This is a genomic window from Desulfatibacillum alkenivorans DSM 16219, assembly GCF_900142135.1.
Classification (GTDB): Bacteria; Desulfobacterota; Desulfobacteria; order Desulfobacterales; family Desulfatibacillaceae; genus Desulfatibacillum; species Desulfatibacillum alkenivorans.
The window spans coordinates 1-57,671 of sequence record NZ_FQZU01000031.1 but is presented as its reverse complement, the minus strand read 5'-3'; the positions used below and the strand labels follow the sequence as shown (position 1 = coordinate 57,671).

Below are 57,671 nucleotides of genomic sequence, written 5' to 3'. Positions count from 1 at the left end.
TGAAGGGCATGGAATCCATTTTCTCTTTTCGGGCCAGCTTTTTGTCAAAGCCCCGGTTAAAATTGGAAAAATCCTCGTATCCCTTTTCCCGGTTCAACCAGGTTTTGGCCGCCACCTTGCCGGAAAGCAAGGCGCCCACCACCCCGTAAGCCCAGAACGGCTCGATCATGCCGGAAAGGGTTCCGGCCAGGATTTTGTCTTTCCAGAAAAGGCGGAGCTCCCGGGGAAAATGCCCGTTATCGGCGGTCACCCATTTTTCGGATTCAAAGCCTTCCACGTCGCGAATCACCTTCTTGAATTTGGAAAGGTCCTTTTCGTTCAAAGGCTTGCGGGAAAAAAGCAGCACGTACATGATGCCGTTTATCCAGGCGGAGTAGCCGTAATCCACGCTGAAATTGCCCATGTAGATGGCCCCGCCGGTCTTGCCCTTCTCCCAATTGGACAAGGCCATATATCCGTAAGTGAGGGAGTTTTTAACCCCCACCAGGTCATAGACTTCTTTGTACAAGCCTGTTGCGATAATGCTTCCCGGAGGCGCCTGGGCCAATTCGTCCGGAGTCAAGGCCCTGCCGAACTCAAAGTTCACCCCTTCGTCCTGGGCGATCTCAAACAAACGCACGTCGACCGAAGAAGGCCGCGCGCCGCGTTCCACGTTGTACACGGACATATTGTGCACGTAGGGAGGCAAGGTCAGGCGCTTGCGGTTGTACCACATGTTGGGATAGGCGTCGGTTTTCACAAAATGGCTGGATAGGTCGATGCCTATGTAGTCCCAGGTTTCTTTTGGCTGCATGGGTGTGGAATGAACGGAGGGATGCAGGTCCTTGGAGCCTCCGATCTCGTCTTCACGCTCGTAGATCGTCACGTTCAGGCCCTCCCGCGCCAGGTTGACGGCTGCAACCAAGCCGGCCAGCCCGGCCCCGTAAATGGAAACATCCTTCATGGCGTTCTCCTTTTAACGAGGTTAGCGGACTCCAAAATCCACGCCCAGCATTTCGGACGCGCAAATCATACCCGAGGTGCAGGCGCAGTCCATGGCCACGCCGTAGCCCTTGGCCGTGTCTCCGGCAAAGTACAAGCCTTCCACGTGGGGAGACTTGACCGGAACTTTTTGGGTGCCTGCCTGGGACACGCTTTTGGCCACGCCTTCCAGCTTCCAGCACATGAGGTCCAGTTTCCAGTCGATGGTTTTTTTGAAGCCGGGATAAATTTCTTCCATAAAATCCGGCAGGCGTTTGACGATTTTATCCACCAGCACCTTATTCCTGGCTTCGGACTCGGTGAGGGGCAGATAGGCCGTGTAAAGATACTTGCCGTCCGGCGCCACGGAGGGATCCAAGGCCGATTGGATGCTCCAGCAAATATATACGTCGTAATCAAAGCCTTCGTCCTTGGGCAGGACGCAGCTGTTTTTGTAATTGCGTACGGCGTGCTCTTCGGGCATGGCCAGGGAGTTGAGGCCCCAGTACGGGACGTAGCTGCCGTAGCCGTACATGGTTTCGGTCTTTTGAGCCCAGTCTCCGGGAAATTGGGATTTGTCCATGAACTTGAAGGAATCCTGGGCCGGAACGTTGCTCACTACGGCTTCTGATTGATAAACCTTCTTTTCTCCGCTGCCGTTTTCCGCAATCACGCCGGTCGCCCTGCCGTTCTCCATAACCACTTCCCGAACCCTGGTTTCCAGAGCCAGTTCGCCGCCCAATTCCTGATACTTGCGGGCCACGGCTTTGCTCCATTCCATAACGCCGCCGGAGACGAATCCGCCCACGTATTCGCACAGCCCTTTTTCCAGCTTGGGGCTGACCGCGTGCTTGAAGAAACGGAAGATGTCGCCGATGGAAATGTCGTCAGGATTGTTGATGGTGGAAAACAAGGTGCTGACCGAGCAGAGATTGTTCCAAAGGATGTCGTTTTTGGTCAGGCCCATTTCCTCTCCCCATTGCTGGAGGGAGACCCTTTCCAACTCGTCGATTTGTTCATCATTAAGTTTGTACGGCGTGGTGTAATATTTGAAAAAGGGAATTTTCTCCCTTTCCGCGATTTCCAGGTATCTGGGGTCTATGGGCTGGGACCCGATCAGGTCCATGTAAAACTCGCCCTTGTAATAGGTGCCGTAATGGCTGCCGTTCATTTTCACGCCGTCTATGCCGCCGATCTGTTGCACAAAGTCATACAGGTAGGCGTTGCCGTTCATGCTGAGGGCGTGGTATCCCACATCCAGAACGTATCCGTTCAGCATGCCGCTTTTCACAAGCTCCTCCAACTGAGGTTCGGCGTTGGCCACATAGGTGTATTGGGTTTCCAGGAGGTCCTTGTACCATTGGGCGCCGCGTTGGGTGATTTCATCGCCGGCTACGGACAAGGCCCTGCCCCCTACCCGGTCGTTTTGTTCAAGAATCAGCACCTTTTTGCCGTGCTTTGCCAAAAGCGATCCCACAGTGAGGCCGCCCACTCCGGCCCCTATGATTATGGCGTCATATTTATTTTGGTCGGTCATGGTTGTCTCCTCTGATTAATCATTGAAAATGGCCGTATCCATGTCCACGGTGAGGCCGTCCGTATTAAGCAGCCGTATGCTAAGGCCGGTGATTTTGGGAAGCTCGTACGCGTAAAAGTATTTCAGGGTAAGAATCTTGCCGTTGTAAAAGTTCACATCCTTTTTATTGGCGCCTTCGCTCAAAGCCTTGCTTGCCGCAAGCCCCTGGACCAGCCATTGCCAGGCGATGGTGACGATGCCGAACAACTCCAGATACAGGGTGGCGTCAGCCAGGTAGTATTCCGGGCCCTTTTTGGCGGCCAGATTGAGCAGGTGCTTGGTGGCGTCGTCCAAGACTTCCAGGGCGGCTTTCAGCTTTCCGCCGAATCCCTTCAGCTCGCTGTCGGACTCTGCGCTTTGAACGGTCTGCAAGACCTCTTGCTTGAATATGGCGAAGGCCTTGCCTTCTTTCATAACCACCTTGCGGCCCAGGATGTCCAGGCCGTGGATGGCGGTGGTTCCTTCATGAATGGGATGAATGCGCATGTCGCGATAGTACTGCTCCAGGGGATAGTCGTCGCAGTAGCCGGATCCGCCGAAGCATTGCAGCCCCTGGCTGACGGCCTGGATGCCCATTTCGGAGGGATAGGTCTTGGCCACGGGAGTCAAGAGATCCAAAAGCAGGGAGTAGCGTTCCTTTTCCTCGCCGGTGGTCACGCGCATCATGTCCGCGTATCTGCAGCCTTGCAGCAGCAGGGCGTGCGAGCCCTCGATAATGGCCTTTTGAAAGAGCAAGGCCCGGCGGATGTCCGCATGCTCGATGATGGGAACCTGGGGTTGGGTGGGGTCTTTTTGGCCAATTTTCCGACCTTGCCGCCTTTCCCTGCAATATTCCAAGGCTGCATAATATGCAGCCGACGCGATGGCCGTAGCCCCCAACCCAACCCCAAGACGTGCTTCATTCATCATCTGGAACATGTAGAAGAGCCCTTTGTGGGGCTCCCCGACCAGCCATCCGCGGCAATTGTCGCCGTCCCCCATACTTAGCTGGGCAATGGGAGCCCCACGGTAGCCCATTTTGTGGTACACCCCCGAAGCAACCACATCATTGGGCTCCAGCCCGCCCCCCAGAGCGGGCCTAAACTTGGGAACCACGAATAACGAAATGCCCTTGACTCCGGGAGGGCCTCCCTTGATTTTCGCGAGCATGAGATGGACAACGTTGTCCACGCAATTGTGGTCCCCTGCTGAAATGAATATCTTTTGACCGCGGATCAGGTAATATCCCTCATCCGTGGGTTCCGCCGAAGTTTCCAGGTCGGAAAGAGAGCTTCCGGCCCCGGGCTCGGTCAGAGCCATGGTGCCCTGCCATTTGCCGTTATGCAAATTGGGGAGATAGGTTTTGTTTAACTCTTCCGAACCGAAGGCCTCTATCAGATGGGACGCTCCCGTGTTCAATCCGGGATACACGGCCGCCGAGTAGTTGGCCGCGCAGAATATGTACTGGCAGCTGTCCGTAATCATCAAAGGAAGCTGATCGCCGCCGTGCTCAATCGGCTTGGAAGCGGTGATCCAACCGCCCTTGCCGCACTCGTCCAAAATCTTCCTGACGTCGGAATGCACCCTGATGGACCCGTCTTCCAGTTCCGGAGGGTTGCGGTCCATTTCCTCAAGGATGGGGCGCATCATTTTTTTGGCCAGCTTGTCCGCCTCCGCCAGGACCATGTCGAACATCTTTTTATTGTGCTCGCTGTAATAATCGTATTTGGTCAGGGACGCTGCATCAAAAACCTCGTAAAGCAGGAATTTAAGATTCCGTTCGCTGTAAAATTTATCCGCCACCGTATTTCCTCCTTGATTATTATTTCCGTGAGATAGCCGTTCTCTCCGGAAGATGAAAAATCCCAATCGCTTGTGTTCGCACTCTTTTTGTTGGGTTTCGCGAGCTCACCCCAACCTGCGCCGCGTCAAGCGGAATTGCAGGTGGGTTAAGAAATCCCTCGTTGATCGGACCAGCGCCGTAAAAGCCAGTGGACTTCGAACCCAACAATTGGGCCGTTATTCCGATTCCATGGCGCCTTATGCGCTGAGCGCTTTGGCCGCCGCTTGGCTGTGCAACTCCTCCCGGGCGCTTTCAATCCATCGCCCGGCGGATTTACGTAAAAACAAAACCGCCGCCGCTTTATGGGGTTCGATTACCAGTTCGATAAATCCGGGCGGAAAGGAAGATCCCAGATAATGGTCTCCCGGATTGCAGATAAGAACCCCCTCCTGATTCTTCAAAACCGGTTTATGCGTGTGGCCGAAAAGAAAAATATCGGCGCTGTTTCGTGCGGACCTTTGGGCCATTTCCCTATAATGCCGTTCCCAGGTTTCAGCATCCTGGTAAGGATTGATTTCCATCTGATGCCCATGCATCATGAAAATCTTGAACCCATGAAAGGATATGTCGTCGTCCATGGGGGCCAGGGCGCCGTAATCCTCATTGCCGCGCACGCCCATGAAAGGCAGGCCCCACTGATCGGCCAAGCCCCGGCCTTCCCGGACCCCGTCCCCAAGATGGATGATCATGTTAAACGGCCCGAGATTCCGCAGCGCCTCCTGCATGTACCGCGCATTGCCGTGGGTGTCTGAAAACACGCCGAGGCGCACGGCCGGGCTATCTCCTCTATCCATTGCCATTTGCAATTGCCGCCCAGGACCTCCCCTCCCGGATCTCCCTGCAGAGATCTTCCAGGCTTTGAATATTTCGCTCAAACACGGTGCGGACCATCCCGATCTGCTCGGGCGCGTGAGCGTCGCTGCCCCCTATGGACGCCAGCCCGGCGGATTGGCAAAGAACCCGGGCTTTTTCCAAGCCATCTTCGTCATAGGAAGGATGCAGGGTTTCCATGCCGTCCAGGTTGTATTTTCCTGCGTTGTCGCCGCAGCCGTAATAGGCGTCTCCACGCCGGGCCCGTTTGAACGGATGGGCGGCGACTACCACGCCGCCGGAGTCATGAACGCGCTCCACCAGGGCTTCCACGCTCAATGCCGAGCCAAGGCTTTTTGGATGCCCGAACACCAGGAACTCGCCCTGGAACTCCCCCCGGGAGGAGTAGCAGGCGGCTTCTTCCCCCGGCAGGACAATGAGCTTTTTCTCTCCGCATTGATCCAGCAATTTTTCGATCTCTCCGTCCGGCCATCGAATTCCGTGCTCAGTCAGGGCGATGCCGTCAAGGCCTGCGGTCAGCGCCCTTGCAATGACCTCTCCGGGGTCAATGTTGCTGCATCCGGAAAACCGGTTGGTGTGTATGTGAAGATCGAATTCCATGCTCACGCTTACGTCCGGCTAAGGCCTGCGCCCCACCAGGGCTCGGGTGGTGTAAATCACCACGGCTTCGTCCCGTTGATTGGATATGGTGTTCTCGCAAACCATGATCCCGCGTTTGTCGTCCTTGTTCTCCAAGGCCAGGATTTTCATGGTCGTCTTGATGGTGTCATGAATCTTCACCGGCCCCACAAACCGCACCTTGTCCATGCCGTAAAATGCAATAAAGGATTTCGGCAGGGCCACGTATTGCCCCAGCCGGAATATGAGCGCGCTGCCCAGGCACAAAGTCAGCATGCCGTGGGCGATCCGCTCCTTAAACGGCGTTTGGGAAGCAAATTCCACATTTGTGTGGATAGGATGCCAGTCGCCCGTCAAGCCTGCAAAATTGACGATGTCGGCTTCGGTCATGGTCCTGGCCGGGGAGGTGAATTCCTCCCCCACTTCGTAATCTTCCAAATAGGTTTTTTCCATGTCCTTCTCCAGTCCGTAGACAAAGCATTTGTTGGGTTTGGCAAACTCTACCCAACCTGCGCCGCGTCAACGGGTTTCTCAGGTTGGGTTAAGAAGTCCGGCTTCCAGGCATCACGAAACCTATGCTGTTTTTGGACTTCGAACCCAATAAAAACACGCCTGATTGGATTCTTTCAAACCCGCTTTCCAAAGGCTCAAACGTCAAACGTAGATTTGACCCCATGCTTTAGGCCTCTTGCAGCAGCATGGTTTCGTGCAGGAACTCGCCTTCCAGCAGATCCTTTTTGCCGTCCACTTCCAGGTCCAGCTTATAATGGGCCAGGCACCGGTTGTAATACTGGGGCCAGTCCGTGCTGGGCGGAAGCTGCATGGCTTCGATAAGCCTGTGGGCGGTAATGCCCAGGTTCATCTTCACGCCCTGTGCGTCTGTAGTCAGGGTCAGATGAGTCGGATACTCCCGCTGAAACTTCTCGTCCTTGCCTATTTCAAGGCACTTGCCTTCCATGGTGTTGGTGGAGAGAAGCAGCTCGCCGTCCCGGGCGATGAGCAAGGGCGTTACGATGGGGCCTGTCTTGTCTTTGGGAATGACCCATCCGTAGACGATGGTGTATTTGGGGTTTTGAATGCGGCCCCAGTACCAGCCCCAAAAGATTTCATGAAAACGGCAGTTGCCCCAATTGTGGTCATGATAGCCGCTTCCCTGAACCGGGATGACTTCGTCCTTGATGATGAGGTCGCCTTCCACCCTGGCGCAGGGCTGGGGAACCACCCAGCCTGAAATCTTGCCCGTGTCTTCGTTTTTATAGTTAAAGCCCCGGCCCGGCTTCCACGAAGGAACCGTGTTGGTAAAGCGCAACTTGGCGCCGACGCCGCGCACCATGATGGAAAGCTCATAATGGTCTCCCATGTCCCGGACCCAGCTATCCCCCATTTTGACGTTGCAGTAATCCGGGTGGGCGCTGATGCTTTCCATGGGGCTGAGGTCGTATTTTTCGATTTTTTGGCCGTCGGGCTTGTAGATGAAAATCTGGATGGACGGCGCCATGGGTTTAAGAAAGACGTTGTGGTAATGAAAGGTGATGACCACGTGATAGCCGTTGTCAAAGGCCGCGTCAAAGTACCACCATTCATAATAATCATTTTCATTATGAAAAATGTGCGACCCATCGTCCTGACGCTGGTAGTTGGTCGGATTTCTTTCGGCGGATAACTCGCCGTCCCACATGGCCAGATAATTTTTTTGCTCTTGAACATCCATGAGTCGCCCCCTCACTGTCGTCTTTCGCCGCCGCATTTTGCGGGGCGATAATTAAGGTCATTAACCCTCGTCCATCAATCACTATCGGGCGGGAGGAACGGGGAGTCGCACTAAAATAGCCTCCCCGTTCCTCCGCCCTTCCCCAAAACCAATCAATGAACTTCTATCGTCCGTCTATGGGCCCCGCTATCTTGCCGCCTAATCTTATTTATTCCGGCTTGAAATACACGATATCCAAAATATTGCCGTTTCTGTTTTCTATGAAGACCGGGGTCACGCGCATGCCGATTTCGATCTGCTCAGGATCCACGCCGCCGATCAAATGGGTCATGCCGGAGTCGGCCCCGTCCAGTTGAATCACGGCGTAAACCAGGGGGGCGTCCACGTCGGGATGGATGGGCTCGCTGTAATGCACGCGGGTGAACGAAACCACGCTCCCGCCCGGGCCGATTTTCACCAAATCGTCTTCCGTAAGCAGAGAAAAGCAGCGGCCGCAGGTTTCCCGGGGCGGCCAAAGCACCTTGGAGCAGGTCTTGCACCGGACGCCCAGGATTTCCTTGGAGTCTCTCAGGGCGACGTAAAATTTGCTGCCCATTTTTCCGGCGAAGTAATTGCTGTGAGCTGTAATATGCTGATCCACCTCAAATGGAGCCTGGACGAATTTATTTTCCATAATCTCATTCCCCCCAAAATATATTACTGGGGCCTTTTCTGGCCCGGAAGAGGTTCAAAATGTATGATGTCGCTCAAATCCCCAATGCGCTCTTCCCTGTCCCGCAAAACCACTTTCATCCGCATGCCCACCCAGATCTTGTCCAGGTCCGGCTCTACGTTGACCATGTGCTCCACGGTGGAGTCCGAGCCGTCCAGCCTGACCGACCCATACACAAAGGGCGGCTCGTGGGGCTTCCCCGTGGTGGGATCCGTCAGGGGCAGGTACATGATGGTGAATCCGACCATCGTGCCTTCGGAGGACAGCTCCACCCACTCGTCGTTCTTCACATGACAGGCGGCGCACACCACGCGGGGAGGCATCTGAACCCGGTTGCAAGACGGGCACTTGACGCCCACAAAGCGGCCGTTATCCCTCAACTCCGTCAAAAACCTGGCCATGTATTTGCCCGCCGCAAACCGGTACGGGACGTCCACGGTCATGGGGACGCATATTTGTTCGGTAACGGTATTTTTCTGATTCATGCCAACATCCTTTCCCAAGGGCGCATTAGGTTTAATCCTCGGTGGAGCTCGACAAAGCGGTCATGACGGTCCAGTTGGTTCCGCCGTACGCCGTGGCCAAAGCCCGATTGACCTCTTTGGGAACCTGATGGCCTCCGGCGTCGCCCCGAATTTGCAGAGCCGCCTCCCAGACGCGCAGCATGGCGGAAGCGCCGATGCAGTTTGTGGACAAAACCCCGCCCGAAGGATTCACGGGAATGGGGCCGTCGATTGCCGTGGCGCCTTCCTCCATGAGTTTGAAGCCCTCGCCCCGGCTGCACAGGCCCAGGTCTTCGTACCAGACCATTTCCGCCCAGGTGGCCGGCTCGTAGATTTCGAACACGTCAAAGTATTTTTTGGGATCGTCCACGCCCAGCCTTTTGTACATCCTGGCCGCGCAAGCCGTGGAGAAGATAGGCTTGGTCAGGGTGACGTTCCGCCAGTCGATTTCAAATTGCTCGTTATGGGCGGTGTCCATGGCCCGAATCCAGACCGGCTTTTTGCAACGGTCCCTGGCGGTTTTTTCGTCTCCCAGAATAACGACGCAGGCGCCGTTGGAGGCCGGGCACATATCCAGCATCCGGACCGGATAGGCCAGCATGCGGGAGTTCAAGGCGTCTTCTATGGTGATGTCCAGCTTCAGATGGGCGTATTGGTTCTTGCGGGCGTTCTGCCGGGCCTTGACCGCAACCATGGCGGCGTGCTCTTCCTTGGCGCCCCAGGCGGCCATGTAGGAGGTTCCCATCATGGCGAAATATCCCACGGCCGCGCCGGCCATGGATCTTCCGTATAATGGATGGGCCACGCCGCTCAGGATGGCGCCCGTGTCCCCTTCCTCCTGCTTTTCAAAGCCGATGCACAAAACCTTGTCAAAAAGGCCGGCCGCAACATGATGCATGCCCGCGCCTATGATGGTGGCGCCCACGGTGCCGCCGGTGGTGATCTTCATGCCGGGCTTGCCGTAAGCCCCTGCAGAGCCCGCCAGCCAGCAGTCGGTCAGATGGGTTCCCTCGAAAAATTCCATGTTGCCCAAAAACACCGCGTCGATGTCGTCCATGGTCATCCGGGCGTCTTTAAGGGCGGCCCGTACGGCTTCGTTGACCATCTCGCCCTGGTCCACGTCGTGCCTGCGGGCGGCATGATAAGTTTGGCCGCCGCCGATTATGGCCACATTGCGTTTCATATCATCCCTCCCTTATTGGTTTCCCAGCACGATGACGCATTGGTGTTGTCCGCAAAATCCTGTATGCCCCTGGGCGACCGCGCGTTTGGCGTCTTTCACCTGGCGCTCGCCCGCCTTGCCCATCAACTGGAGCGCCGCTTCGGCGACCCGGTTAAGACCCATGACATTGGCGGGAACCCCGGAAAGCACGCCGCCGGAAGGATTTACGGGAAGCTCTCCCTCCCTGGAGGTAAAGCCGGATTCAGTCAGCCTGGCGCCTTCCCCGGGCTTGCACACTCCCAGGCCTTCCAGCCACAAAAGCTCCTGGTAGGAAAATTCGTCGGAGAGTTCGATCAAGTCCAGGTCTTTGACGGGGTTGCTTATTCCGGCCATTTTGTACGCCTGGGCCGCGGCTTTTTCCAAAGCCATGCACTCGGCCAGATCCCGATCGCCCAAAAAATAGTCGTCGTAGCAGGAGCCAAGACCCTGAATCCAAACCGGCGTGTCCGTAATCTTTTTCGCTTTGCTTTCCGACGCGACAATCATAGCCACGGCGCCGTCCACGTCAGGCGCCGCGTCCATGGCGGTCAGGGGATCGGCTTCCATGGGAGCGGACAACACGTCGTCCAGGCCGTAATAGCCGAACCGGCAGGCCAACGGGTTGGCCATGGCGTTTCCCAGATTTTTCATGACCACCCGGGCGAAGTCTTCCCTGGAAAGGCCGTGGGCGTGCATGAACCGTCTGGCCTGCAAGGCGCCTGCGGAGGTGAAGTCCAGGCCGAGCTGACGGCTGTATATGGGCTCAAAGGCGTCGTTATTGACGATGTGCCGGTTAGTCTGGGACATTTTGGTGTGGGCCAGCAGCAAGGTGCACTCGTATTCGCCCGACAGAATTCCCACGGCCCCGTAATAGGCGGCCGTGCTGCCGTCCATGGCCATTTTTTCTTCCGTACGAAGATGGCCGCCGGCCACGTCGGTAATGCCGATGTTGGAAATTGTCTGGCCGTCCCAAATATCGTGGGAGCAACTGATGGTGTTGTCGATGTCCTTTTCAATGGAAAGGCCCGTGTCGTTCAGAACCTTCTCGATGACCTCATAGGCCAGTTCAGCCACATTGGCGTCGGCCCTTTTGGGGCTGAACCGGGTTTGGGCGACTCCGACTATTGCAACTCTGTCAGACATGATTCCCCCTATATTCTTTCAAAGATGGCGGCGATTCCCTGGCCTCCGCCGATGCACAGCGCGGCCATGCCGTAACGGCCCTGGATGCGCTTCAACTGATGCACTACGGCCAGAGCCAGCCTGCCGCCGGACATGCCGTTGGGATGGCCGAAGGCGATGGCGCCGCCGTTGGGATTCCATTTTTCCTCGTCAAACTCATGGCCGTTTTTCTTGAGGCTTTTCATGACGGCCAGGGTCTGGGAGGCGAAGGCCTCGTTGCACTCCACCACGTCCATGTCGGCCATGGTGAGTCCTGCGTTAACCAGGGCTTTTTCCATGGCGATGACGGGCGCCACGCCCATGTACTTGGGCTCCCGGGCGCCCAGAGCGCAGGAGACGAAGCGGGCCAGGGGCTTCAGGCCCAGTTCCTCGCATTTTTCCCGGGACATGATCAGGTTGGCCACGGCGCCGTCGTTCAGGCCCGAAGAGGTTCCGGCGGTGACGGTTCCGTCCTTTTTAAAGGCGGGACGCAGCTTGGCCAGCTTCTCGGGATTGGTCTCCCTGGGATGCTCGTCCTGATCGAAAATGATGGGGTCGCCTTTCCTCTGGGGGATTTCCACGGGAACGATTTCCTCCTTGAAATATCCCTCCTTGATGGCCTGGATAGCCCGGGTCTGGCTGCGAAGGCCGAAAGCGTCCTGCTCTTCGCGGGAAACGCCGAACTCGTCGGCCAGGATTTCCGCCACAATGCCCATGGGCGCGTCGGTTTCCTCGGTGGGTCCGACCTGCCGGGTGATGTATTTGGGCGGAACCAGGGAGAAAGGCTGCTTTTGGCGTTCCATGAGATAAGGCTGGTTGCTCCAGGATTCGCAGCCTCCGGCGATGTACACCTCGCCGAAACCCGCCTTGATGTTTGCGGCCGCGGAATTGATGGTCTGGAGCGCGGACCCGCATTGCCTTTCCACGGTCTGGGCGGGCACGGAAAAGGGGAATCCCGCCTTCAAGGCCGCCCACCTGGCGATGTTCACCGCCGCGTTATTGGTGCAGGCATGGCCTATGAGCACGTCGTCCACAATGGACGGGTCGATGCCTGTTTTTTCAATGAGCCCCTTCAGGGCGAATGCGGCCAGTTCCTCCGGCCTGAACATGGACAAGGAGCCGCCCATCCTGCCGATGGCCGTTCTGACTCCGTCCACCAAGTAAACTTCTTTCATTGCTTCCACCTTTTATCCCAAAAAATTAGGTAAATACCCCCGGCAAACGAGAATTTCTGCGGCAAGGCTCCACACCTTGCCGCGGAAACGCATATCTAGCGGCCCGTGAACTTGGGCTTGCGCTTTTCCATGAATGCGTTGGTGCCCTCCACCCTGTCCTCCGAGCCGAAGCACAAGGAAAAACAGCGGGCTTCGTAGTCCAGCCCGGTCCTGAGATCGGCCTGCACGCCGTTGTTGATGGAGGCCTTGGCCATATGCAGGGCGATGGGGCTCTTGCTGGCGATTTTACCGGCCATTTTGGAAACCAGAACGTCCAGTTCGTCCTTGGGGACCACGTGGTTCACCAGCCCAATGTTCAGGGCTTCCATGGCCGAAATGTGATCGCCGGTCATGATCAGCTCCTTGGCCTTGCCCATGCCCACCAAACGCGGCAGACGCTGGGTTCCGCCGTAGCCGGGGATAATGCCCAGCTTGATTTCCGGCAGGCCCAAAATGGCGTGCTCCGCAGCGATGCGGATGTCGCAGGAAAGGGCCACTTCCGTGCCTCCGCCCAGGGCGAATCCGTTGATCCGGGCGATGACCGGCTTGGGAAAATGTTCGATTCGCGTGCACACAGCCTGGCCCTTGGGCGTTTCGGTCAGGGTTTCCACGTATCCCTGGCCCCGGGCCATGATGGAAATGTCGCCGCCGGAGATAAAGGCTTTGTCTCCGGCGCCGGTGATCACCAGCACCCGGATGCTTTCGTCTTCCTCGATGTCGTCCAGAGCCTTGTCGATCTCCAGCATGGTCACGTAGCGAATGGCGTTGAGAACCTTGGGCCGGTCTATGGTGATGACGGCGATTCCGTCCGCTTTTTCCACTCTGATGTCTTCAAATGCCATGGGAATTCCTCGCGTCGCTTCTTAAAAAAGTTTGAAAGGCTTTTTGGTTCCGTCGGCTTCGTAATCGTAGAAGCCCTTGCCGTTCTTCCGGCCCAGCCTGCCCGCCTCCAGCATCTTGCGATACAGGATGTTCAGGCGGTCGCTTTCGCGATGGGTGTATTCATAAATGCTGTCCTGAGCCATCTGGATGACGTCGAAGCCGCCGAAGTCGGCCAGCTCGCAGGGGCCCATGGGATGTCCGGCGCCCAGCTTCATGGCGGTGTCCACTTCCTCGGCCGTGGCCGTGCCTTCCAGAACGATCTGGGCGGCTTCCATATACAAGGGGCACAACAGGCGGTTGACGATGAATCCAGGCACGTCCTTGACCCTGACCGGAACCTTGCCCAACTGCTTGCAGAAGTTCATGACCGTTTCCACGGTTTCTTCGGCCACGCCCACGGGCAGGACCACTTCCACCAGCTTCATGACCGCAGCGGGATTGAAAAAGTGGGCGCCGATGCATTTTTCCGGGCGTTTGGTGGCGCCGGCGATGGCGGTGACGGACAGCACGGAGGTGTTGCTGGCCAAGACGGCGTGGGCCGGGCAGATTTCATCCAGCTTGGAAAACAGGCTTTTTTTCAGCTCCAGGTTTTCCGGCACGGCTTCAATGACCATGTCCGCCTCTTTGGCCGCGGCGACCAGGTCCGTGGACATGCTGAGACGGCCCAGGATTTCCTCGCCCTCTTCCGCCGTGATTTTTCCCTTGCCCACAAAGTGCTTTTCGATGTTTTTCGAGATAATGCCCTGGGCCTTGTCCAGCATGGTCTGGTCAATGTCGAACAAGGTGGTTTTGATGCCCGACATGGCTGCCTTTTGCGCGATGCCATGCCCCATGGTGCCTGCGCCTAATACCGTGAGTCTTAAAATATCCATGCCCGAAAACCTCCGTTTTGATGGTTGGGTTGATTTATTTTCCTTAGGATGGGGTCAAATCTACGTTTGACGTTTGACCGCGTTTTTTACTTCTCAAACGTCAAACGTAGATTTGACCCCATGTCTTTATTTCCTTTTTCCCAGGACTGCGTCCCCGATTTTCATGCGGCTGATTTCCGTGGATGTTCCGGCGATCTGGCCATATTTGGAGCTTCGAAAGCCTGATTCGGCGGGGTTGGGCGTGGAAAAGCCCTTGGCGCCCAGAATTTTCAGGGCGTCGCTGGAAACCTTTTCGGAGGCTTCGGTGGCGAACACCTTGGCGCACAGGGTCAGGGCCTGCGCCTCCTTGTCCTTTGCGTCGGCCATCCACCCGGCCCGGTATGCCAGCAACTGGGCGGTCTGATGCAGGGTGAGCATGTCGGACAGCCGGAATCCCACTTCCTGATAGGCGATGATGGGGCGGCCGCCGGTCTTGTGGGATTTTGCGTAAACGCGGGCCTCTTCAAAGGAGGCTTTCATAAGCCCCAGGCTGGCGCCGATGAGCACCTGGTTTTCCCAAAACCGGAGCATGTCCAGCATATCGTCCATTTTCAGGCCGGAGATGACCTGAGCCTCGGAAACGGCGCAGTCTTTCAGCTCCAGGCTGCAAATGCCGGCGCTTTCATACCCGAGGGCGGAGATGGGGGGCCCCATTTCCATGCCTTTTGCGCCTTTGGGGATGAGAAACAGGGCGCCCTGCCCGTCCAGGGTTCCGGCGACTGCAATGCAGTCGGCGCCCGCGCCGTTCACCACAAACTGTTTCCGGCCGTTTACGACGACCGCGTCGCCGTTTTTCTCGCCCATGGTCTGCAGGGGATCGTTTTCCACGTTCAGGGCTTTCTCGGACAAGGCCAGGGTTCCCAGCAACTCGCCGAAAAGGAGAGGCGACAGGATTTTTTCCTTTTGCCAGTCGCTTCCCCATTGAGCCACGGCCCGTCCGAAAACCCGGGCGCTGACTTCCAGCTTCAGGTACAGGGAGGGCGATGCGGCGGCCGCGGCTTCCATGGCCCTGAACATGGCGGGCGATTCTCCGGCCTCGCTCAGGCCCAGGTTCAGGTAGCCGGTGGACGCCAGGGAGGCGGCGGCGCTTCTCAACAGGGCGTCGTCCGCTTGTCCGTCCTTGATATCCAGGTTGGAAATGGCGGACTCCAGAGCTTCAAACAGCTCGTTGCTTTGTTGTGAAAACTCGTATTGCATTGCAGCTCCTCGCCGATAAGGCATTTACACGCAGACCGCAGAGGGCGATCAGATCATGCGGCTGATAATCATCCTTTGGATGTCCGAGGTTCCCCCGCCGATGGCGGCCAGACGGCCGTCCCGGAAGACCCGTTCCACATCGTATTCCTGGCAATAGCCGTATCCGCCGTGAAGGGTGACCGCGTCGTTCATGGGCGCCATGTTCCAGTCGCCGATGTAGAGCTTGGCCACGGAGGCGTAAAGGTGGTTCAGGGGCTGGCCCTGATCCTTGGCCCAGGCGATGCGGTACACCAGGGAGCGGGCGGCTTCCTCGAATATTTTCAGCTCGGCCAGCTTGCGCTTGATTGCCTGGTATTCGGCGATGGGGCGGTCGAACTGGATGCGATCCTTGGCGTAGCGGGAGCACTTGTTAATAAGGTAGGCCACGGACCCGACGGTGGGCGCCAGAAGCACGCTTCTGTCCCATTCCACGGTCTGGGAGGCCATTTTAAAGCCGTCCCCTTCCTTGCCCAGGAGGTTTTCCGCGGGAATTTCGCAATTGGCGAAGATCAGCTCTGAGGTCAAAGAGGTGCGCACGCCCATTTTTTTCAAAGGCGGCCCGGCGGAGAAGCCCGGGGTTCCCTTTTCCACGATAAAGGCCGACACCCCGGCGTGCCTGGCCGTAGGGTCGGTCTTGGCGTAGACCACGGCCACGTCGGCAATGGGGCCGTTTGTGATGAACATCTTGCTGCCGTTCAATATGTATTTGCCGCCGGCCTTTTCGGCGGTGGTCTTCATGGAAGCCATGTCCGAGCCTGCATCGGGCTCGGTCACGCCCATGCAGCCGATCATTTCGCCGGAGCAGATTTTGGGAATGTATTTTTTCCGCTGCTCCTCCGTGGCGTTTCTGAAAATGGTGTCGCCGCATAAAAAGGTATGGGCGCCGTAGGCCAGCAAAAAGCCTGAGTCCGCCCCGCCTTCGGCCAGGGCTTCCCCGGCCAGGGCCGTGGTGATGACGCCGGCGCCGCTTCCGCCGTATTCTTCGGGAAAGTGCAGCCCCAGAATTCCGAAATCCGCCATTTTTTTGAAGGATTCCAGGTCGAACTCTCCTTTGAGGTCGTGCTCCTGGGCCCTGGGGGCGATTTCCTTTTTGGCGAAATTGAGCACTTCTTTTTTAAACATGAGTTGTTCACGGGAAAACGCGAATTCCATAACGCCTCTGACTGGGTGAGAAGGGCCTTTTTGGGGCCGTTTTTCGGGGATTGGGGGCTCCAACTGACTTTTGCCTTAGACCGCCCCCCAAATGAATTATATTCAGCGTCCTCGCCCTGTCTTTAGCCCTTACCCCCCGGGATTGTCAAGAGTATTTTTTGACCAAAAACGGGAACAAGAAAGGAATTATAATTTTATATATTTGGTTTTATTCACTATAATTAAATTTGAATATTTTAACTCAATATTCTTTTTTGACGCAAAGCGTTATGAATAAAGCTCAATAAAGACCGGCTAAATACCCGTAAATGCAGCAAGATCTCTCAAGAACTACGCCCGGATCCTCGAAGTAATTTTATATAAAAACAAGGCTTTATTTTTAAAAACACGGAGAGTTTTGGCAAATTTATATTGACAGATGACCCTGATTTTGATTCGATAGGCTGCGTTTTCGATATGTATTCAAATGGGCGGAAGGCCGGTCCGGCAGACCGCACAGACCGCCGGTTCCAGGAACCAACCCCCCGGGCCTTTCCTGAATCAAAGACCACGGGCCAGCCCCATGGAAGCTAAAAACCATAATAAGGCGCCAGACGCCTCCCACTCTCCCGGCGCCCCGGCCGGACAATGAATCCGGGGCGGAAAAGGATCGAACCATGAAGAGAAAAATCATCATCACGGCCGCCTTGTCCGGCGCCACCACCCGCAAAGAGCACAACCCGGCGGTGCCTTACACGCCCCGGGAGTTCGCCGAAGAGGCCGCCAAGGCGTATAAGGCCGGCGCCGCCATGGTCCACGTCCATTCCCGGCTGGACGACGGCATGGCCACCCACGAGGTGGAGCGGATCCGGGAGACGTACGACGCCATCAAAGACAAAACCCCCGAACTGATCGTCAACCTGAGCTCCGCCGTGGGCCCGAACAAGACGCCCGAACAGCGCATCGAGCAAATCGTGAAGATCAAGCCGGAAATGGCGTCCCTGAACACCAACACCATGAACTTCGCCACTATTGACCGCAAGACCGGCGAAGTGTTAGTGGATTACATCTTTGACAACACCTTCACCATGCTGCAGGATTTCGGCCGGGCCATGGAGGAGAACGGGGTGCGGCCTGAAATCGAAGTCTACGACATGGGCGGGCTGGATAACGTCAAACTCATCATGAAGCAGGGATTTTTCAAAGATCCCATGAATTTCAATTTCGTGTTCGGCGTGGCCGGCGGACAGGCTTTCCGGGCCGACGCCTTTGCAGCCCTGGTGCACGCCTTGCCTCCCAACGCCAATTTCACGTCCTGCGGCGTGGCCTGGGACGAGTTTCCGGCCATCTTGCAATCCGGCATCATGGGCGGGCATATGCGCGTAGGCCTGGAGGATAACGTGCGGATTCCCAACGGGGAGCTGGCCAAAGGCAGCTATGAGCTGGTGGAATGGGCGGTCAAGGCTGCGTCCATCCTGGGCAAGGAGCCCGCAACGCCGGACGAGGCGAGAAAAATCATGGGCCTGAGGGGCGCTTCCTGATCGCTTAGGGAGGCGGAGGGCCCGCTAAGGAGGGGGTAATGAAAAGGCTTGCAGCAGTCCTGGGGGACCAGGGTAGGAAGCATTGGCAGGCGCGAACGGCCTACAGGAGGCTTGCCAAACATTTGAACGCCATGCCGGTGGGCTTCCCCCGGTCTGTCAGCGGGGTGGAAAAAAGGATTTTGCGGTCCATCTTCACCCCGGGGGAGGCGGAAGCCGCCCTGCACCTGAGCTACAAGCCGGAGCCCAAGGACGCAATCCTGGCCCGGGCCTCCAAACACGGCATCCCTTCCGCGGAAATGGAGCGGCGCCTGGCCAGCATGGAAAAAAACGGCGCCCTTCTGATAAAGAACCCGGACGGCGAACCCCGCATCTGCCTGCTTCCCTTTGTGGTCGGGTTTTTCGAAACCCAGATCGCCTCCATGAACGCGGGCCTGTACCTGGACACCACCCAGTACATGGCCGAGGCCATGGGCTTTGAGTATTTGTCCACGGTTCCCCAGCAGATGCGCATCGTTCCCGTGGAAAAAAGCATCACGCCCCAGCACAGGATCTCCACCCACGACGAAATCCGCCGCATCATCGCAGACGCCGGGGACAGCATCGCCCTGACCACATGCATCTGCCGCAAGGGACGGGATATGCTGGGCGCGCCCTGCAAGAGGACGGACCGGCGGGAGACCTGCATGGCCTTTCATGACTTCGGGGAAATGTACATCAAGAACGGCTGGGCCCGGAGGATCGGCGTGGAGGAGGCCATGGAGGTGATCGCCCTGTCCGAAAAGGACGGCCTGGTGATCGAGGTCTCCAACGAAAAAAATCCCTCCTTCGCCTGCATGTGCTGCCCCTGCTGCTGCGGGGTCTTCAACATGCTGGCGGCCGCGCCCCGGCCGGCGGACTTTGTGCAGTCCAATTTCAGGGCCGCCCTGGATTCGGATAAATGCGTCCTGTGCGGCAAATGCGAAAAGCGCTGCCCCACCCAGGCCATAAAAATAAAAAAAGACGCCGTCAAAATCGACTTGGGCAAATGCATTGGCTGCGGCCTATGCGCCGCAGCTTGCAAGCCCGGGGCCTTGACCATGGCGCCCAAGACAAAGCAACGAACTCCCCCCGAGGATTACAGCGCGCTCATGGACGCCATTCTGGCCAACAAAAAAGGGCTTGTGGGCAAGGCGGCCAGCACGATCAGGGGGGCGCTCGGGATTAAACGCTAAAAAACGGCGACGGAAAGTAAAACAATCTAATATGACGACAACCAAAGACAGAATCTTACTGGCCGCGGAGGAACTCATCACGGCCAACGGCATCGCTGAAACCACCATCGCCAAAATCGCCCAAAAGGCCGAAGTCGCCGACTCTTTGGTTTATCAGTATTTCAAAAACAAGCAGGATCTGTTGTTTTCCGTGGCCTCCATCAAGCTGGAGGAGGCCCTGGACCTTTTGGCGGAGCAACTGGAAGGAATTAAGGATCCGGAGTCGCGCCTCCGCAAGCTCATCTGGTACGGCCTCAAATACAACGATCTCAACCCCGGATACGCCCGCATCCTCCTTTTCGAATGCCGCTCCAACGCGGATTTCTACAAGACCGAAGCCTACCGGAAAATCCGCAGGCACGCCGGAATCATGACCGACATACTGGCCCAGGGCGTGAAAGAGGGCCAGTTTCGCAAGGATGTCAACATGGGGATTATCCGGGACGCGGTGTACGGCGCCATGGACTTTGAAGCGGTCAGCTGCATCGCCTCGGGGGAAATCGAAAAAAGCCGCACCGACCTGGAGCACCTCATGAACCTGATCCTTCCCATGATCAAGGTCCGGCCCGATCCTCCGGAAAGGGACAAACGCACCCGGATTCTGCTTGCCGCGGAAAAGGTCTTTGCGGCCAAGGGCTATAACAAGGCCAAGATGATCGACATCGCGGAAGAGGCCGCCGTCTCGGAAAGCGCCATCTACGACTATTTTAAAAACAAGGACGATCTGCTCCTGGCCGTCCCGGAAACCAGGCTTAAGGAGCACCTGGAGTCCATCATGGATTCCTTTGACGTAAAGAGCCCCTTCGCCAAGCTAAGGCGCCTGATCCGCTACCATTTCGCCCTGTATATGATCAACCGGGATTTCCTGAAGGTGTTTCTGCTCCACAATCAACTGAACATCCAGTTTTACTCGTCGCCCGCCTACAAAAGCTACCAGAAATATCTGAATATCCTCGACAAGGTGGTCGAGGAGGGCCAGAACCGGGGCGACTTCCGCCAGGACGTGAGCCTGCGGGTTTTCCGCAACGTGTTCATCGGCGCCTTCAGCCACATGGCTCTCAGATGGATGATTGTGGAGGAGGGAAAAAACAACGACAAAATGAAGGAAATCGATGACTTGATCGACCTGCTTTTGGACGCCGTGTCCGCGCCGAAAAGCGAGGAGGAGGAAGGTTAGCGGCGCAAAAATTCCCAGCCAGACGCCCCGTCGGCAGCCTTTTTTCTTCAGTCCTGACTTGGGATGTATGCCGCTCGGATTTATGAAAAATGACGCTGGGACCCCGCTTGCGGACGATCCCGAAAAGACGGATCGTCCTTGCGGGGATGACGGGCTGCCGGCGTAAGTGTTAAAATAAGGGGCGCTTGAGATTTCGAGGGGACACGATACTGATTTCGCAGTCATCCCCGCCAGGTATTCTCAGTCTAACAGAAATCAGTTCATGTCCCCGAAATCTTAGGGCGCCTCCACTCTCCGTCATCCCCGTGGAGCCATGGAGGCATGATGATTGCGGGTAGTTTTGCAACCATCATGATGCAATGGCGGAAACGGGGACCCAGTGTCATTTCGAAATTTCGCCGAGGTTGCCGAATAAAGCCTACGAAATCAACGCCCATATTTATTTCCCCTTAAAAACAGGCGCGCGCCGTTCAAAAAAGGCGGTGACGCCTTCCTTGGCGTCCTCGCTGGAAAGGAGCTTCATTTGCACGTCCGCGGTCTCCTCCAGATCAGCCCAGGTGTTCAATAAATATTTGCCTGCGGCCACAGCCATAGGCGCCCGCCGGATCAACCGGCTGCACCATTCCTCCACGGCCGGCTCCAATTCATCCAAGGGAACCGCTGCGTTGACCAGCCCGAAATCCAGGGCTTTTTTTGCATCTATATTGGTCCCCATGAGCAAAAGCTCCTTGGCTCGCGCCAAGCCGATGAGGCGGGGCAGCCGGGTGGTTGCGCCGATGCCCGGGATGAAGCCGTTTTTCACGTCCGGCAGGCCGAGCATGGCGTCCTCTGCGGCGATTCGGAAATCGCAGGCCAGGGCCAGTTGCAGCCCGGCGCCCAGGGCGTAGCCATGGATGGCCGCAATCGTGGGGACCGGCATGCCTTCCACCTGATCCAGAATGCGCTGCAAACCCCGAAACTCATTTCTCACAGCGGAAATGTCGCCGCCGTAGCCGCCGCCCATGAGGGTTTTCAAGTCCCCGCCCGAGCAGAACACGTCTCCGGCCCCGCTGAACACCACAACCCGGCACAGGTTCGGGTCAGATGTTATCTCCTCCGCAAGCCGCTTTAAGGCCGCGAACATTTCGTCATTGATGGCGTTTTTCTTTTCCGGCCGATTCAAGATCACCCGCCAAACCGGACCGTCCTTCTTGATGATCAGCTCTTGAGAATTATTCTGGCCGCCCATTTTCACCTGCTTTAATATCCGTCCCGTAAAAATCCTTTAGATACCCTAAAAAGCGCCGCTCACATTCAGCTTACACGCTTGTAAAACAAGCTAAAATATCAACAGGGAGGATGCAAGCAAAAAGGCCGGACAGCATTTTTTTTCGGCTGACCGGCCTTAAAATTTTTGGGATAAAGGTTTTTGCGCGATGTCCCAAAATGCGCGGGCAGACGCCTAAACCGGGATGCGCACGGCCGCTTGCCCCACCCCGACCTTGACGCCCGCCTGGTTTTCGCACCAAAGCTCCAGGACCACAAAGGACTCGTCGCCGGGGCGGGGGTGCTTTTCCGTCACCTTGCCTCTGGCCGTGATGTCGTCCCCCGGACGCACGGGATGCACAAATTTCACGTCCAGCATTTGCAGGAATGCGCCCCGGGGATACGCCCAGTCCGTGACGATCTTTCCCATGAAGGCCCCGGTCATGATGCCGTGAGCGATGGTGGTTCCCTTGCCCAGAAGATTCACCTTTTTGGCCCAGGCCGGGTCGATGTGGATGGGATTGAAGTCGAGAGAGCCCTCCGCGTTCTTGTTGATCTTTTCCTGGGTGATATGCCTGCTTTGCTCGGGGATCTCGTAACCCAGGTCAACTTTTCCAAACTCCAATATTTCGGACATGTTCAAACCTCCTTATCCGGACCGTAATGCAAACAGCCTTTCAGGCCCTCTATTTGAGGGCGGGAATTGTCTTGGCCTAGCGGTTCTTCATTTCCTCGTTGCCCTGGAACTGCAGCACCAGCCCGCCGGTCCATCGGCACACAAACTCGTCGTTCTGGTTGGTGATGTGCATTTCGGACATGGCGTATTTTTTCCCTCGTTTGATATACTTGTCCCGGAGCTTGATATGGCAATAGATGGTATCTCCGGGGCGCACGGGAACACCGAACTCCCACCGCTGCCCGGGATTGATGGCGCCCGGCATTTTCACCCAGCTATCCGGGGGAACCGCCGCAAAGACAATGGGCGTTAAAATGGTAGGCGGGGCGATCAAACCGCCGAACTGGGAGTTCTTGGCCGCCTCCTCGTCCGTGAAAAACGGGTTGTAATCCTCCGTTCCTTCCACATACAGCTGAATCCGTTCGGGTGTGACCTCAAAGGGCTCGGTGTCGTAGACCTCGCCCACGACCAGGTCGTCCCAGCTGCGCTGTTGCGATTCGTGCTTGAAGAAGTCCTTTTCAAAGCGATCCGGCAGTTTTTCCGCGGTCATGGTTTAACCCTCCTTTTGCTTTGTGCGTTGGTTTTATCAACCGGCCAGCCGGTCGAAAATATCGCCGAATAATGCGTTCGCCTGCAGCCCTCCTACTCTCCGGCCTTTGCCGGAATAGTGCTATTCTTTCAAAATGCCTTTTAAAATAATGCGGATGTTCTGGTCGATGATCTCGTCCATGCCCAGGGGCAGGCCTTCCTTGAACCAGTAGCCCAGCCAGTGGCTCATGGAGATAAACAGAAAAATGATGGCGTTCAAATCCAGGTCCTCTTCCACGTCCGGAACCTTTTTCAGTTCTTCCCGCAGCGTGCGAAAAAGCTCCTGCTCCTTGGCGAACAGCTCGTCCTTGTATTGCCCGGAAAGCTGATGCCTTTCCCGCAGGACGATCAGGCGCAAGTCCTGATCCTGATTGAGATGGCGGGCGTAGGTTTGCATGAGGCTTTTGAAGGAGTCCTTGGGCGCCATGCCGTTTTGCACGTTCTCCGCAATGCAAGCCCGCAATGCGTGCAAGAAGGAGTCCGTGTTCTTCAAGAGGATGAAGGCCAGCAGCTCTTCCTTGGATTTGAAGTAATGATACAGGCCGGCTTTGCTCATGCCGGCCGCCAGGGCCACGTCCTGGAGCGAGGAGCTTAAATAGCCCTTATTGCTGAACACCTTGGCCGCAACTTCGGCGATGAAATTTTTTTTGTCTTCCTGGCTTTGCTTGGGCAAGGGCGCTGCTCCTTCATATGGCATTTTTGAGGCCTTGATTCCTTTTCGACCGTCCGGCCGGTAGATAGCATGTTTTGCGACGGCCTGTCAACCCGGGCTTGGAACGCACTACCGGAGCGCGGCTTTCGCCCATTACGAAATGTCCACCACCGACCTGGAATCCAGCCTGGAGCTGGCCGCCCTGGCCGTCCCCCATCCCGTCTCTTCCACGGTCAAGCCGGGCAGGCGCTTCATTTAAAAGGCGGGCGATAGAAAACCCCATGATTCCGGTGCGGGGTTCGCGTTCCCGCCTCCTTTCAAAAATTTTGCTCCGTGCGGGCGATGATGGAGTCCTGGAGCCCTTTGGACAAATCCACGAAATAAGCGCTGTATCCGGCCACCCGCACCAGGAGGTCCGGGTGCTCTTCCGGGTTTTCCTGGGCGTCCAGAAGGGTTTGGGGGTCCACCACGTTGAACTGGATCTGGCTGACGCCCAGGTCGCCCCAGGAGCGGATGTAATCGATGAAGACCTCCTTCATGTCCCCGGACAAGGCCTGGGGGAGGAATTTCTGGTTAAGAAGGTGGTTGAAAGTCTCTCTTGTGCTGATTTTTGAGGCGGACTTCAAAACGGCGGTGGGGCCTTTTTTGTCCATGCCGAAGACCGGAGACAGGGTGGCGTCGGACAAGGGCTCCCCGGCCATTCTGCCGTCGGGTGTGGCGGGCAGAAAGGCCCCCGCCGCGTAGGTGGCGGAAATCCCGCTTCCGTCGCCCCGGCAGGAGACGCCGAAGCGGTTTTTGGCTTTTTCCATGGCCGCTGCGCTCCGGTGTTGAACCTCCACGGCCAGCCGGTCGGCATAGTCGTCGTCATTGCCGAATTTTGGGGCGTTGATCATGAGCCGCCGCACGTGTTCGTAGCCCTCCCAATTGGAGGCCAGGGCGGCCAGAAGGTCCTCCATGGAGACGGTCTTTTCCTCGAAGACGTTTTTTTGGATGGCGGCCATGGCGTCGGAGACGTTCACCGGCCCCAGGACGATGCATATGTTCGCCACGGGCGAGGGATAGCCCCATTTTTTGGTTTCCATGCCTTTTTCAATGCACCCTTCCAGGAGGGCGGAGTAGAATGGCCGGGGCAGATGCCGTTCGTATAGGGTCTGGCAGGTGTTTTCGATGGTGCATAAGCGCTGGAACATGTACCGCACCTGCTCCTCGTAGGCGTCCATGAGGTCTTCGATGCCGGAGAACCCCATGGGGTCGGGAGTGGGCGCGCCCACCAGGTTTCCGGCGGCGTCCCTCCCCTGGGACAATGCGCACAAAAGGGCCGCCGGCAGAATGAATCCTCCATAGGCCCGGTGGGAAATATTCTTCCCCGGCAGTTCCAGGTAAACGCAGCCGGAAATGGAGTAATCCCGGGCGTCATGCAGGGGAACCTCCCAGCGGTCCAGGAGGGGGAGGATGGCCTTGTCGTTGAAAAAGGCGGGGTAGCCGACTCCCGTACGAATCACGTCCACGGCCCGCGATATCAGTTCCCGGGGCGTCCCGTCATGATACCGCAAGGCGATGGTGGGCTCCGGCGAGCGCATTTTTTCGGCGCAATCCAGGACCAGATAGGTCATTTCATTGGTGACGTCCTTTCCCGTCTCGTCCACGCCTCCGATGCAAATGGCCTGGAGTGCGGCCACGCCCCCGTAAATGGCGGACAGGGTGGGGGAGTATATCAGGCCCAGTTCGTGAAACTTGAGCCATAAAAGCTGCAAAAGCTCCAGGGCCTCCTCGCGGGTGATGCGTCCGGCTTCCAGATCCTTTTGATAATAAGGGCCGAACACCTTGTCGAAACGCACCCCGATGCCCAGGGTGGAAAACTCGATATAGCGCACCACATGGATGAAGAAAAAAGATTGCAAGGCCTCGTGGAGGGTCTCGGGCGGATGCTCCGGCGCCCTGTCGCACACCTTGGCGACGGCCTCCAGACGCGCTCGATCAGCCGGATCATGGGTCTGGAAGGCTTTTTCCCGGGCCAGGGCCGCAAATCGGCGGGCGAATTTTATCACGGCTTCCAGGGAGATGATCACGGCCTGGAGAAATTCCTTCTGATCCACGTAGTCAAAGGGCACGGTTTGATCGATTTCGTCCAGCCGGGCCCGGCATTGCTTGATGAGCCCGGAAAACCCCAGTGTAAAGGCTTTTTCGTAATCCGGCACGCCAAGCTCGGACCAGTGGGACCAGGTTCCGGCGCCGCCCTTGGGAATTTGCCAGCATTCCAGGACCGGGCCTGTGAACATTTTCTGCTGGATGTCGCTCATGGATTTTCCTTTCCAGTATTCGATGAGCTCGTCCAGTTTTTTGCGGCCTTCGTCGTCCAGCAGGGTTTTGGCCTCATCCTGGTCCACGATCCTGCGCACGCTCCGCCAGTTCATGTCGATGCCGAAGAAAAGGCCCTGGGGCGTGGCCACGTTGTTGCCCACGATCTTTTCCCAATCCTGGATATAAAGGGTCATGTTGGAAAGGATGTGGTCCAGGGCTTTGGCCCGCCGCAGCACCATGGGCTCCCCTTCCGTGGCCTTGTAGGATTCGGTAAGGAGAATGGAGCGCTCCAGGTCCAGGCGGATATCGGGGCGGTACATGCCCTTGTCCGCGTCCTCTTCCCTACCCCCGTGCTTGCGGATGTTGCGCACGGTTTTGACGACCAAATGGTCCCGGACATTTTTTTCCTGGGGAGAATGCGTTGCCATGGATTGACTCCTTTTGTCTTGAATATTCCGAAAAAAACCTAATGCCCCACCGTAACCTCTATACCCAAATCCGAAGCGATGCGCGTCAGGCGCTTTATGTGATTGTCCGGCGGTTTGCAGGCGCCGGGGATGGGGTATTCCAGGCCGATCTGATCCGCCTTGGACGCCCCGCCCTCGTGGTAGGGCAAAAGGGAGATTTTTTGAACGCCCAGTCTGATCGCCAGGTTGGCCAGGGCATCCATGTGGTCTTCCGAATCGTTGACTTCCGCCACCAGGGGGATCCTGAGCCAGGTTTCGGTGTTTTGGGAAAAGAACTCCAGGTTTCTTAATATCCGGTTATTGTCCATGCCCGTGTATTTCCGGTGTTTAAGCGGATTCAATTGCTTGACGTCAAAAAGGACCAGGTCCAGGCTCCGGGCCAGTTGGACGGCGGCTTCCCTGGGCGCGTGGCCGCAGGTTTCCAGCGCCGTGTGCAGGCTTTCCTCCTTGCACCGGGCCAGAAGCTCCGCGGCGAATTGGGGCTGAAGAAGAGGCTCCCCGCCCGATAGGGTGACCCCTCCCCCCGAGTTTTCGTAAAAAACCCGGTCCGCCAGGATTTCCTCCATTAACTCGTCCACGCTCGCCTCGCGGCCGGCTGCCTCCCGGGCGCCGTAGAGACAGGCGTCCACGCAGGAAAAGCAGTGGGTGCAATCTTCCCACCGGGTTTGGGCGGGCCGGTTCGGAAGCAGGACGACAGCCCCTTCCGGACAGGCGGCCGCGCAGGCCCCGCATCCTGTGCATTTGGAGGGCCGCACCATGAGTTGGGGCGCCATTTTCTGGGATTCCGGGTTGGAGCACCATTTGCACCGCAAGGGGCAGCCCTTGAAAAAGACCGTGGTGCGGATGCCCGGGCCGTCATGGGTGCAGAAACGCTGTACATTGAAAATCGTCCCTGTCCGTCTCATTGGAAACTCTGCTCGGTGCGGGCGATGATGGTGTCCTGCAGCCCCCTGGAAAGGTCGGCGAAATAGGCGCTGTATCCGGCCACCCGCACGATGAGGTCCGGGTATTGGGCCGGGTTTTCCTGGGCTTTTATTAAGGTGTCACGATCCACAATGTTAAACTGGATGTGGCTGATTCCCAGCTCCCCCCAGGCCCGGATATAGTTCATGAACACCTCTTTCATGTCTCCGGAAAGCATGTCCGGGGAGAACTTCTGGTTCAAAAGGTGGTTGTATGTCTTTAGCGTATCGATTTTGGACGCGGATTTCAAAACCGCCGTGGGGCCTTTTTGATCCGCTCCGAACACCGGGCTCAGGGTGGCGTCGGCAAAGGCCTCCCCGTCCCTCCTGCCTTCAGGCGTGGCCGGACACATCAAGGCCGCCCCGTAGGTGCCGGAGACCGCGCTTCCGTCCCCCCGGCAGGCGTAGCCGAAGCGGTTTTTAAACCGGGCCATGACCTCCGCCGTCCCATGATGGACCCGCTGGGCCCAGGCGTCGGCTTGGGGGTGGTCGTTGCCGTATTTGGGGGCGTTAAGCATGAGGCGCCGCACGTGTTCGCAGCCCTCCCAATTGGAAGCCAAGGCGTCCAGAAGCTCCTGCATGGAGATTTTCCCGTCCTTGAACACGACCTGGTCCACAGCGGTTAAGGCGTCGGCCACGTTGGAGGCGCCCGCCACAATGCAGATGTCGTGGACAATGGAGGGATACTGCCATTTGCGGCAGTCCTGGCCCCGCTCGATGCAGCCCTGGGTGATGGCCGACAAATAGGGCCTTGGAAGATACCGTTCGTACAAAGCCCGGCAGGTGTTTTCGATTTTGACGAACCGCTCCATGAAAAAGGCCAGTTGCTCCAGGTAGGCGTCCATCAGGTCTTCCGCGGAAGTAAAGGCCAGGGGATCCCTGGTCCTGGCGCCGTACTGCTCGCCGTTTACAGGATTCACCCCCTGGTGCAGGCCCCACCAAAGCACCTTGGGCAGATGGATGCCTCCATAGGCCCGGCGGACAATGTTCTTTCCCGGAAGCTCCATATACACGCAGCCGCTGACGCCGTAGTCCCGGGCGTCTTTTTCCGGCACATCCCAGCCTTTGAGCATGGGAAGGATGGCTTTGTCGTTAAAAAGCGACGGGTAGCCCACGCCCGTGCGGATCACGTCCACCGCCCTGGACAAAAGGGCGTCCGGCGTTCTGTCGTGATACCGCAGGCAGATGCTGGGCTCCAGCGATTGCATGAACTCCGCGGTTTCAAGGACCAGATGGGTCATTTCATTGGTCACGTCCAGGCCGTATTCATCCACGCCGCCCAGGGTGATGGCCTGGACCGTGGCCGCGCCCCCGTAAACGGCGGAAAGAAGGGGCGAGTATATCATCCCCAGTTCATTGAACTTGACCCACAGGAGCTTGAGCAATTCCAGGGCCTCCTGGCGGGCGATCGCTCCGCTGGCCAGGTCCTTTTCCAGAAAGGGGCCGAACACCTTGTCGAAACGCACGCCGATGCCCACGCTGGAGTATTCGATATAACGGATGATGTGGGCGAAGAAAAAGGACTGGAGGGCCTCCTCCAGAGTCCTGGCCGGTTGCGCCGGAACCCTGTCGCAGATTTCCGCAATTTTCAGCAATCGTTTTTCGTCTTCCGGCGCCCGGGCATCTTTTGCCTGCTCCCGGGCCAAAGCCGCATAGCGGCCGGCGAAGGTAACGCCCGCCTCCAGGGCGATGATCACGGCTTCCAGAAATTCCTTCTGGTCCACATAGTCCGGGGGCACGGTGCGGTCGATCTCCTCCAACCGGGCTTTGGCCTCCTGGATGATGCCTTGAAATCCCACGGCCAGGACCTTTTCATGATCCGGGATGCCCAACTCGGACCAATGGGTCCAGATAAAGGTCCCCTCGTATTTCCAGTATTTCAAAATGTCCCCGGAAAAGGCGTTCTTTTGAATGTCTGAAAGGGATTTCCCCTCCCAGTAGGCGACCAATTGGGCGAGTTCGGCCCGGCCCGCGTCGTCCAAAAGGCTTTGCCCCTCCTCGCCGGAGACCACCCTTTTTACGCTGCGCCAGTTCATGTCGATGCCGAAATAGATGCCGTTGGGCGTGGACACGTTGTTGCCCACAATCCGCTCCCAGTCCTGGATGTAAATGGGCATGCGGGAGAGGATGCTTCGGATGGCCTTGGCGCGCCGGAGCACCATGGGTTCGCCTTCGGTCTGCTTGTACGATTCGGTCAAAAGGCGGCTCCTGGCAAGGTCCAGCTTGACTTCGGGCCGGTACATGCCCCGGGACGCCTCGTCCTTTTCATATCCCCGGCGCACATTCCGCACCGCCTTTACCGTGAGTTTTTCCTTGAGCTGTCTGGCGTCGGTCTGCATGATCCCTCCTTTGGCGGAAGCGTGTTCCGTCCCCGTTAAACGCCGCCATCCCCGTTCAGGCCCGGCATGGAGCGAATAATCCCGATGGTGGAGCGGGCCAGGGCGCTGATGACGTCCTCCATGTCCACGGAGGGGTCCGTAAAATAAACCCTGACCAGATGGAGCACCATGCCCACAATGGCCTCCGAGGCCATGCGCGCGTCCATGGGCTTCAACAGGCCGGCTTCCACGCCGGCCGTAAGGCCTTGCTCCAGCTCCCTGCGGTGCCGGGCGATTTCGTCTTCCATCATTGTCTTGATGTTTTCTGGCAGGGTTTCCTTTTCCGAAATCAGCAAAAGCACCATGGAGTCGTTTTTGGCCGCCGCCTGCATGTAAGCCCGGAAAAAACTCCAGGCCCGGTCCTCCAGGGAGTCTCCGGTCTCAAAGTCCCCCACGCTCCGCATGAAGCGCCGGACAGCCAGGCTGCCCTCATCGGCTATGGAGATGTAGAGATCGGCCTTGTCTTTGAAGTGATGGTAAAACGACCCCATGGAAACCCCGGCCTTTTTCAGGATGGCCCTGATCGGGGCGCCTTTGTAGCCGGACTGGGCGAACAATTCGGTGGCGGCCCGCATGATGGCGGCCCGTGTGGAATTTCCCCTTGCCTGATTTTTTTGAGCGCGTGCGAGCAAAGCAACCTCCTAGAGCATTTGCTCTAATTCATAAGGCGCCAGACCCTCCTGTGTCAAGAAATATATTTAATCGTCTGTACAATTTTTTTTATAACTTTGAAATTACTATATATATTTAGATCCAAATAAGAAAATGCTTTAAGTCCCTATAAATCAAATGCTCTATTATTATAAAAGGGGCCCCCGAAAAAATAAAACCCGCGCCCCCGCAAACTCCCACGCCTCCCAAGGACCTAAAATCTTGATAGGACGCCTTCTTATGGCTATAATGCATGACGCATCCAATCACACGTCAACCACTCAACGGGGAAAATATCATGAAGCACATCGCCAATGCCGAAGAGGCCGTCAACAACGCAACCATCCCGAAGGGGAGCAGAATTTACTGCGCAGGAAACGCATCCACGCCCCAGGTTCTGTTGAAGCGCCTGGCTTCCGACGCGTCCATTCAGGACGTCGAGTTGCTTGGCGTGCTTCTTTTGGGGGACATTGAAGCCTTGTTTTCCCCGGAAACATGCGCCCGAATCACCCACCGGGTCATCTTTAACAGCGCTTATTCCAGGCCGGCCGTGAACAACGATACGGCCATGTACCAGCTTATGCATCTGTCGGATATCCCGCGCCAAATCAGGTCCCACCTTCAGCCCGACGTCGCTCTTATTTCCGTAAGCGGGCCGGACAACGGGGGCAACTACAGCCTGGGAAGCGGGGTGGAAGCCGTGCCCGCAGCCATCGAAACGGTCAAGGCCCGGGGCGGGGTTATTATTGCGGAAAGAAACGCCCGCATGCCTTTTATCCTGGGAGCCACCATCCGGGAGGAGAGCATCGACTATCTGCTGGACACGGACTATGAGCTTCCCGTCAACCCCTCCCATCAGCCGGACGACCGCGCGAAAAAAATCGCCCGCTTGATAGCCCAGCTATATATCCATGACGGATGCACGCTTCAGTACGGAATCGGCGAGGTTCCAGAAGCCGTCACCGACGCTGTGATCGAAAAAGGGGTTAAGGATCTTGGCATTCATACGGAGTTGTTTGCTACGGCCATGAGGAAGCTGGTGGATGCAGGCATCGCCACCAACAAATACACCCAGCGGGATTTCTGCATCTCCACCCTTTTCCTGGCGGACGATCATGACGGATACCAGTGGCTCCATTACAACAGCTCGGTGCAAAGCCGCCCCTGCGACGTCACCAACAGCGTCATCAACATAGCCGCCGAACCTAATATGGTCGCCGTCAACAGCGCCATCGGGGTGGACCTCCATGGCAACATCTGGGCCGACTCCCTAAGCGCTAACAAGATATACAGCGGCATAGGCGGGCAGGCCGATTTTCTCAGGGGCGCCTATATGTCCCATGGAGGAACGCCCATCATCGCCATCAAGTCCACCACGGGCAAGGGAGCATCCAAGGTGCTTGAAAAATGCCCGGAAGGCGTTTCCTCCACCGCTATTGCCGCCGACCCCGTGGTCATTGTTTCCGAATACGGGGCTTTCGACCCGCGCGGGTTGAGCATTGGAGAGCACGCCGTGGGGATAGCTTATCTTGCCGAGCCCGCGGAAAGGGAGCGATTGCTCCAGCATATTTACGACCACGAAGGCTTTCACAAACCCCGCCAGGCCCTGAAAGAAAAAAGCCCCAAAGGCTTCACCGCCTATGAGGAGCTATAAAGCGGAAGGACGAACTGCTGAACTGCCGCCTCCGGCGGGCGCCTTTTGAAGTGATGACGGGCAGGCGAAAGAAGTAACGCCGCCTTTAAACTTATCAGCCTCCATAAACAAAGGAGGCGCCTGCGGAATTATCCCCACAGACGCCCCCTATTTTTTATGCTCGCCGTTCCGGCGGAAAACTAAGCGGATTTGCCCTGGACCAACAAGCCGCCGTCCAAGGGAATGATCACGCCGGTTACATAGGCGCCGGCCCTGGAGGACAGGAAAATGGACAAGCCGGCCGCGTCTTCCGGCGTGCCGATCCGGCCCAGGGGAACTCCCGCTTCCACCATTTTGCGCGTTTCTTCATTGTCGGTCAAAAAGGCCATCATCTTGCTCGGGAACGGGCCGGGCGCAATGGCGTTGACCGTTATGTGGTCCTTGGCGAACTGAAAGGCCCAGTTTTTGGTCATCTGGTGGACGGCGGCCTTGCTGGGGCCGTAGGAGAACGCCACGCCGCCGGTGTCGAATCCGGCCACGGAGCCGATGTTGATGATCCGGGACGGATCTTCGGGAGTGGCGGCCTTTTTCAAAAGCGGCATCAATTCCCGGGTCATGAAAAACGGCCCTTTGACATTGATGCCCAAAATCTTGTCCCAGCCGGCGTTGGGGAATTCCTCGAAGGGCGCTCCCCAGGTGGCTCCGGCGTTGTTCACCAGGATATCCAGTTTGTCTTCGCGCTCTTTGATGGCGCCGCAAAGCATTTTCACGCCTTCCTCGGAAGACAGGTCGGCGGGAATGGAAATGCACTCGCCTTTTTGGGACAATTCTTCGGCGGCGGCGTTGCACGCGTCCGCTTTTCGCGCCGAAATGTACACCTTGACCCCGGCTTCCACAAACCCGGTGGCGATCATATAGCCAATGCCGCGGGAGCCGCCGGTAACCACCGCCGTTTTTCCTTCCAACTTGAATAAATCTTGCATAACTCTCCCCTTTACTTTGTCTTGAGGCGCCGCATTTTATGCGCGTTACATTTAGGCGTGTAGGGACGGTTTTTTCCGCAATGATGCGGCCCACATAAAAACACTTCCCAAACCAACCCGTGATAATTCTATTTCTCCATAATATGAACGAACGCTCGATCGAAATATTACCACAACCGCACGGGGGCGGCAAGCGCCGCTTAAACACAAAAGTGCGGCCGGGAAAGTTTGTAGAGTTCAGGCGAGGGTGGCGGGAGGAAGGAGATTTTTGAAACCCCGCCCTTCCCTGCACCATTGGTTCAAGAAAATGATTGGTTTCCCTTGGCGCTTCCTCAGGCCTTCCGTGCTGCGCACTCAGGCAGTAAACTGCACTGCCTGAGCCACCCGAAACTTTTCTGGCCCCAAGCCCTCTTTTGGCGGGCAACCATGCTCCTTGGATGAAAAAGCAAGAATTGCAGCATAGCCGTAATCATTCCCTGACAACTTGCGCCCACACAAAAAAAATTACAGCGCTTGGGAATGATGGATAGAAAACCCCTTGATTTTGCGCGAAGCGCTATTGAAAGGTTTTTGATTAAACTTTTTTCAAAAAGTTTACCGCCGGAGGCAGGCAGTTACACTTTTAAGTTTTTGCCGTTTTTTTGCTGTTCGCCGTTGGTTTTTCATTTTTCGATAAAAAAGCGGATCAGCGCGCCCGGCTGATCCGCTGCAAAAGCAAAAATTGAACCTTAGAACCTGTCCGTAAATTTGGGGTCCCGTTTTTCGAACTCCGCCATGACCGCTTCGATCTGGTTGGGCGTGGCGATGATCTCCCGCTGCAGGCTCTCCTCAATCAGCATGCCCTTAGCGGCTCCGGCCCGCCATGCCGATTCCAGCAATTGTTTGTCCCGGGAAATGGCGTCCGGATTTTTGGAGGCTATCAGTTTGGCCATCGCGGTCGCTTCGGACAAGGGATCTTCCGCCACCCGGGTTATCAGGCCCAGCTCCGCCGCTTCCTTGGCCTCGACGATGCGGCCGGTGAAGGTCAGTTCCTTGGCCACATCCAGGCGAACCAGGTCGCACAGGGTCTGGGTGATGGACATATCCGGAATCAGGCCCCATTTGATTTCCATGACCGAAAAACGCGTGCCCGGAGCGGCCAGCCGGATGTCAGCCCCCAGGGCTATTTGCAGGCCCCCGCCAAAGGCCACGCCGTGCAGCGCCGCTATGACCGGGACCGGGACCTGCTTCCAGACCCACCCCACCTGCTGGGCTTTATTGGCCGGGGTGTTGTAGGCTCGGGCGAACAGCTCGAGCTTGTCGTCGCCGTCGGCCATTTTTTGAAAATTCTCCATATCCAGCCCGGCGCAAAAGCCTTTTCCGTTGCCCGACAAAACCACCACCCGAATGGACTTGTCTTCCATCACCTTTTCGCCGGTTTCAATAATCTTCCCGATCATCTCGTGGCTGAGAGCATTGTATTTTTCCGGCCGGTTAAACGTGACAAAACCGATGTGGTCTTTGACTTCCAGAGTAACGATATCCGCCATAGCTTCCCCTTCCCTGATAGTATTTTGTCAGAACCATGATTTTCCGGCCGCGCACCCGTCTGCCTGGACTTGTCGTTTCAAGCCCTTCTTCTCCGCGTCCCGTGTTTTTTAGGATGTTCGTCAAAAAAATGATAATTGCCTGTTTAGGCCTGCATGATGCTTTTAAAGGGTCTATCACACTTGTGAGAATGCAGCAAGAAAAGGCGCGGCAAGCGGCGCCCTGCGTAAATATGGCGGAGGGAAGATCGGTGGATGTTTGAAGGAAAACTTTTTAAAGCACGGAAAGCATGGATGTCACAAAAGTTTTATATTTCGTGAGTTCGGTGTCTTCCGTGTTAAAAATCAAGTCGCCCATACTGGCCCTGATGCAATCAAGCCGCGGCCGTAAACTTAAACTGCAGCAGTTCCCCCAGGCCGGCCTTTTCCCAGGACCGGGTGGTGAGAGTCAGCTCGTCCGCGCTTTTACGAGGAGGCGTGCATAAAGGCCCCAGGGAGTCGAAAAAGGCCTCCGGGTCTAAACAGCCTTCAGGGGCGAATACGCCTTTGGCCTCCACCTTGCCTTGCGCCAGCAGACAGGCGCCTACGGCCAGGGGCGCTCCCGTGGCCCCGGCCATTCCCCCGCTGGGCGCGCTGGTGATCATGCAGGCGGCCGAGGCCGGCCTGCCGTTTTTCTCCCCCTGAGCCAGGGCGAATAGCGGCGGCAGGGCCAGACTTTTCCTGCCGGCCATGGCGGAAAGCCGGGCTTCGGGGGATTTGCTCTCGCCCTTGGCAAGCTCCGCGCGCTCCGCCAGCCAGGCCGCCCGCTCCGGGGAAATCACCCCCGCATCCACCAGGGCCGCTATGGCTTTGATAAGAAAAATGCTGAGCCTGCCGGAAACCATCACGTTCCGGCTCAGCTCCAAAGCCGAAAAATACCGAGGCAGGGTGACGGCTTCGGGATGTCCCATGGTCCAGGCGTTGCGGACTCCCACCCCCGGATAATTCAGGGACAGGCGCTCGATGGGCTTCTTGTCCAGGTAGCGGCCTTTCTCAAAAGCGCGAATCTTGCCCGTCAACTGATGGATGCCGTGGACCGTGGCCGCGGAGGGATTTTTCCCGACATTTTCCGGCCTGGCGCTGTCCAGGGCCCACCCCGTATAAGCCTTGACCGCCCTATCCAATTCCTTGACCGCCTTCACAGCCAGCATGTTGGAGATCCCCGGGCTGGCCCCCATGCCGACGATGGCCGTTATTCCCGCCCTGGCCGCCTCCTTATTAAGGTCCAGCATATCCAGGGTGGGCTCCCAGTCGTCGCAGATGTCCACATAATCCCTGCCGCACCGGATGCAGGCCTTCAACACCAGAACGCCGAACCTAAAATACGGCCCCACCGTGTTCATGACCACGTCCGCCTCTTTGACCGCCGCTTCCAGGGAGGCCTGGTCCGAGATATCCAACTGCCTCCAGGACGCCCTGTCCGGCAGCGTTTCGACAAAAGATTCGGCCGCATCCCCGTTCCGATCGGCCACGACGATTTCCAGAGATTTATCCATATCCAGCAAAGCGCGAACGGCGTAGGCGCCCATTTCCCCGCATCCTCCCAGAGCCAGAATTTTCATGGTTGATCCCCCTGTTTTTGTTGACCTGCTAAAAGTTCTATTTTATGCTGCCTAAAAGGGGAATGTTACTCCCTTTTTTAGTCCAGGCTAAACCCTTGAATTTGAGCTGTCAAGAAAAAAAGGAGCATTACTCCCTTTTTAGGAAAAATTATGAAATCCAATAAAAACAATCAGCTTTCGCTTGCAGAACGGGTCAGGCCCACCCAGGCTCGGGCTGTGGAAACCCGGGAAAAAATTCTGGCGGCGGCGGCCCAATTGCTGGAGGAGTCGGGCGTGGACGGGCTGACCACCAAGAAGGTCGCGGAGCTTGCCGGGGTTCGCATCCGGAGCGTGTACCGCTACTTTTCCAACAAGCTGGCCATCGTGCTGGCTCTGGCCAAGCAAACGACCCTGACCGAGGAGGCCCTGTTTGACGTGTACAAGGACCTGGAAAATCCGGACAAGAATTGGAAGCCGGCCTTGCACGAATTAATCGACGCCATATACCTGATAGGGAATGAAATCCCTGGATTGAAGGCCATCCGGGCGGCCATGCAGGCCAGCCCGGAGTTACGGGCGGTGGACGCGGCCATGAACGAACGCCATGCCGAGGCTTTGTGCCAGGCCCTGCTGAAGCGAAAAGCGAATATTTCTTCCCAAAAGGCGATGGCGGCCGCCAGGACGGTCATCGAGACCTCCACCTGCATGCTGGATTTGGCTTGGTTTGAAAGTCAGAGGCCGGAGGGGGCCGAAAACGCCGCTTTATTGCTGGAAGAGCTTAAAACCATGGCCTCTGCGTATCTGGCCGTATACCTTCCCTCCTGAGGGGCGAATTTCCCTCCCTTATCTTTCGACAAACGCCTTTTGCGTGGTAAACTGTTTTTCAAGCCTATCTTTTCCTTGATTAAGTAGGGTGAAAGGGCTTAAAAAATAGCGACATGTACAGCAAATAAACCTTTAATGTCTCCAACACCGAGGAATCTTGAAGAACCAAAGTTATTCAGACTGGGCGGAGCAGGTGAAGGCCGTGGAACTGCCGGCCGCGCTAATGGGCAGGATGGAAGAGCGCGTGGACGCGTTTGCAGAGGCGTTGGAAGCCAAGGGGCTGGAGCCCCCCGCCAACGAACAGGTGCAATCCGCGCTGCCTCTTGTTTTTACATGCAGCGATTTTGTTTACCAATACGCGCAAAGATTCACGGCGGAATTTTGCGATCTGGCAAGATCGGACCTGCGCTCCGTAAGCGCCGAGGCCCAAATGCGCAGCGCTTTGGATCAGTTTTGCCAGGGCGTGGAGGACAAGGACGGGCTCATCGCCGCGCTCCGGCGCTTCCGCAACCGGGAGATGGTGCGCATCGCATGGCGGGATCTGGCCGGTTGGGACGATCTTTTCCAGACTTTGCAGAGCTTGAGCGCCTTGGCCAGGGTGTGCATTGACAAGGCCCAGGCCGTGCTTTCGGACTGGATGACTCCCAAGTGGGGCGTTCCCACGGGGCCTGACGGAAAAATAGTCGGCCTGGTAGTCATGGGCATGGGCAAGCTGGGCGCCCAGGAGCTGAATTTTTCGTCGGACATTGACCTGATTTTTTCCTACAAGCATACCGGAACCACCCAGGGCGGCGAGAAAAGCGTCACCAACCTGGAATATTTCACCAAACTCTGCAAGGACCTTATCAAGGTCCTCGGTGCCAAGACGGACCTTGGCCAGGTGTTTCGCGTGGACATGCGGCTGCGTCCCGACGGCGCCAACGGCCCCATGGTCATGCCTTTCAGCGCCATGGAGCAGTATTACGAGTTCCAGGGCCGGGAGTGGGAGCGGTACGCCTGGATCAAGGCCCGCCCCGTGGCCGGAGACATGGAAGCGGGCATGGATCTGCTGCGGATCCTCAAGCCCTTCCTGTACCGGAAATATTTGGATTACACGGTTTTTGAGGCGCTTCGGGAAATGAAGCGCATGATTTCCCTGGAAGTAAAGCGCAAAGGCCTGGAGCACGACATAAAAATCGGGCCCGGCGGCATCCGGGAGATTGAGTTTGTGGGGCAGGTCATGCAATTGCTCCGGGGCGGGGTGCTGCCGTGCCTGCAGGAGCCGGGCATCATGAAAATCCTGGATCTGCTCGTCGAGAATAAATTGCTGCCCCAGGACGTTTGCGAGGATTTGAAAGAAGGGTACATCCTTCTTCGCAGGACGGAAAATCGCATCCAGGAATTCGCCGACCGGCAGGAGCATAAAATCCCCCGAACCCAGACCGAGCAAATGTGCTTGTCCCTGTCCATGGGCTATTTCGCCTGGGAGGATTTCGAGCACGTCCTGGCCCGGCATCGCAACAAGGTGCAATTCCATTTTGAGGAGCTGCTGGCCGACCCCGAGGAAAAGCAGCCCAGGGTGGGGGAGGACCAGGCTTTGTTGTGGGTCTGGCACCAGACCCTCCCCGTGGAGCAGGCCGTGGAAATGCTGGCCCTGGCCGGCTTTGACGACCCGGAGCAGGCGGAGAAAATGGTTTCTGACCTGAAAAAAACCCCCCAGGGCCGCAGCCTGTCGGAACACGCCCGATTGCAGCTTGACCGCCTGATCCCATCGGTCCTGGCCGAGGCCGGCAAGGCCGATCAGCCGGAAGTCGCCCTGAAACGGGTCCTGACTCTGGTGGAAGCGGTCATCCGCAGGACGGCCTACCTTTCCCTGCTGGTGGAAAACCCGGAGGTTCTGGAGCGCCTGGTCAAGCTATGCGACTCCAGTCCTTTGATCGCATCGTTGGTGACCCGGTATCCGGCCCTCCTGGACGAGTTGATGGACCCGGGGATATTGTACACGCCTCTCAGAAGATGGGAGCTGGACAGGGAACTTCATCTCCGTCTGCAAGGCCTCGATCCCGAGGACGAAGAGGAATTCCTGGAGCAGCTCCGCATGTTCAAGCAGGTGAATGTGTTGCGGGTGATCGCCGCCGACGTCACCGGCGCCCTGCCCCTCATGCGGGTGAGCGACCATCTGACGGAAATCGCCGAGTGCATTCTGACCAAGTCCCTGGACATGGCCTGGAATCATGTGGTGAAAAAACACGGCGAGCCGACCTGCCAACTGAACTCCGGGCATTGCCAGCGGGGATTTTCCGTGGTGGCTTACGGCAAGCTGGGCGGCATTGAACTAAGCTACGGCTCGGACCTGGACATGGTCTTTCTTCATGCAGGCATTACCGGGGAAATGACCAAAAGCTCCAATCCTTTGTATAACGGCGCCTTTTTCGCCCGTCTGGGTCAAAGGGTGATTCACATCCTGGGCGCCCACACGCCTTCCGGGGTCTGCTACGAAACCGATATGCGCTTACGCCCCAGCGGCGGCGGCGGATTGCTGGTCAGCCACGTGGACGCTTTTCAGGATTATCAGCGCAATCAGGCCAGAACCTGGGAGCACCAGGCCCTTGTCAGGGCCAGGCCGGTGGCCGGAGACGTGGCCATGGCCAGCCGATTTTTTAAAATCCGGCGCGAAGTGCTGTGCACTTTCCGCAACGATACAACCCTCAAGGCGGAGGTTGTCAAAATGCGCAACCTCATGAAAAAGGAACTGGAAAAAAAGGAAAAAGGGCTTTTCGACATCAAACAGGGGCCCGGAGGGATTGTAGACATAGAATTCCTGGTCCAATACCTGGTCCTCTCCCGGGCGCACGACACCCCCAGCCTTACTGACTGGACCGACAACATGCGTCTTTTGGAAGCCGTCACCGCCGCTCAATTGATGCCCGAAACCATGGCGACCTCCCTGAAGGAGGCTTATCTGGCGTTGCGCGGGCACGTCCACGCCCTGGCCCGGGAGGACAAGCCCGCCCTGGTCCCCTTGGAAGAGGTGGAGGAGGTCCGGCAAAAAGTCATGACCGCCTGGAGGCATTTCTTTGGAAAATAGCGCCTGGCATGCGCTTTCGCGCTTTGCCGCTTGCATTCCAAAGGAGGATTGATTATCGTAGCCCCATGAGCCGAAAGGGGCGTCAATAAAATGCGCCTTGGCAGGCCGAACCGGTGTTCATAGCTTTTATTTTGCACGGCGCCCACAGGTTATTAATGTAAAAATTTTTGTAAGCCTGATTTTATAAATAGATGACAACCTGTGCGCGCCGGAATTTTTAAAATGGTCTTGGGAGGAAAATGTGAAAAAAAGAATCAGTTTTTTTACCTTAGGTTGCGTTTTGACGGTCGTGGGCTTGCTATTATCTCCCGCCAATCTTTTTGCGGGGCAAAATGAGTTCACCGACTCATCCGGCATGGAGTTTGTAAAAATCGAGGCAGGCGCGTTTACAATGGGAGCGCCTGAAGGAGAAGAGTTTGAAGACGCCCAGCCGGCCCATAAGATCACGATTACAAAACCCTTTTACATGGGCAAATATGAGGTAACCCGGAAGCAATGGGCGGAAATCATGGGGCAGGATACATCAAAGCTGAGCGACCCCAACCATCCTGTAGAGCAGGTTTCGTACGCTGATGTGGGGCTCTTTTTGCTCAAGCTCAATGAAAAAGAAGGAACCAAGACATACCGGCTTCCCACGGAGGCGGAATGGGAATACGCCGCCCGGGCCGGCAAGGCCGCCACTTATTTTTTTGGGGACGACGCTTCACAGTTAGGCGAGTACGCATGGTATTACGGCAATTCAAAATTCACTAACGCAGTTGGGCAATTAAAGCCCAATCCCTGGGGTTTGTACGACATTTACGGCAATGTGTTTGAATGGTGCCAGGACTATTATGGACAGGACTACTACAAGGACGCCCCTTCCGTGGACCCGAAAGGATTCCAGCCTGACGCTAAGGTGAAAAAGGCGGCGAGGGTTGTTCGCGGGGGCGGATGGTACTCCAAGGCCAAATACTGTTCTTCGGCCTACCGGAGCAACAGCCTGAGCCCTCAAAAATTCATCGGCCTTCGCCTGGTCAAAGACATAGAGTAAGCCGCTTTAGACGACGATTGAATTTCAATGCCGGAGGGAAAGCGCACAGCTTTTTCTCCGGCTTTTTTTTGCGTTCCCACTAATCCTTCATGACCTGATTAATCCCTCCACAACCCCTCGTGGGAAAACCATACAAAGTCAACGAATAAGTTGACCTGAACCAATAGGATAAGGATGATGGCCTCTAGGCCGGATTAGGAGTTGAATTCCGCCGCCGGCGATGGTAGCTACTGCCGGTTCAGGCCGAACGGCGAAAGGCCTGGACAATGAGGCTCCGCCCAGGCGGAGAAGCTGTAAAAACTTTTCAAAGCATCAAAACGAAGCGCAATCAGGAGTAAACCATGAGACCCGTATTGAACCCGCTGGTGTTGAGCCTTAAGGAATCCGCAACCCTGGCCATTAATTTGAGGGCCAAGGAACTGCGTAAGCAGGGAAAGGACATTGTTCATTTCGGGTTTGGCCAATCTCCGTTTCCGGTGCCGGAAGTCATACAAAAGGCCCTGGCCGTAAACACGGACAAAAAGGATTACCTGCCCACCCAGGGATTGCCGGAATTGTGCGAAGCCGTCGCCGGGTTCTACAACAAGGAATTCGGGTACGGCTTTCTGCCCTCCAATGTGTGCGTGGGGCCGGGGAGCAAGGAGTTGATTTTCGAAATCATCTATCTGGTGGAAGGGCCTTTGCTGGTGCCCGTACCCAGCTGGGTCAGCTACGGCCCCCAGGCCGCTCTCAGGGGCAAGGAAATCATCACCATTGCCACCAACCGGGAGTACAACTACCGCCTCACCCCGGAAGCTCTGGACAAGGCGTGCTACGAAGCGGGGCAAAAGCAAAAGCTGCTCATCTTCAACAATCCCAACAACCCCACCGGCGCCTTGTACCATGAGAAGGAGATCAAGGAGCTTGCTGAGATCTGCAAGGCCTATCAGGTGATCGTCATATCCGACGAAATCTACGCCATGCTCGAGTACGACAAATGGGCCATGAGCAGCCTGGCTCTCCATTATCCCGAGGGGACCATCGTATCCGGCGGCCTGTCCAAATCCTTCGCAGCCGGCGGCTATCGCCTTGGCGTGGCTTTGATTCCGGACTCCCTGGAACTGGTCATGAACTCGTTGAAAGCCGTAATCAGCGAGACCTTCAGCGCTGTGAGCGCGCCCATCCAGCATGCGGCCCTGGCGGCATACGGCGACTTTGAAAACGTCCGGCCCTTTGTGCAAAAAACCCGGGACATCTACCGCTACGTCATGCACTATCTGCACGACGAGTTCACGGACATGGGCCTGAACTGCCCCAGGCCCGCCGGCGCCTTTTACGCTTTTCCGGACTTTGACAAGTTCAGAAGCCAGCTTGCCAAGAAAAACGTCATCACTGCTGCGTCCCTGTCCCATGCCTTGTTAGAGGAGGCGGGGGTGGCCGTGCTGCCGGGATCGGACTTCTATCTGCCGGCCACCAACCTGGGCGTCCGGGTGGCGGGCGTGGATTTCGACGGCCAGCAAGCCCTGGACACCTGGCCGGGCAGACACCATGTCACGGAAGAGTATATGGAAGAGGTCTTTCCCAACCTGGTTCATGGCTGCGAACGCATATCCTCATTTTTAAATCAGTTTTAAAAACAGGGGAGAATTGATTGAATAACCGGAGGGCCGCGCTTTGGAAAGGCCCTCCGGTTTTAAAAAAGCGGTCTTTGCCGCATTTTTCATGGCAGTTTAAAAAGGGCAATTGGCGGCCTGTCCGCCAACCCGTTATTTTGCGCTTTCCCGAAGCGCCTCCAATAATTGGGCCATATCTTGGGGCAAGGGGGCGGTCAGGGTCAGTTTTTCCCCTGTTACGGGATGGTTGAACGACACGATGTGGGCGTGCAGCATCTGGCGCTCCGGCGCCGGCGCCTTGCCCAGGACGGAGGCGGGCAGACGGCCGCGCTTTTTCCTGCCCCCGTATACAGCGTCGCCTATCACCGGATGGTGAAGAGCCGCCAAATGCACCCGGATCTGGTGGGTCCGTCCGGTTTTAATCTGCACCTGCACAAAGGTCGCATCCGAAAAACGCTCCTTGACCGTCCACAAACTCAAGGCCTCCCGGCCTTTGGCCGGAGTGGAAATGTGCATGCGCTTTCTGTCCGAAGGATGGCGGCCTATGGGGAGGTCTATAACGCCTGCGTCCTCCTTGATGACTCCGTGGGCCAGGGCCAGATAGAATTTTTCCACACGCCTTTGGGCCAACTGTTGGGACAGCCCGGCGTGGGCGGCGTCGTTCTTGGCCGCCAGAATCACCCCTGAAGTGTCCTTATCCAGCCTGTGGACGATGCCCGGCCTCTGCACCCCGCCTATACCGGAAAGATCCTTGCAGTGAGCCAGGAGGGCGTTTACAAGGGTGTTGCTGCTGTGGCCCGGCGCCGGATGCACCACCATGCCCGGCGGCTTGTTCACCGCCGCGATATCCTTATCCTCATAAAGGATGTTCAGGTCCATGTCCTGGGCCACAATATCCGCCGCCTCAGGCTCAGGCACGGTTACGGAAACCATTTCTCCGGGCTTTAAAACATAGGAAGGCTTCTTGACGGACTGGTCCACGGTCACGAGGCCCTGGCGTATGAGCCGGGCGCAGGCGTTTCTGGAGAGGTCCTTACAATGAACAGGGACAAAAGCGTCCAGCCTTTGTCCCTGTTCCTTATTTTGAACTTTGAATTGGTAAGTTTGATCACCCGTCATGGGCTTGATTCTTCCCCTTTGGACGCGCCGGGCCTGGGGAGCGGCCTTGCCTGCCGGACGTTAGGACTCGAGCAGGGATTCAATTTCCGACATAATCACTTCCTCAGTGCAGCTTTTTGCGATGGAAAGTTCTTTGAGCAAAAGCGTCTGCGCCGTATCCAGCAATTTGCGTTCTCCAAAGGAAAGGTCTTTGGTGACCTTGAGCAGGTAAAGGTCCCGGAACACGCCGGCCACCTCAAAAAGGCTGCCGGTCTTGATTTTTTCCATATAATCCCTGTAGCGGCGATTCCATGTTTGATTGTCGGGGGGAATTTCCTTTTCGCCTAAAATGGCGTAAACCTGGGACACATCGCCTTTGCGGATGACTTCCCGCAAGCCCACGGATTCCACGTTTTGGGTGGGAATCATGATGACCATGTCATTTTCCAGGATCCGCATTATATAAAAACTTTGTTTTTCTCCGCCAATGGTGCGGGTCTCGACAGCCTCAATGCGACCCACCCCGTGCGCAGGGTAAACGGCCAGGTCATTGACGGAAAAGGTATATTCCTCCGAGGCGTCCTGGTTTGAATTTACCTGCAGATTTTCGCTCATTATATTCACCTAAGTTTTACTGTTCGCATTAAAATACAAGAGGCTCCCAATCCCCATTCCAGGGAATCCGAAGCCCGCTCACCCCGCCCGAAAACGCGGGCGCCAGTTGTCACACCGGCCTAACATAATATATATATCACAAAAAATGGATTGATGCAACAGCCGGAAAATATCAGAAATAAACAATTCGGCGGGGCGAAAAGAATCGGGGCCGGCGCGCCAGGCGCCAGCCCCGAGGTACTGCTAAGATCACGTATGATCTGCGGGTGCGATTACATCAGGAAAGGCACCATGAGCAGAGCAACAACGTTCAGGATCTTGATCATGGGGTTAACAGCCGGGCCGGCGGTGTCTTTGTAGGGGTCGCCTACGGTGTCGCCGGTGACGGCGGCTTTATGAGCGTCGGAGCCCTTGCCGCCCAGGTGGCCGTCTTCGATGTATTTCTTGGCATTGTCCCAAGCAGCGCCGCCGGTGGTCATGGAGATAGCCACGAACAGACCGGTGATGATGGAGCCGATGAGCAGGCCGCCCAGAGCAACTTTGCCCAGGAGCAGACCAACAGCAACAGGAGCCAACACGGGCAGCAGAGCGGGAATCATCATCTCTTTCAGAGCGAAGGAGGTGACGATGTCAACGCAAGCAGCGTAATCGGGTTTGGCGGTTCCTTCCATGATTCCGGGGATTTCACGGAACTGACGACGAACTTCTTCAACAACCGCGCCGCCTGCGCGACCAACAGCCATCATGGCCATGGAAGCGAACAGGTAAGGCAGCAGGCCGCCGAGGAACAGGCCGATAACAACTTCAACCTGAGACAGGTCAAAGGAGATGGCGGAAGCGCCTTTGCCGCCCTGAATTTGGAATTCAAACACGTAAGAAGCGAACAGAACAAGAGCGGCCAGACCGGCGGAGCCGATGGCGTAACCCTTGGTGACGGCCTTGGTGGTGTTGCCGACAGCATCCAGGGGGTCGGTGACGGCGCGGACGGATTCGTCCATTTCAGCCATTTCAGCGATTCCGCCGGCGTTGTCAGTGATGGGGCCGTAAGCGTCAACGGCGATGACCATACCGGTCATGGACAGCATGGACATGGCGGCCATGGCAATGCCGTACAGGCCGGCATAGTGGTTGGCCACGAAGATGCCGATGCAGATGGCGATAACAGGAGCAGCAGTAGCCTGCATGGAAACGCCGAGACCAGCGATGATGTTGGTGCCGTGGCCCGTTACGGAAGCCTGGGCGACAGTCTTAACGGGGGTGTAGATGCCCGTGTAGAATTCGGTGATGATAACGATGAGAACCGTCAGCACCAGACCGACCAGGGTGGAGTAGAAAATGCTCATTGCGGGAATTTCGTTGCCCACCCACACTTTGTTGATCACAAAGTAGAAAGCGATGCCGGCCAGGATAGCAGCGCCGAACATGCCTTTGTACAGAGCGCCCATGATGTACTCGCTGTTGGAGCCCAAGCGCACGAAGAAAACGGCGATAGCTGAAGCCACGATGGAGATGGCGCCCAGAACCAGAGGCAGGGTGGTGGCCAGTTCAAAATTGGGGTACAGCAGGTGGCCAAGCAGCATGGCGGCCACAGCGGTTACGCCGTAGGTCTCGAACAGGTCAGCAGCCATACCGGCGCAGTCGCCGACATTGTCGCCGACGTTGTCAGCGATGACGGCGGGGTTGCGCGGATCGTCTTCGGGGATGCCGGCTTCCACTTTACCAACCAGGTCAGCGCCCACGTCAGCGCCCTTGGTGAAGATACCGCCGCCCAGACGCGCAAAGATGGAGATCAAGGATCCGCCAAAGCCCAGAGCAACCAGAGCGGTGACAGCTTCGCGAGCGGCATGTTCGCCGCCGGACTGCATCAGGATGGTGTAGTAACCGGCGACAGCGGTCAGAGCCAGAGAGGCGACCATCATACCGGTCACGGAACCGCCTTTGAAAGCCAGGCTGAGGCCGGCGGCCAAGCCTTTTTTAGCGGCTTCAGCAACGCGCACGTTAGCAATAACGGACACGCGCATGCCGACGTAGCCGGCCAAGAAGGAAGCGGCGGCGCCGACCAAGAAGCCGAAAGCGGCCTTGGAGCCCAAGGTTACGAAGATAACGATGAAAATAACAACGCCCACCGCGCCCATGCTTTTGAGCTGACGGTTCAGGTAGGCGATGGCGCCTTCCTTGACGGCGTCGGCGATCTTGTTCATTTTCTCATCGCCAGCCGGAGCATTCTTTACCATGATTGCGATCAGAGCCGCAAAAACCACCCCTAAGATACCTACAAAGGTGCAGTAAAGGGGTATGTTTGCCATAAAAACGTCCAAAAATGCCATTACTTCCTCCCTCGTTTTCCTGCCATGGGAATCACCTGCGTCAAACAGCATATGCCCGGACACGACGAGGCGCTGCGGGACTTGGTGTTTCTCAGGCCGTAATTTGTTGGTTATTGAATGAATTCATTCCCTTCGAGATTCCCTCTCGAAGAACCGTTTCCACTGCGTCTCCGGCAAGCGTCACCACTTTACCGAGGACCAAATCTTCTTCGGCGTCGAACCTGCCCAGAACATGATCCACAATGGTCTGTCCGGCAGGGGGGCGCCCAATTCCTACGCGGAGCCGGGGAAAATCCCCGTCCCCAAAAGATTGGATCAGCGATTGAATCCCTTTGTGTCCGCCGTGTCCTCCTTTCTTTTTGATTTTAATCTTTCCAAAGGGAAGGTCCAAATCATCGTGTATAACCAGAACCCGTTCCCTGTCTATTCCGAACTTACCAGCGATCTCCCAAATGGGAGGGCCGCTCAAATTCATGTAAGCCTGCGGTTTGATCAGGCCCGCCGGCGTTTCGCCGATCAGGCCGGCGCCCAAAAGGCTGGCGCCGTGAGCTTCAAACCGCAACCGCCACTTTTCCCCCAGAAGGTCCGCTACCATGAACCCGATGTTGTGACGGGTTTGCGAATATTTTTCTCCCGGATTTCCCAGTCCCGCCACCAGCCATGATTGGGGTTGGTGCAGGGCCTGAAACGCGGCGTTTTCGCGATCTTTCGCCTTTCCGGTAAGTTTGCGAAAAATTTCACGTTTAAAAATCGAAAAAAAAGGCATGCACGTTCAGCCCTGCTTCTATTCCTCGGAAGCAGCCTCGGCGCCTTCGGCCTCTCCGCCTTCTTCGCCTTCTTCGCCTTCCTCGCCTTCCTCGCCTTCTTCAGGCAGGGCCGAGGCGGTAGGCGCAACCACCGTCACTACGGTGAAGTCCGCGCTTTCCGGAAATTCCACGGAGTCGCCCTTGGGCACATCCGACAAGTGGACGGCTTCGCCGATTCCCAGCTCGGTCACGTCGATGACGAACTCCTCGGGAATGTCGCCGGGCAGGCAGATGACTTCCAGTTCGCGGCGAATAACCTGCAAAAGGCCGCCTTCTTCCACGCCCTTGCTCTTGCCATCCACCACCACGGGAACCATGACGTGGATTTTGCGGTCCATGCTGATTTCGTAGAAATCGGCATGGAGATAACGCTGGCTCACCACGTTGGTCTGCAATTCCTTAATCATGGCCTTGCGAGGGGCGTCCGCGCCTTCTATATTAAGATTGAACATGACCTGACTGGAACCAACGCCTTGCAGGATGTCCGACAGATCCTTGTGGGACACGCTGAGGGTGATGGGTTCGGAGTCAGGTCCGTAAAGGACAGCGGGAATGAAGCCTTCCCTTCTGAGAGCCCTGGCGGGACCGTTGCCCCTGGTGGTTCTGGGGCTGGCTTTTAGTTCATGAGTTTTCAAGGATACTACCTCCGATTAAAGTATTATACGAAAAGGTGGCTGACCGAGTCGCCCGTGTGGCTTCTGATAATGGCCTCGCCCACCACGTCTGCGATGGAGAGAACCCGAATCTTGTCCACTTTGCTGGCTTCTTCGCTCAGGGGAACCGTGTCGGTGACGACCAGGCTCTTTAACGCAGAACCTTTGACCCGTTCCACAGCGGGACCCGAGAGTACGGCGTGGGAGGCGTATGCGTGCACCTCCTTGGCGCCTTTTTCGGCCAGGGCCAAAGCCGCCTGCGTCAGGGTGCCGGCAGTATCCACCATATCGTCCAACAATATTGCTATTTTACCCTCAACGTTGCCGATGACGTTCATGGCCTCCACCTGATTCGGTGCGGGCCTTCTTTTGTCCACAATGGCAAGGTCGGCGCCCATGCGCTTTGCAAAAGCGCGGGCCCTTTCCACGCCGCCGGCGTCGGGGCTTACTATCACGATTTCATGGTTATAGGTTTTTCTCATGTCCTTGAGGAGCACGGGCGCGGCGAACAGGTTGTCCACGGGGATGCCGAAAAATCCCTGGATCTGACCGGCGTGGAGATCCATGGTGATAATCCGGTTGGCGCCGGCGGCGGTGAGGCAGTCGGCCACCAGCTTGGCGCTGATGGGCGCCCGCGGCGCCACCTTTTTGTCCTGCCTGGCGTACCCGTAGTAAGGCATGACCGCGGTGATGCGCTTGGCCGAAGCCCTTTTAAAGGCGTCGATCATGAGCAGCAGTTCCATCAGGGAGTCGTTGACCGGGCAACAGGTGGACTGCACGACGAAAACGTCCTTACTCCGCACATTCTCCCGGATTTCTATCTGAATTTCGCCGTCTGAAAAGGTCTTCACCACGGCGTCGCCGAGAGGCTTTTCAAGATATCCGCATATTTTCCGGGCCACCCCGGGATTAGCATTACCGGTAAAGATCTGGAGGTCGTTCATGTCGTCCTTTTTTTCCGGCCTTTCTTGGCCGATTAGGCCCCTTGACCACAAACACGGCCCTGTCATCTTCCCGATAACAAGGCCTGTGGCGCGCTGAGGATTCTAAGCATGCCGTGCGCCCCAAAGATCGGCCTTAGCGCCGTCAAGGTTCCGGCTTGGTGCAGGCTCCCCGCGTAACACGCTCAACACTGCAACGTGCAATTCAATGAAATGGCAGGGGCGGGAGGATTCGAACCCCCGAATGCATGGACCAAAACCATGTGTCTTACCGCTTGACGACGCCCCTGCAAGCTATAACCAAATTTTTTTTAACCGCCGCCCGAAACGGAGGTCTTTCCGTTCGGACAGCGAGAATCAGACGAGCAGCCGGCAGGAAAAAACCCGCCATCCGGGATGTTTGGACTCCAGAGTCCGCCGCGTTTCCACGGCTTCGGCTTCTTGCCGGAACAGCCCGAACACCGAACTTCCGCTCCCGGACATGAGCACTCCCAACGCCTGGGTTTGCGAAAGCGCATCCTTGGCTTTTCCTATTCCCGGATACTCTTCCAGGGCCGGCCTTTCCAGGTCATTGCAAAGCAGACCTTCCACATAAGCCGGGTCCCCCGTCAAGTCAGGCACCCTATGAATTTTTTTGCACCTTGTCAACGCCAAATTACACTTTTTGTATACCTTGGCCGTGGATGCCTCGATCCCGGGAAACACAACCACAAGATGGTGTGGATAAAGACCTCTCACCAAATCAATAGCTTCGCCCACGCTGGTTATCCAGGCGGGCTTGCCGTACACAAAAAACGGCACGTCGGACCCTATCCGGGCGCCCATATCCGCCAGCTTTTCCAGGGAGAACGGCCTCCCTAAAAGCGTATTCAGGCCGTTCAGGACGCTGGCTGCGTTTCCGCTGCCGCCCCCCAGGCCGGCGCCCGCCGGGATGTTTTTCTCCAGGGTGATCGAAAGACCCGGCCCGGAGCCGCTTTCCTTGAAAAACAGGTCCGCGGCCCTCCAGGCCAGGTTGGCTTCGTCCTCCGGGATCCCCGGCGCATCGCACCGGATGCGGATTCCGCTTCCCCCGGCTTCCAGGATCACGCGGTCGCTCAGGCTGATGGGCGCCATGAGAGACTCGATCTCATGGAATCCGTCGTCCCGCCTGCCGCATATCCGCAGGGTCAGGTTGACCTTTGCCGGGGATGCTATTTCAAGCCTGTGGGGCACGATGGCGGCCTATTTCTTGGCCAAAGCCACGTAGCGCATGCGCAGGTCGTACAGAATATTCTGCAGCAGCCGGCTTTCGTCCTCCGACAGGTTCCCCTTAGTCTTTTCTTCCAGCATTCCCAGGATGTCTATGGTCTGTTTCGCCACGGGCAGGTTGACCACGGTCTCCCCGGTCGCCGGGTCCTCCATTTCCCCCAGATAAACCAGCACCGAAGAACTGAGGGAAATGATGAAGGTGGGGAAGTTCACCTGCGGCAGAGCCTGGCTTGCGCCGGTCCCCGCCGTGTTGTATTCCTTCTTGGCCTGGCTCTCTTGCGAAGCAGACTGCTTCTCTTCGGCTTGGCCGGGAGCGGCGTCAGCATCCTTTTGGACGGCCTCTTCCTTTTCGGGTTCCTGGGACGCAAAAGCGCGTCTGTCATGAACCTCAAACCCCTTGTCTTCCGTCATGAAGCACACTCCTGTGGTTTATAAGTTTTAGAGTTCCACCGTAATTACGGATTTTACCAGCGGCAGCTCCCGCAATCTGGCCACCACATCGTCGGGAGTTTCCGTGTCGGTTTCCATGACGATGAAGTTTCTGTTGCCGTCCTCTTCCTGGCCGACCTGCATACGGGCGATGTTCACGGAGGCTTCGCCCAACATGCTGCCCACGCTGCCGATGGCGCCGGGCTTGTCAACGTTGTGGATCAGAAGCACGTGGCCCTCGGGCACCATTTCCACCCTAAAGCTGTCGATGCGGACGATCTTGGGCTCGGCCTTGCCGTAGATGGTGCCGGACACGGTGTGAGTGGCGGCGTCGGACTTGGCGATGACCTTGATCAGATTGTTGAAGTCCTTGGAGTCGGCCTGGGTGGTTTCGGTAACGCTCACGCCTCTTTCCTGGGCCAGCATGCCGGCGTTGACAAAGTTCACGTCGTCCTTCAGCGCCGGGGTGAGGAAGCCCTTCAGGATGGCCGTGGTGACCGGAGACAGGTCCAGGCCGCGGAAATCCCCATAGTACTCGATGCTGACGGACTTGACCGGGCCTTGGGCCAGCTGGGCCTGAAGGCATCCCATGCGGTCGCCCAGGGTCAGGAGGGGTTTGAGCTTCTCAAGAAGGTCGCCGGTGACGGACGGTGCGTTCACTGCGTTGATGACCGTGCCGGTCTGGAGATAGGCGATGATTTGTTCGGCCACGGCCACGGCCACGTTGGTCTGGGCTTCCGCAGTGGAGGCGCCCAGATGGGGGGTGCAGATCACGTTGTCCAGTTCAAACAGGGGAATCATTCCGGGAGGCTCTGTGGCGAACACGTCCAGAGCGGCGCCGGCGACTTTGCCCTCCTTGATGGCGTCGTACAGGTCCGCTTCGTCCACGATGCCGCCGCGGGCGCAGTTGATGACCATCACGCCTTTTTTCATCTTGGCGAAAGCGTCCTTGTTCAAAAGGCCGATGGTTTCCTTCATTTTGGGCACGTGCACCGTGATGTAGTCGGAGCGCTCGTACAGTTCGTCCAGGCTGACGGCCTCGAAACCGGCCTTTTCAATGCGCTCGGGGGTGACGTGGGGGTCGGCCACGATCACGTTCATGCGGAGTCCCCTGGCTCTGTCGGCCGCGATGGAGCCGATGTTGCCGAAACCGATGACGCCCAGGGTCTTGTTGAAGATTTCCTTGCCCTGGAGCAGTTTTTTGTCCCATTTGCCGGCTTTGAGGGATGCGGTTCCCCGGGGGATGTTCCGGGTGAGGGAGAGCATCATGGATATGGCGTGCTCGGCGGTGGTGACGACGTTGCCGCCCGGGGTGTTCATAACGACCACGCCCCTTTTGGTGGCTGCGGGAATGTCCACATTGTCCAGACCGATGCCGGCGCGGCCCACCACCTTCAAATTGGGGGCGGCTTCCAAAAGCTCTTCGGTCACTTTGGTGGCGCTGCGGATGACTAGCGCGTCGTAATCGCCGATGATCTTTTTGAGCTCAGCGGGTTCGAGGCCGGTGTTGACGTCCACCTCGATCCCTTGGGCTTCCTCAAAGAGCTGGATGCCAGCTTCTCCGAGTTTGTCGCTTACAAGTACTTTCATTTTTGTCTCCATTATTAAAATAGCGTGAGTTTCCGCCCAGGGGGCCTTTTAAGCCCTATCGGGAAAAGTTTGTTATACTAATAGGATATTCGGCAATGTCAAGACCAAAGCGACGCTCCTCACACCAATTTTACACTTGACACCCCCAATCGGAACATGTATCCAAACGGACTACTTAAAGCCGGGGAAAAAAGCGGCGCATAACCATAAGGAAAACAATTACCATGAAAAACAGAATTCACAATTTCAATGCAGGACCGGCCGCCCTTCCGCTGCCGGTGCTTGAAGAAATCCAGGCCGAGCTCTTGGACTTCAAAGGCTCGGGCATGTCCATCATGGAAGTCAGCCATCGTTCCAAATGGTTCGACGACGTGATCAACGAAACCGTGGAAAGAATAAACCGCCTTATGGGCCTGGGCGACGACTTCCAGGTTCTGTTCCTTCAGGGCGGCGCCAGCACCCAGTTTGCGCTGGTTCCCATGAACCTGCTGCCCGAAGGCCAGTCCGCCGACTACGTGAACACCGGCACATGGTCCACCAAGGCCATCAAGGAAGCCCAGGCCATGGGCAAGACCGTCAACGTGGCCGCTTCCTCCGAAGATCGGAACTTCTGCTACATTCCCAAAGACATTCCGTTGGATCCCAATGCCGCCTACGTGCACATCACCTCCAACAATACTATTAAGGGAACGGCTTACACGGACTTTCCGGACGCCGGAAACGTCCCCCTGATCGCGGACATGTCCTCGGACATCATGAGCAGGCCCATGGACGCCTCCAAGTTCGGCCTCATCTACGCCGGCGCCCAAAAGAACCTGGGCCCCGCAGGCGTATGCGTGGTCATCATCCGCAAGGACATGCTGGAAAGGGTTCCCGAAAGCCTCCCCTCCATGTTCAAATACACCACCTTTGCAGGGAAAAACTCCATGTACAACACCCCTCCCTGCTTCGCCATCTACACGGTGGGCCTGGTGGTCAAGTGGATCGAGGAAACCATCGGCGGCCTGGAGAAAATGGAAGCCAGGAACCGCAAAAAAGCGGACACCCTCTATTCGATTTTCGACTCCAGCGACTTCTACTCCGGAACCGCGGACAAGGACTCCCGCTCCATGATGAACGTGACCTTCCGCCTTCCCAGCGAAGACCTGGAAAAAGCCTTTGTGGCCCAAGCCCTGGAAAACGGCCTGGGCGGACTCAAAGGCCACCGCTCCGTGGGCGGATGCCGCGCGTCCATCTACAATCCCACGAGCCAGGAAGGCGTTGAAGCCCTGGTGGATTTCATGAAGGAATTCGAGAAAAAGAACGGCTAATTTCTTTTTTTTGATAATCGCCGAAAAAAGGCGATAAGATCGCTTGACACAGAGCGGTCGCAGGAGTATAAAGCGTTTTTCGTCGGGGCGTAGCGCAGCCTGGTAGCGCACTTGAATGGGGTTCAAGGGGTCGGAGGTTCAAATCCTCTCGCCCCGACCAAAAAACAAAAAGAAACAAAGGGGCTTCCGAAGGAAGCTCCTTTTTTCTTTTTGGGGCAGAACAGTTTGAATTAGATCCCCCATCCCCCCCATAGGTCGACGCAAAACTCGACACGTTTTTTCCCCAAACCCTACAAAAACACAAGGCCGCTATTGTCCATTGACTATATGGTCAAATTTTCGACAGCCTATACTGAATAAAGGCGATCCAATCTTGCTGAATGGCAGGAGCGCCCGGCGTCGAACGAGCATGCCATACTTGATGAAGGATCAGAGCCGACATTAATTGGCGGATGGTATTTGGGTGTGTAGGAAAGTTAGTTCAGGGATGAGAAATATGCCCCCCTCCCCCCCCCGCTGGTATTTTTCACTGCTCTAAAACATCAAATTCCTTGACCAAAAAATCTACAGTTTCCGGGTGTCTCAGCTTGCATGCAATGTTCTGATTGGCGAACACGCCTTTAAATGTCTTAGCCTCCTCCTTGGCAAACGTCTTGTGCCAAACTACGCGAACAGCCCATTCAGCCAATTCCGGATTCCCCAGATTATCCGTTGCCCGCGGCGCATTCAACTGAACTTCCGATAAAGGCTTTTCTACTCCCTCAGAGTCTTTCGTCATGAACTGGTCAATCATGACTGCCTGCTGGGTAACCTCGCCAAAACCAACATAGCCCTCGCCTTTGATATAAGCAAAAATCTTATTGCCGGGTTGCAGCCTTTTCAGACCGTCGGAAAACCACTTGCCGTGGCCTGCGCCCACATAGCCGTATTGAATGTTATCTTCCCAGGAGCGTCTTTCACCGTCTCCAACATTGACAAACCAATAACCCGACCAAGGGGCTTTCTTACGAGATTCGGAACGCTCGTTGACCTCTTCTGGGTCCATCAACCATGCCCGGCCGACGATTTCCTGCCCGTTGTTTTGGAAGTAGTTGAAAAAGATGACATTGATGTTCAAGCCGTGTTCATCGGCTAAATACTGGACAATGCGTTCAGATGCGTCATCCAGTTCAGCGGCGGCAATGATCATGCTGTGATTGTTATTGAGGGTTTCAGGCAGGCTTTCGTTGAAATGATCAGTAAAAGCGGAGGACAGGCTTTTGCCCAGATAAATGGATGCGATGGCGCTTATTTCTTTGTAGCCTAAGTCCTTTACCCAGGTGGCATAATCCAAGACCTGAGAAACAATGTCCCTTGGGGTCTTGTGCTTTTTAAGCTCAATGACAACCATGTCCCCCTGCCGGTTAATAGCCAAGAGGTCGATTTTGCCGCGATAAGCGGTTGTCACTTGTCGGCCAATGATCAGCAATTCAAGGCCCAGAACTGAGGCGTCTTTAGCAATCCAGTTTTCCAGCCGCTCCTCTTTGTCAAGTGCGGAACTCCTTAGGTCAACCAACTTGCCATTGCGAACTTCCCATAATTGCATATTAAAAGACATCTCTCCTCCTATCCGAACTATTTCCCTTAACATGCCATGAACAGGACAGCCAAGGCGGCAACTTTAGAAAGTTGCGTCTCACTTATCAGCCTCCTATTTTACCATCTAAAATCTGGCCAAGTAGACCAATCTTGAAGACTATGCGGACTTGTCCCAAGTTCTGTTGCCCGGCTTTCAAGGTGCTCAGCAAAAATTCTGTACTCGTTCGACGAAGGATGCATCATTCGCAAAACGAGAGGCAACCTTTTAAAACGAGCTTTGCCGCCTTTGCTGTCAAATAGATAACTATAAGCACATTTGTATACGAACTGCACGTAATAGTCTTTATTGAGCCAATCAAACATGGTTCGTAGATCATAAACACAGTCACCTATTGACTTGTCATATTCTATTAAGGAGTCCTCAACACAATGTTCAAGAATCAGCAGGGTCGCTTGATCTTTTTTCGAGGTTGGATGATACGCGGCCGCCCATCGTAACAAACCTATTTGCGGTATAAGTACGGGCCATAGTAAAGGCACCCCCCTGTAATTGACTTGATCTAACTCGTCGAATCCGAAGCTCTCCTCTAAGCGATCTCCTTGGTATGCATGCCGTATTTCATAGGCCAGACTTAGCAAGAAATCCACCAGTTCTCCTTCGATGGGATATCCGTCTGCCAAACGATGGATCAATTTATGAAGACTGTGAAGATCCCAATAGTCTCCATAGAGATACATCCCGGCACCATATCGAGTGGGTTCAGAGATTATCAAGAATGCCTCCTCCATATAAATTACAATATCTAAAGATATGAAAACAGGCAAAAAAATATCAAAATTATGAGCAGGAATCAAGCAGAGGAGCCAGATGAATATGTTCTATTAAATATAAATTATTGAATTTTATGCTAATTATTTTAAGCAAACTTTCCGGAATAATGGATTTGATATTGACTTCATTTTAAGAAAATAATACCACTTTATTTACATCAAAAAGTGAACTGGGAGTTCAAAAATGGGGAATCTTTATAAGCATCCTGAATGGATAAAGTTTAGAGACCATATTATTGATCTGGATGATGGGCAATGTGTACGCTGTGGAAAGCAACAAAGTGATCGGGTTATACTCCAAGTTCATCATACATATTATGAAAGTCATCGTCTCCCGTGGGAATATCCCCATGAGGCGTGTGAGACGCTTTGTAAGCGATGTCACGCTGCTGAACATGATATAACCCTTCCAGTACATGGTTGGGGTTTCATGGGATATGAGGACTTAGGTGACTTGTCTGGATCTTGTGAGTTCTGCGAGACACAAATTCGCCATGTATATTATTTGCACCACCAAAAATGGGCTCCAATTGGAGTTGGAACGGATTGCTGCGACAGACTCACAGGAAATAAGAAGGGGTCTTCTTTTACGAGAAGAAGGAAAAATTTTTGTAAATCGCCGCGATGGAAAAGCGATGGCAACATTGAATATATCCGCAAGGGAAAGTACAAAATCGAAATAATTTCTGTTGGTGATAAATATGAAATTTCGGTTATTTCCCTTAAGTGCGAAGATAGGATTTCTGGCAAAGACACCTACCCCACTTCTAACCATGCAAAATCAAGGATTTTTCAAATTATGGATGAAAAAAAAATTGATGCTCTTTTCATGAAACATTTTGGACGGTGTTGAGGAGATTGAACATGGAGTTGGAAGCAAACGCTGGCGATAGACATTCAAACGGATTTCTTAAGTTGCTTGTCGGATCATCTCCCCACTACTATCAGCTAAAGTCAGGAGAAGTAAAATTTCAAAAAAGCAAACCGCGTCAACCGATATGGCGAATAGTGCTTTTTAACGAAGAAAGGAACTGTGTCCATTTTCGTCTTTATTCAGAGCAGCCTTCATCAAACGTTATTGAAAAAACCATTTTGTGGATTTTATCCTCTCAATGTCCGCAGGACACAAGAATCGTAGTACCTAAAACCGTTGAAAAACTGTGTCCTGGGATACAACAATCAATTATGGAAATTGGCAGGGATGTATATCTTCCATTGCATGGGTTTGCTTCGGGGGCACGAGTCCCAAGAAAGGTAGATTGTTTTTTATCAGATTTAATAGGGAGCCTGAGGCATATAAGGGAATGCCCAGCCTCTTGTGAAGAGATCGCTTCCGTTTCGGGAAACTCATACGGAGTAATTACGGGCGGCTTATGGTTTAAAGACAGCAGCACTATGAGTTTATATGATGTTGCAAGCGATATGGCAGAAAAAATCGCCTTTCTTCGAGGGAGGAATCCCTCTGTTGGAAAACAAAGTAAGCGTCCAAAGAAGTACCCGGCAGGGATAAGAATCAATCGTTGGAGAGGTTAAAATCCGGGGTTGGCAGGAGGGCTTGGTAGTCTTCCCGGCAAGTCGCCAGGGGGAGTCTTTCAAATAAAACCTTCAGGTAGGCGAAGGGCTCCAGGCCGTTGGCCTTGGCCGTCTCG

Annotated in this window: 50 protein-coding genes and 2 tRNA genes (1 of these 52 running past the window's edge); 12 read left to right on the top strand and 40 right to left on the bottom strand. The window is 56.1% G+C overall.

All coding sequences use genetic code 11. The features are described 5' to 3' along the window. The 16 genes from BUE18_RS20215 to BUE18_RS20140 form a co-directional block, all read right to left on the bottom strand. Window positions 1–943 carry the 5' portion of an NAD(P)/FAD-dependent oxidoreductase gene (locus BUE18_RS20215; protein WP_073477991.1) on the bottom strand. 104 nt of this gene lie to the left of the window's left edge, so 943 of the gene's 1,047 nt are visible here — the first part of the coding sequence; its start codon is at window positions 941–943; the stop codon falls past the left edge of the window. A 21-nt stretch (window positions 944–964) separates the two neighbouring features. Next, a complete protein-coding gene (locus BUE18_RS20210; RefSeq protein ID WP_073477990.1) occupies window positions 965–2,497 on the bottom strand; it encodes a phytoene desaturase family protein in 1,533 nt (510 codons plus the stop codon). 15 nt (window positions 2,498–2,512) lie between these two features. Then, the gene (locus BUE18_RS20205) at window positions 2,513–4,318 is read right to left on the bottom strand and encodes an acyl-CoA dehydrogenase (protein WP_073477989.1); all 1,806 of its coding nucleotides are present in this window, start codon (window positions 4,316–4,318) and stop codon (window positions 2,513–2,515) included. A gap of 237 nt (window positions 4,319–4,555) precedes the next feature. Next, the gene (locus BUE18_RS20200; RefSeq protein ID WP_083611179.1) at window positions 4,556–5,158 is read right to left on the bottom strand and encodes a metallophosphoesterase family protein; all 603 of its coding nucleotides are present in this window, start codon (window positions 5,156–5,158) and stop codon (window positions 4,556–4,558) included. Further along, complete coding sequence (locus tag BUE18_RS20195; protein ID WP_073477987.1) at window positions 5,145–5,789, bottom strand: PHP-associated domain-containing protein; 645 nt, start codon at window positions 5,787–5,789, stop codon at window positions 5,145–5,147. The genes BUE18_RS20200 and BUE18_RS20195 overlap by 14 nt, the downstream gene beginning before the upstream one ends. A gap of 18 nt (window positions 5,790–5,807) precedes the next feature. Beyond that, window positions 5,808–6,260, bottom strand: a complete 453-nt coding sequence (locus BUE18_RS20190) for a MaoC/PaaZ C-terminal domain-containing protein (protein ID WP_073477986.1) — start codon at window positions 6,258–6,260, stop codon at window positions 5,808–5,810. Between the two features lie 226 nt (window positions 6,261–6,486). Next, the gene (locus tag BUE18_RS20185) at window positions 6,487–7,518 is read right to left on the bottom strand and encodes a hypothetical protein (protein WP_073477985.1); all 1,032 of its coding nucleotides are present in this window, start codon (window positions 7,516–7,518) and stop codon (window positions 6,487–6,489) included. 208 nt (window positions 7,519–7,726) lie between these two features. Continuing rightward, a complete protein-coding gene (locus BUE18_RS20180) occupies window positions 7,727–8,191 on the bottom strand; it encodes a Zn-ribbon domain-containing OB-fold protein (RefSeq protein ID WP_073477984.1) in 465 nt (154 codons plus the stop codon). A gap of 23 nt (window positions 8,192–8,214) precedes the next feature. Beyond that, on the bottom strand, window positions 8,215–8,715 hold the full coding sequence (locus BUE18_RS20175) for a Zn-ribbon domain-containing OB-fold protein (RefSeq protein ID WP_073477983.1): 501 nt from the start codon (window positions 8,713–8,715) through the stop codon (window positions 8,215–8,217). Window positions 8,716–8,746: 31 nt separating this feature from the next. Further along, the gene (locus BUE18_RS20170) at window positions 8,747–9,916 is read right to left on the bottom strand and encodes a thiolase C-terminal domain-containing protein (protein ID WP_073477982.1); all 1,170 of its coding nucleotides are present in this window, start codon (window positions 9,914–9,916) and stop codon (window positions 8,747–8,749) included. A gap of 12 nt (window positions 9,917–9,928) precedes the next feature. Then, window positions 9,929–11,077: a thiolase family protein gene (locus BUE18_RS20165; RefSeq protein WP_073477981.1), complete on the bottom strand. Its 1,149-nt coding sequence runs from the start codon at window positions 11,075–11,077 to the stop codon at window positions 9,929–9,931. 8 nt (window positions 11,078–11,085) lie between these two features. Then, the gene (locus tag BUE18_RS20160; RefSeq protein ID WP_073477980.1) at window positions 11,086–12,270 is read right to left on the bottom strand and encodes a thiolase family protein; all 1,185 of its coding nucleotides are present in this window, start codon (window positions 12,268–12,270) and stop codon (window positions 11,086–11,088) included. 95 nt (window positions 12,271–12,365) lie between these two features. Continuing rightward, entirely contained in the window at window positions 12,366–13,151 is a 786-nt protein-coding gene (locus BUE18_RS20155; protein WP_073477979.1) for an enoyl-CoA hydratase/isomerase family protein, read from the bottom strand. Window positions 13,152–13,172: 21 nt separating this feature from the next. Next, a complete protein-coding gene (locus tag BUE18_RS20150) occupies window positions 13,173–14,063 on the bottom strand; it encodes a 3-hydroxyacyl-CoA dehydrogenase family protein (protein ID WP_083611178.1) in 891 nt (296 codons plus the stop codon). A gap of 126 nt (window positions 14,064–14,189) precedes the next feature. Further along, the gene (locus tag BUE18_RS20145; protein WP_073477978.1) at window positions 14,190–15,299 is read right to left on the bottom strand and encodes an acyl-CoA dehydrogenase family protein; all 1,110 of its coding nucleotides are present in this window, start codon (window positions 15,297–15,299) and stop codon (window positions 14,190–14,192) included. A 48-nt stretch (window positions 15,300–15,347) separates the two neighbouring features. Then, window positions 15,348–16,460 (bottom strand): acyl-CoA dehydrogenase family protein, encoded by a 1,113-nt coding sequence (locus tag BUE18_RS20140; protein ID WP_244549355.1) that lies wholly within the window; start codon window positions 16,458–16,460, stop codon window positions 15,348–15,350. Window positions 16,461–17,146: 686 nt separating this feature from the next. Between BUE18_RS20140 and BUE18_RS20135 the strand changes: the two genes are divergently transcribed. Genes BUE18_RS20135 through BUE18_RS20125 form a run of 3 tightly spaced genes read left to right on the top strand, consistent with a single transcriptional unit; the run spans window position 17,147 to window position 20,437 of the window. Next, a complete protein-coding gene (locus tag BUE18_RS20135; protein ID WP_073477976.1) occupies window positions 17,147–18,010 on the top strand; it encodes a beta-keto acid cleavage family enzyme in 864 nt (287 codons plus the stop codon). A gap of 38 nt (window positions 18,011–18,048) precedes the next feature. Beyond that, window positions 18,049–19,221: a 4Fe-4S binding protein gene (locus BUE18_RS20130; RefSeq protein WP_073477975.1), complete on the top strand. Its 1,173-nt coding sequence runs from the start codon at window positions 18,049–18,051 to the stop codon at window positions 19,219–19,221. 31 nt (window positions 19,222–19,252) lie between these two features. Next, window positions 19,253–20,437 (top strand): TetR/AcrR family transcriptional regulator, encoded by a 1,185-nt coding sequence (locus BUE18_RS20125; protein WP_073477974.1) that lies wholly within the window; start codon window positions 19,253–19,255, stop codon window positions 20,435–20,437. A 439-nt stretch (window positions 20,438–20,876) separates the two neighbouring features. Here the strand turns inward: BUE18_RS20125 and BUE18_RS20120 are convergent, their stop codons facing one another. From BUE18_RS20120 to BUE18_RS20085, 8 genes are all read right to left on the bottom strand, one after another. After that, on the bottom strand, window positions 20,877–21,665 hold the full coding sequence (locus BUE18_RS20120; protein ID WP_073477973.1) for an enoyl-CoA hydratase/isomerase family protein: 789 nt from the start codon (window positions 21,663–21,665) through the stop codon (window positions 20,877–20,879). Between the two features lie 213 nt (window positions 21,666–21,878). Beyond that, on the bottom strand, window positions 21,879–22,319 hold the full coding sequence (locus BUE18_RS20115) for a MaoC family dehydratase (protein WP_073477972.1): 441 nt from the start codon (window positions 22,317–22,319) through the stop codon (window positions 21,879–21,881). Between the two features lie 76 nt (window positions 22,320–22,395). Further along, window positions 22,396–22,908 (bottom strand): MaoC family dehydratase, encoded by a 513-nt coding sequence (locus BUE18_RS20110; protein ID WP_073477971.1) that lies wholly within the window; start codon window positions 22,906–22,908, stop codon window positions 22,396–22,398. Window positions 22,909–23,028: 120 nt separating this feature from the next. Further along, window positions 23,029–23,619 (bottom strand): TetR/AcrR family transcriptional regulator, encoded by a 591-nt coding sequence (locus BUE18_RS20105; RefSeq protein ID WP_073477970.1) that lies wholly within the window; start codon window positions 23,617–23,619, stop codon window positions 23,029–23,031. Between the two features lie 296 nt (window positions 23,620–23,915). Next, a complete protein-coding gene (locus tag BUE18_RS20100) occupies window positions 23,916–26,327 on the bottom strand; it encodes a pyruvate formate lyase family protein (protein ID WP_073477969.1) in 2,412 nt (803 codons plus the stop codon). Window positions 26,328–26,365: 38 nt separating this feature from the next. Further along, a complete protein-coding gene (locus BUE18_RS20095) occupies window positions 26,366–27,271 on the bottom strand; it encodes a glycyl-radical enzyme activating protein (protein ID WP_073477968.1) in 906 nt (301 codons plus the stop codon). Further along, entirely contained in the window at window positions 27,268–29,667 is a 2,400-nt protein-coding gene (locus BUE18_RS20090; RefSeq protein WP_073477967.1) for a pyruvate formate lyase family protein, read from the bottom strand. Before BUE18_RS20090 ends, BUE18_RS20095 begins: the two co-directional genes overlap by 4 nt. A 35-nt stretch (window positions 29,668–29,702) precedes the next feature. Further along, entirely contained in the window at window positions 29,703–30,338 is a 636-nt protein-coding gene (locus BUE18_RS20085; RefSeq protein WP_073477966.1) for a TetR/AcrR family transcriptional regulator, read from the bottom strand. A 317-nt stretch (window positions 30,339–30,655) separates the two neighbouring features. Between BUE18_RS20085 and BUE18_RS20080 the strand changes: the two genes are divergently transcribed. Continuing rightward, window positions 30,656–32,011, top strand: coding sequence for an acetyl-CoA hydrolase/transferase family protein (locus BUE18_RS20080; RefSeq protein WP_073477965.1), 1,356 nt, complete (start codon window positions 30,656–30,658; stop codon window positions 32,009–32,011). Between the two features lie 179 nt (window positions 32,012–32,190). Here BUE18_RS20080 and BUE18_RS20075 read toward each other — a convergent pair whose 3' ends face one another. The 3 genes from BUE18_RS20075 to BUE18_RS20065 form a co-directional block, all read right to left on the bottom strand. Further along, on the bottom strand, window positions 32,191–32,973 hold the full coding sequence (locus BUE18_RS20075; RefSeq protein ID WP_073477964.1) for an SDR family oxidoreductase: 783 nt from the start codon (window positions 32,971–32,973) through the stop codon (window positions 32,191–32,193). 728 nt (window positions 32,974–33,701) lie between these two features. After that, entirely contained in the window at window positions 33,702–34,502 is an 801-nt protein-coding gene (locus BUE18_RS20070; RefSeq protein ID WP_073477963.1) for a crotonase/enoyl-CoA hydratase family protein, read from the bottom strand. Between the two features lie 371 nt (window positions 34,503–34,873). Next, window positions 34,874–36,100 carry a saccharopine dehydrogenase family protein gene (locus tag BUE18_RS20065; protein WP_073477962.1) on the bottom strand — a complete coding sequence of 409 codons (1,227 nt, stop codon included), beginning with the start codon at window positions 36,098–36,100 and terminating at the stop codon, window positions 34,874–34,876. Between the two features lie 150 nt (window positions 36,101–36,250). Between BUE18_RS20065 and BUE18_RS20060 the strand changes: the two genes are divergently transcribed. The 4 genes from BUE18_RS20060 to BUE18_RS20045 all read left to right on the top strand — a co-directional run bounded on the left by BUE18_RS20060 (window position 36,251) and on the right by BUE18_RS20045 (window position 42,617). Next, complete coding sequence (locus BUE18_RS20060; protein ID WP_073477961.1) at window positions 36,251–36,904, top strand: TetR/AcrR family transcriptional regulator; 654 nt, start codon at window positions 36,251–36,253, stop codon at window positions 36,902–36,904. Window positions 36,905–37,061: 157 nt separating this feature from the next. Next, a complete protein-coding gene (glnE, locus tag BUE18_RS20055; protein ID WP_083611175.1) occupies window positions 37,062–39,971 on the top strand; it encodes a bifunctional [glutamate--ammonia ligase]-adenylyl-L-tyrosine phosphorylase/[glutamate--ammonia-ligase] adenylyltransferase in 2,910 nt (969 codons plus the stop codon). Between the two features lie 241 nt (window positions 39,972–40,212). After that, window positions 40,213–41,004, top strand: coding sequence for a formylglycine-generating enzyme family protein (locus tag BUE18_RS20050; RefSeq protein ID WP_083611174.1), 792 nt, complete (start codon window positions 40,213–40,215; stop codon window positions 41,002–41,004). 341 nt (window positions 41,005–41,345) lie between these two features. Further along, entirely contained in the window at window positions 41,346–42,617 is a 1,272-nt protein-coding gene (locus tag BUE18_RS20045; protein ID WP_073477959.1) for a pyridoxal phosphate-dependent aminotransferase, read from the top strand. Between the two features lie 132 nt (window positions 42,618–42,749). On the opposite strand, the gene BUE18_RS20040 is transcribed toward BUE18_RS20045, so the two are convergent. The 10 genes from BUE18_RS20040 to serA all read right to left on the bottom strand — a co-directional run bounded on the left by BUE18_RS20040 (window position 42,750) and on the right by serA (window position 52,303). Further along, window positions 42,750–43,715 (bottom strand): RluA family pseudouridine synthase, encoded by a 966-nt coding sequence (locus BUE18_RS20040; protein WP_073477958.1) that lies wholly within the window; start codon window positions 43,713–43,715, stop codon window positions 42,750–42,752. A 60-nt stretch (window positions 43,716–43,775) separates the two neighbouring features. After that, a complete protein-coding gene (locus tag BUE18_RS20035) occupies window positions 43,776–44,309 on the bottom strand; it encodes a CarD family transcriptional regulator (protein WP_015948118.1) in 534 nt (177 codons plus the stop codon). Between the two features lie 272 nt (window positions 44,310–44,581). Beyond that, window positions 44,582–46,636, bottom strand: coding sequence for a sodium-translocating pyrophosphatase (locus BUE18_RS20030; RefSeq protein ID WP_073477957.1), 2,055 nt, complete (start codon window positions 46,634–46,636; stop codon window positions 44,582–44,584). Between the two features lie 91 nt (window positions 46,637–46,727). Continuing rightward, window positions 46,728–47,402: an aminoacyl-tRNA hydrolase gene (pth, locus tag BUE18_RS20025; RefSeq protein ID WP_083611173.1), complete on the bottom strand. Its 675-nt coding sequence runs from the start codon at window positions 47,400–47,402 to the stop codon at window positions 46,728–46,730. An 18-nt stretch (window positions 47,403–47,420) separates the two neighbouring features. Further along, entirely contained in the window at window positions 47,421–48,077 is a 657-nt protein-coding gene (locus tag BUE18_RS20020) for a 50S ribosomal protein L25 (RefSeq protein WP_073477956.1), read from the bottom strand. Between the two features lie 23 nt (window positions 48,078–48,100). Then, window positions 48,101–49,039: a ribose-phosphate pyrophosphokinase gene (locus BUE18_RS20015; protein ID WP_073478007.1), complete on the bottom strand. Its 939-nt coding sequence runs from the start codon at window positions 49,037–49,039 to the stop codon at window positions 48,101–48,103. A gap of 211 nt (window positions 49,040–49,250) precedes the next feature. Further along, window positions 49,251–49,325, bottom strand: a tRNA-Gln gene (locus BUE18_RS20010). Window positions 49,326–49,393: 68 nt separating this feature from the next. Next, complete coding sequence (gene ispE, locus BUE18_RS20005) at window positions 49,394–50,248, bottom strand: 4-(cytidine 5'-diphospho)-2-C-methyl-D-erythritol kinase (RefSeq protein ID WP_073477955.1); 855 nt, start codon at window positions 50,246–50,248, stop codon at window positions 49,394–49,396. 9 nt (window positions 50,249–50,257) lie between these two features. After that, window positions 50,258–50,695 (bottom strand): DUF1844 domain-containing protein, encoded by a 438-nt coding sequence (locus BUE18_RS20000; RefSeq protein WP_073477954.1) that lies wholly within the window; start codon window positions 50,693–50,695, stop codon window positions 50,258–50,260. Window positions 50,696–50,722: 27 nt separating this feature from the next. Continuing rightward, window positions 50,723–52,303 carry a phosphoglycerate dehydrogenase gene (serA, locus tag BUE18_RS19995; protein ID WP_073477953.1) on the bottom strand — a complete coding sequence of 527 codons (1,581 nt, stop codon included), beginning with the start codon at window positions 52,301–52,303 and terminating at the stop codon, window positions 50,723–50,725. A 224-nt stretch (window positions 52,304–52,527) separates the two neighbouring features. Between serA and serC the strand changes: the two genes are divergently transcribed. Continuing rightward, window positions 52,528–53,613: a 3-phosphoserine/phosphohydroxythreonine transaminase gene (serC, locus tag BUE18_RS19990; protein WP_073477952.1), complete on the top strand. Its 1,086-nt coding sequence runs from the start codon at window positions 52,528–52,530 to the stop codon at window positions 53,611–53,613. Window positions 53,614–53,696: 83 nt separating this feature from the next. Continuing rightward, window positions 53,697–53,773, top strand: a tRNA-Pro gene (locus BUE18_RS19985). A 366-nt stretch (window positions 53,774–54,139) separates the two neighbouring features. On the opposite strand, the gene BUE18_RS19980 is transcribed toward BUE18_RS19985, so the two are convergent. Further along, on the bottom strand, window positions 54,140–55,210 hold the full coding sequence (locus BUE18_RS19980) for a PDDEXK family nuclease (protein WP_073477951.1): 1,071 nt from the start codon (window positions 55,208–55,210) through the stop codon (window positions 54,140–54,142). A 98-nt stretch (window positions 55,211–55,308) separates the two neighbouring features. Next, complete coding sequence (locus BUE18_RS19975) at window positions 55,309–55,965, bottom strand: DUF6904 family protein (protein WP_073477950.1); 657 nt, start codon at window positions 55,963–55,965, stop codon at window positions 55,309–55,311. A 241-nt stretch (window positions 55,966–56,206) separates the two neighbouring features. Here BUE18_RS19975 and BUE18_RS27625 point away from each other — a divergent pair, with 241 nt between their 5' ends. After that, complete coding sequence (locus tag BUE18_RS27625; protein WP_139264822.1) at window positions 56,207–56,875, top strand: HNH endonuclease; 669 nt, start codon at window positions 56,207–56,209, stop codon at window positions 56,873–56,875. A gap of 11 nt (window positions 56,876–56,886) precedes the next feature. After that, window positions 56,887–57,555, top strand: a complete 669-nt coding sequence (locus BUE18_RS27620) for a hypothetical protein (RefSeq protein WP_139264821.1) — start codon at window positions 56,887–56,889, stop codon at window positions 57,553–57,555. Here the strand turns inward: BUE18_RS27620 and BUE18_RS19965 are convergent. Further along, a partial coding sequence (locus tag BUE18_RS19965; protein ID WP_139264820.1) for a transposase domain-containing protein occupies window positions 57,536–57,671 on the bottom strand: 136 nt, incomplete at its 5' end. The two genes, BUE18_RS27620 and BUE18_RS19965, sit on opposite strands and share 20 nt — an antisense overlap.

Bases quoted from the DNA above. Each gene is read 5' to 3' on its own strand.
- BUE18_RS27625 (WP_139264822.1), top strand. From the start codon at position 56,207: ATGGGGAATCTTTATAAGCATCCTGAATGGATAAAGTTTAGAGACCAT.
- BUE18_RS20120 (WP_073477973.1), bottom strand. From the start codon at position 21,665: ATGGGCGGCCAGAATAATTCTCAAGAGCTGATCATCAAGAAGGACGGT.
- BUE18_RS20140 (WP_244549355.1), bottom strand. From the start codon at position 16,460: ATGTTTAAAAAAGAAGTGCTCAATTTCGCCAAAAAGGAAATCGCCCCC.
- BUE18_RS20065 (WP_073477962.1), bottom strand. From the start codon at position 36,100: ATGAAAATTCTGGCTCTGGGAGGATGCGGGGAAATGGGCGCCTACGCC.
- BUE18_RS20040 (WP_073477958.1), bottom strand. From the start codon at position 43,715: ATGACGGGTGATCAAACTTACCAATTCAAAGTTCAAAATAAGGAACAG.
- BUE18_RS20030 (WP_073477957.1), bottom strand. From the start codon at position 46,636: ATGGCATTTTTGGACGTTTTTATGGCAAACATACCCCTTTACTGCACC.
- BUE18_RS20095 (WP_073477968.1), bottom strand. From the start codon at position 27,271: ATGAGACGGACAGGGACGATTTTCAATGTACAGCGTTTCTGCACCCAT.
- BUE18_RS20045 (WP_073477959.1), top strand. From the start codon at position 41,346: ATGAGACCCGTATTGAACCCGCTGGTGTTGAGCCTTAAGGAATCCGCA.
- BUE18_RS20110 (WP_073477971.1), bottom strand. From the start codon at position 22,908: ATGACCGCGGAAAAACTGCCGGATCGCTTTGAAAAGGACTTCTTCAAG.
- BUE18_RS20090 (WP_073477967.1), bottom strand. From the start codon at position 29,667: ATGCAGACCGACGCCAGACAGCTCAAGGAAAAACTCACGGTAAAGGCG.
- BUE18_RS20185 (WP_073477985.1), bottom strand. From the start codon at position 7,518: ATGGATGTTCAAGAGCAAAAAAATTATCTGGCCATGTGGGACGGCGAG.
- BUE18_RS20115 (WP_073477972.1), bottom strand. From the start codon at position 22,319: ATGTCCGAAATATTGGAGTTTGGAAAAGTTGACCTGGGTTACGAGATC.
- BUE18_RS20200 (WP_083611179.1), bottom strand. From the start codon at position 5,158: ATGGCAATGGATAGAGGAGATAGCCCGGCCGTGCGCCTCGGCGTGTTT.
- BUE18_RS20015 (WP_073478007.1), bottom strand. From the start codon at position 49,039: ATGAACGACCTCCAGATCTTTACCGGTAATGCTAATCCCGGGGTGGCC.
- BUE18_RS20125 (WP_073477974.1), top strand. From the start codon at position 19,253: ATGACGACAACCAAAGACAGAATCTTACTGGCCGCGGAGGAACTCATC.
- BUE18_RS20100 (WP_073477969.1), bottom strand. From the start codon at position 26,327: ATGGCAACGCATTCTCCCCAGGAAAAAAATGTCCGGGACCATTTGGTC.
- serC (WP_073477952.1), top strand. From the start codon at position 52,528: ATGAAAAACAGAATTCACAATTTCAATGCAGGACCGGCCGCCCTTCCG.
- pth (WP_083611173.1), bottom strand. From the start codon at position 47,402: ATGCCTTTTTTTTCGATTTTTAAACGTGAAATTTTTCGCAAACTTACC.
- serA (WP_073477953.1), bottom strand. From the start codon at position 52,303: ATGAAAGTACTTGTAAGCGACAAACTCGGAGAAGCTGGCATCCAGCTC.
- BUE18_RS20180 (WP_073477984.1), bottom strand. From the start codon at position 8,191: ATGGAAAATAAATTCGTCCAGGCTCCATTTGAGGTGGATCAGCATATT.
- BUE18_RS20150 (WP_083611178.1), bottom strand. From the start codon at position 14,063: ATGGATATTTTAAGACTCACGGTATTAGGCGCAGGCACCATGGGGCAT.
- BUE18_RS20145 (WP_073477978.1), bottom strand. From the start codon at position 15,299: ATGCAATACGAGTTTTCACAACAAAGCAACGAGCTGTTTGAAGCTCTG.
- BUE18_RS20165 (WP_073477981.1), bottom strand. From the start codon at position 11,077: ATGTCTGACAGAGTTGCAATAGTCGGAGTCGCCCAAACCCGGTTCAGC.
- BUE18_RS20000 (WP_073477954.1), bottom strand. From the start codon at position 50,695: ATGACGGAAGACAAGGGGTTTGAGGTTCATGACAGACGCGCTTTTGCG.
- BUE18_RS20130 (WP_073477975.1), top strand. From the start codon at position 18,049: ATGAAAAGGCTTGCAGCAGTCCTGGGGGACCAGGGTAGGAAGCATTGG.
- BUE18_RS20155 (WP_073477979.1), bottom strand. From the start codon at position 13,151: ATGGCATTTGAAGACATCAGAGTGGAAAAAGCGGACGGAATCGCCGTC.
- BUE18_RS19980 (WP_073477951.1), bottom strand. From the start codon at position 55,210: ATGTCTTTTAATATGCAATTATGGGAAGTTCGCAATGGCAAGTTGGTT.
- BUE18_RS20170 (WP_073477982.1), bottom strand. From the start codon at position 9,916: ATGAAACGCAATGTGGCCATAATCGGCGGCGGCCAAACTTATCATGCC.
- BUE18_RS20135 (WP_073477976.1), top strand. From the start codon at position 17,147: ATGAAGAGAAAAATCATCATCACGGCCGCCTTGTCCGGCGCCACCACC.
- BUE18_RS20075 (WP_073477964.1), bottom strand. From the start codon at position 32,973: ATGCAAGATTTATTCAAGTTGGAAGGAAAAACGGCGGTGGTTACCGGC.
- BUE18_RS20080 (WP_073477965.1), top strand. From the start codon at position 30,656: ATGAAGCACATCGCCAATGCCGAAGAGGCCGTCAACAACGCAACCATC.
- BUE18_RS20060 (WP_073477961.1), top strand. From the start codon at position 36,251: ATGAAATCCAATAAAAACAATCAGCTTTCGCTTGCAGAACGGGTCAGG.
- BUE18_RS20035 (WP_015948118.1), bottom strand. From the start codon at position 44,309: ATGAGCGAAAATCTGCAGGTAAATTCAAACCAGGACGCCTCGGAGGAA.
- BUE18_RS20190 (WP_073477986.1), bottom strand. From the start codon at position 6,260: ATGGAAAAAACCTATTTGGAAGATTACGAAGTGGGGGAGGAATTCACC.
- BUE18_RS20070 (WP_073477963.1), bottom strand. From the start codon at position 34,502: ATGGCGGATATCGTTACTCTGGAAGTCAAAGACCACATCGGTTTTGTC.
- BUE18_RS20175 (WP_073477983.1), bottom strand. From the start codon at position 8,715: ATGAATCAGAAAAATACCGTTACCGAACAAATATGCGTCCCCATGACC.
- BUE18_RS20210 (WP_073477990.1), bottom strand. From the start codon at position 2,497: ATGACCGACCAAAATAAATATGACGCCATAATCATAGGGGCCGGAGTG.
- BUE18_RS27620 (WP_139264821.1), top strand. From the start codon at position 56,887: ATGGAGTTGGAAGCAAACGCTGGCGATAGACATTCAAACGGATTTCTT.
- BUE18_RS20195 (WP_073477987.1), bottom strand. From the start codon at position 5,789: ATGGAATTCGATCTTCACATACACACCAACCGGTTTTCCGGATGCAGC.
- BUE18_RS20160 (WP_073477980.1), bottom strand. From the start codon at position 12,270: ATGAAAGAAGTTTACTTGGTGGACGGAGTCAGAACGGCCATCGGCAGG.